At 55.7% G+C, this 43,449-nt stretch carries 41 protein-coding genes, 1 other RNA gene and 1 pseudogene; 1 reads left to right on the top strand and 42 read right to left on the bottom strand.

Translation table 11 applies throughout. The features are described 5' to 3' along the window. Positions 1-423: 423 nt before the first annotated feature. From GXX57_03475 to cdd, 20 genes and pseudogenes are all read right to left on the bottom strand, one after another. Complete coding sequence (locus tag GXX57_03475; GenBank protein HHV43716.1) at positions 424-1,704, bottom strand: replication-associated recombination protein A; 1,281 nt, start codon at positions 1,702-1,704, stop codon at positions 424-426. 93 nt (positions 1,705-1,797) lie between these two features. After that, positions 1,798-1,984: non-coding RNA, 6S RNA (ssrS, locus tag GXX57_03470), on the bottom strand. Positions 1,985-2,467: 483 nt separating this feature from the next. Continuing rightward, positions 2,468-4,249, bottom strand: a complete 1,782-nt coding sequence (gene aspS, locus GXX57_03465) for an aspartate--tRNA ligase (GenBank protein ID HHV43715.1) — start codon at positions 4,247-4,249, stop codon at positions 2,468-2,470. 19 nt (positions 4,250-4,268) lie between these two features. Continuing rightward, positions 4,269-5,531, bottom strand: coding sequence for a histidine--tRNA ligase (locus GXX57_03460; GenBank protein HHV43714.1), 1,263 nt, complete (start codon positions 5,529-5,531; stop codon positions 4,269-4,271). 194 nt (positions 5,532-5,725) lie between these two features. Further along, entirely contained in the window at positions 5,726-7,183 is a 1,458-nt protein-coding gene (locus tag GXX57_03455) for a hypothetical protein (GenBank protein ID HHV43713.1), read from the bottom strand. A 182-nt stretch (positions 7,184-7,365) separates the two neighbouring features. Beyond that, positions 7,366-8,007, bottom strand: a pseudogene (locus GXX57_03450) (MBL fold metallo-hydrolase). A gap of 14 nt (positions 8,008-8,021) precedes the next feature. Further along, a complete protein-coding gene (locus GXX57_03445) occupies positions 8,022-8,471 on the bottom strand; it encodes a D-tyrosyl-tRNA(Tyr) deacylase (GenBank protein HHV43712.1) in 450 nt (149 codons plus the stop codon). A gap of 16 nt (positions 8,472-8,487) precedes the next feature. Next, entirely contained in the window at positions 8,488-10,644 is a 2,157-nt protein-coding gene (locus tag GXX57_03440; GenBank protein ID HHV43711.1) for a bifunctional (p)ppGpp synthetase/guanosine-3',5'-bis(diphosphate) 3'-pyrophosphohydrolase, read from the bottom strand. A gap of 22 nt (positions 10,645-10,666) precedes the next feature. Next, on the bottom strand, positions 10,667-11,185 hold the full coding sequence (locus GXX57_03435) for an adenine phosphoribosyltransferase (protein ID HHV43710.1): 519 nt from the start codon (positions 11,183-11,185) through the stop codon (positions 10,667-10,669). Then, positions 11,130-13,682: a single-stranded-DNA-specific exonuclease RecJ gene (gene recJ, locus GXX57_03430; protein HHV43709.1), complete on the bottom strand. Its 2,553-nt coding sequence runs from the start codon at positions 13,680-13,682 to the stop codon at positions 11,130-11,132. Before recJ ends, GXX57_03435 begins: the two co-directional genes overlap by 56 nt. Before the next feature lie 66 nt (positions 13,683-13,748). Then, positions 13,749-15,413 carry an AarF/ABC1/UbiB kinase family protein gene (locus GXX57_03425; GenBank protein ID HHV43708.1) on the bottom strand — a complete coding sequence of 555 codons (1,665 nt, stop codon included), beginning with the start codon at positions 15,411-15,413 and terminating at the stop codon, positions 13,749-13,751. A 98-nt stretch (positions 15,414-15,511) separates the two neighbouring features. Further along, positions 15,512-16,405: a protein translocase subunit SecF gene (gene secF, locus GXX57_03420; GenBank protein ID HHV43707.1), complete on the bottom strand. Its 894-nt coding sequence runs from the start codon at positions 16,403-16,405 to the stop codon at positions 15,512-15,514. Beyond that, on the bottom strand, positions 16,402-17,613 hold the full coding sequence (secD, locus tag GXX57_03415) for a protein translocase subunit SecD (protein ID HHV43706.1): 1,212 nt from the start codon (positions 17,611-17,613) through the stop codon (positions 16,402-16,404). Before secD ends, secF begins: the two co-directional genes overlap by 4 nt. Before the next feature lie 155 nt (positions 17,614-17,768). After that, positions 17,769-18,431, bottom strand: coding sequence for an HD domain-containing protein (locus GXX57_03410; protein HHV43705.1), 663 nt, complete (start codon positions 18,429-18,431; stop codon positions 17,769-17,771). A gap of 10 nt (positions 18,432-18,441) precedes the next feature. Beyond that, complete coding sequence (yajC, locus tag GXX57_03405; protein ID HHV43704.1) at positions 18,442-18,666, bottom strand: preprotein translocase subunit YajC; 225 nt, start codon at positions 18,664-18,666, stop codon at positions 18,442-18,444. Positions 18,667-18,807: 141 nt separating this feature from the next. Beyond that, the gene (gene tgt / locus GXX57_03400) at positions 18,808-19,920 is read right to left on the bottom strand and encodes a tRNA guanosine(34) transglycosylase Tgt (protein HHV43703.1); all 1,113 of its coding nucleotides are present in this window, start codon (positions 19,918-19,920) and stop codon (positions 18,808-18,810) included. Between the two features lie 9 nt (positions 19,921-19,929). Continuing rightward, a complete protein-coding gene (gene queA, locus GXX57_03395; protein HHV43702.1) occupies positions 19,930-20,961 on the bottom strand; it encodes a tRNA preQ1(34) S-adenosylmethionine ribosyltransferase-isomerase QueA in 1,032 nt (343 codons plus the stop codon). Continuing rightward, on the bottom strand, positions 20,961-21,839 hold the full coding sequence (locus tag GXX57_03390; protein HHV43701.1) for a GTPase Era: 879 nt from the start codon (positions 21,837-21,839) through the stop codon (positions 20,961-20,963). Before GXX57_03390 ends, queA begins: the two co-directional genes overlap by 1 nt. A 92-nt stretch (positions 21,840-21,931) precedes the next feature. Further along, positions 21,932-22,390: a GNAT family N-acetyltransferase gene (locus tag GXX57_03385; protein HHV43700.1), complete on the bottom strand. Its 459-nt coding sequence runs from the start codon at positions 22,388-22,390 to the stop codon at positions 21,932-21,934. A 1-nt stretch (position 22,391) separates the two neighbouring features. Then, positions 22,392-22,820 (bottom strand): cytidine deaminase, encoded by a 429-nt coding sequence (cdd, locus tag GXX57_03380; protein ID HHV43699.1) that lies wholly within the window; start codon positions 22,818-22,820, stop codon positions 22,392-22,394. A gap of 211 nt (positions 22,821-23,031) precedes the next feature. On the opposite strand from cdd, the gene GXX57_03375 reads away from it, so the two are divergent. Continuing rightward, the gene (locus GXX57_03375) at positions 23,032-23,328 is read left to right on the top strand and encodes a DUF3006 domain-containing protein (GenBank protein ID HHV43698.1); all 297 of its coding nucleotides are present in this window, start codon (positions 23,032-23,034) and stop codon (positions 23,326-23,328) included. On the opposite strand, the gene GXX57_03370 is transcribed toward GXX57_03375, so the two are convergent. The 22 genes from GXX57_03370 to GXX57_03265 all read right to left on the bottom strand — a co-directional run bounded on the left by GXX57_03370 (position 23,302) and on the right by GXX57_03265 (position 43,222). Beyond that, complete coding sequence (locus tag GXX57_03370; protein HHV43697.1) at positions 23,302-23,541, bottom strand: DUF3006 domain-containing protein; 240 nt, start codon at positions 23,539-23,541, stop codon at positions 23,302-23,304. The two genes, GXX57_03375 and GXX57_03370, sit on opposite strands and share 27 nt — an antisense overlap. After that, complete coding sequence (locus GXX57_03365; GenBank protein ID HHV43696.1) at positions 23,541-24,578, bottom strand: MBL fold metallo-hydrolase; 1,038 nt, start codon at positions 24,576-24,578, stop codon at positions 23,541-23,543. The genes GXX57_03370 and GXX57_03365 overlap by 1 nt, the downstream gene beginning before the upstream one ends. An 18-nt stretch (positions 24,579-24,596) precedes the next feature. Beyond that, the gene (locus tag GXX57_03360; GenBank protein ID HHV43695.1) at positions 24,597-25,310 is read right to left on the bottom strand and encodes a phosphatase PAP2 family protein; all 714 of its coding nucleotides are present in this window, start codon (positions 25,308-25,310) and stop codon (positions 24,597-24,599) included. Next, the gene (gene ybeY / locus GXX57_03355) at positions 25,288-25,779 is read right to left on the bottom strand and encodes an rRNA maturation RNase YbeY (protein ID HHV43694.1); all 492 of its coding nucleotides are present in this window, start codon (positions 25,777-25,779) and stop codon (positions 25,288-25,290) included. The genes GXX57_03360 and ybeY overlap by 23 nt, the downstream gene beginning before the upstream one ends. Beyond that, complete coding sequence (locus tag GXX57_03350; protein ID HHV43693.1) at positions 25,779-27,980, bottom strand: HDIG domain-containing protein; 2,202 nt, start codon at positions 27,978-27,980, stop codon at positions 25,779-25,781. Before GXX57_03350 ends, ybeY begins: the two co-directional genes overlap by 1 nt. 27 nt (positions 27,981-28,007) lie before the next feature. Then, positions 28,008-28,949, bottom strand: coding sequence for a PhoH family protein (locus tag GXX57_03345; GenBank protein HHV43692.1), 942 nt, complete (start codon positions 28,947-28,949; stop codon positions 28,008-28,010). 76 nt (positions 28,950-29,025) lie between these two features. Next, positions 29,026-30,231, bottom strand: a complete 1,206-nt coding sequence (locus GXX57_03340; GenBank protein HHV43691.1) for a sporulation protein YqfD — start codon at positions 30,229-30,231, stop codon at positions 29,026-29,028. 3 nt (positions 30,232-30,234) lie between these two features. After that, the gene (yqfC, locus tag GXX57_03335; GenBank protein ID HHV43690.1) at positions 30,235-30,543 is read right to left on the bottom strand and encodes a sporulation protein YqfC; all 309 of its coding nucleotides are present in this window, start codon (positions 30,541-30,543) and stop codon (positions 30,235-30,237) included. A 103-nt stretch (positions 30,544-30,646) separates the two neighbouring features. After that, positions 30,647-31,093: a hypothetical protein gene (locus GXX57_03330; protein ID HHV43689.1), complete on the bottom strand. Its 447-nt coding sequence runs from the start codon at positions 31,091-31,093 to the stop codon at positions 30,647-30,649. Positions 31,094-31,095: 2 nt separating this feature from the next. Further along, positions 31,096-32,121: a flotillin-like protein FloA gene (gene floA / locus GXX57_03325; GenBank protein ID HHV43688.1), complete on the bottom strand. Its 1,026-nt coding sequence runs from the start codon at positions 32,119-32,121 to the stop codon at positions 31,096-31,098. A gap of 254 nt (positions 32,122-32,375) precedes the next feature. Beyond that, the gene (locus GXX57_03320) at positions 32,376-32,585 is read right to left on the bottom strand and encodes a hypothetical protein (protein ID HHV43687.1); all 210 of its coding nucleotides are present in this window, start codon (positions 32,583-32,585) and stop codon (positions 32,376-32,378) included. 103 nt (positions 32,586-32,688) lie between these two features. Then, positions 32,689-34,017: a nodulation protein NfeD gene (locus GXX57_03315; GenBank protein ID HHV43686.1), complete on the bottom strand. Its 1,329-nt coding sequence runs from the start codon at positions 34,015-34,017 to the stop codon at positions 32,689-32,691. Between the two features lie 66 nt (positions 34,018-34,083). Further along, positions 34,084-34,269, bottom strand: a complete 186-nt coding sequence (locus tag GXX57_03310; protein HHV43685.1) for a 30S ribosomal protein S21 — start codon at positions 34,267-34,269, stop codon at positions 34,084-34,086. Between the two features lie 68 nt (positions 34,270-34,337). Beyond that, positions 34,338-34,682, bottom strand: coding sequence for a histidine triad nucleotide-binding protein (locus GXX57_03305; GenBank protein HHV43684.1), 345 nt, complete (start codon positions 34,680-34,682; stop codon positions 34,338-34,340). A gap of 83 nt (positions 34,683-34,765) precedes the next feature. Then, a complete protein-coding gene (gene mtaB / locus GXX57_03300) occupies positions 34,766-36,067 on the bottom strand; it encodes a tRNA (N(6)-L-threonylcarbamoyladenosine(37)-C(2))-methylthiotransferase MtaB (GenBank protein ID HHV43683.1) in 1,302 nt (433 codons plus the stop codon). Between the two features lies 1 nt (position 36,068). Next, complete coding sequence (locus GXX57_03295) at positions 36,069-36,830, bottom strand: 16S rRNA (uracil(1498)-N(3))-methyltransferase (protein ID HHV43682.1); 762 nt, start codon at positions 36,828-36,830, stop codon at positions 36,069-36,071. Beyond that, positions 36,823-37,716 carry a 50S ribosomal protein L11 methyltransferase gene (gene prmA, locus GXX57_03290; GenBank protein ID HHV43681.1) on the bottom strand — a complete coding sequence of 298 codons (894 nt, stop codon included), beginning with the start codon at positions 37,714-37,716 and terminating at the stop codon, positions 36,823-36,825. Before prmA ends, GXX57_03295 begins: the two co-directional genes overlap by 8 nt. Then, entirely contained in the window at positions 37,709-38,872 is a 1,164-nt protein-coding gene (gene dnaJ / locus GXX57_03285; GenBank protein HHV43680.1) for a molecular chaperone DnaJ, read from the bottom strand. The genes prmA and dnaJ overlap by 8 nt, the downstream gene beginning before the upstream one ends. A gap of 31 nt (positions 38,873-38,903) precedes the next feature. Next, a complete protein-coding gene (gene dnaK, locus GXX57_03280) occupies positions 38,904-40,715 on the bottom strand; it encodes a molecular chaperone DnaK (protein ID HHV43679.1) in 1,812 nt (603 codons plus the stop codon). Between the two features lie 23 nt (positions 40,716-40,738). Beyond that, entirely contained in the window at positions 40,739-41,416 is a 678-nt protein-coding gene (gene grpE / locus GXX57_03275; protein HHV43678.1) for a nucleotide exchange factor GrpE, read from the bottom strand. Between the two features lie 60 nt (positions 41,417-41,476). Further along, the gene (gene hrcA / locus GXX57_03270) at positions 41,477-42,502 is read right to left on the bottom strand and encodes a heat-inducible transcription repressor HrcA (protein ID HHV43677.1); all 1,026 of its coding nucleotides are present in this window, start codon (positions 42,500-42,502) and stop codon (positions 41,477-41,479) included. Between the two features lie 504 nt (positions 42,503-43,006). Beyond that, entirely contained in the window at positions 43,007-43,222 is a 216-nt protein-coding gene (locus tag GXX57_03265) for a hypothetical protein (protein ID HHV43676.1), read from the bottom strand. Positions 43,223-43,449 lie beyond the last annotated feature (227 nt).

The following is a 43,449-nucleotide window of genomic DNA, read 5'->3' as shown; positions in this document are numbered from 1 at the left end:
CCTTCGGCTTCCTTCAGACCCCACCGTTACCAGTGACGCCCTTGCCTACGGATTGTCTTCCCGCTAGTTAGGCGACAGGGTTTCTTTCAACCCATCGGCTCAGCAGACATGCTGGGCACACCAAAAAGCGATCCGGCAGTGACACACCGGATCGCTTTCCATCCGTCCAAAACAATTGAAAGAGATGCAGAAACTAGATGTTCTGGCAATGCCAATGGTTTCTCACCAGAATAAAAGGGGACCTTCCCAGATCACTGTGCCCGAGGGGCAAGGGAACAAGCTTTTCCCGATACCTTACGAAAACCAGCGCCCGGCCCAAGAGCCGGGGTTCGTGGGAACGTCCCACCTGACTCTGAACAAAACGCCAGTCCATCGCCTTGGCACAGCCCGTGGATAAGACAGCTTAAGACTACCCACAGGCTACTAGCTCTTTCTGCCAAATCGTTCCAGCACCCGCCGTTCCCTTCCCTGCTCAGTGGGTTCATAGAACACTTTGTCCCTGTGAATATCCGGCAGGTACTGCTGTTTTACCCAGTGGTTGGGATAGTCATGGGGATACTTGTATCCTACACCATGGCCTAGCTCCTTTGCCCCTTTATATGACGCATCCCGTAGATGCAGGGGCACCTCACCCACTTCTTCCTTGGCCACGCAGGACAAGGCCCGTTCAATGCCCAAATAGGCGCTGTTGCTCTTCTCCGCGGTGGCAAGATAAAGGGCCACATGGGCCAGGATGATCCGTGCCTCGGGCATCCCCACATTGGAGACAGCGTCAAAGGCAGCAGTGGCCAGCATCAAGCCCACCGGATCCGCCAAACCAATATCCTCACTGGCGGCAATGACCATCCGCCGGGCAATAAACCGCGGATCTTCTCCGGAATAGATCATCTTGGCCAGCCAATATAAAGTGGCCTGGGGATCGCTACCGCGGATACTCTTGATGAAAGCCGACGCCAAATCGTAGTGGTAGTCCCCCGTACGGTCGAAGCGCAGCATCCGTTGGGAAGCACTGGCCACATCCTCTTCGGTAATGACAAGCTCCTGCCCGTCCTCTCCCCAGCCCGCGGTCAAAAACTCCAGAATATTCAACGCCGTACGGCTGTCCCCGTCGGAAAAAGTCAAAAGGTATTCCAGGGCCTCCTCAGTAAGCCTGATTTTATACATCCCCAGTCCCCGTTCCTCATCGGTGAGCGCCCGGTGGATGATCCTGGCCATCGAGTCTTTGGAGAGCTTCTTCAGTTCAAAGACCATACACCTGGACAATAGCGCCCCCCGCACACTGACCATAGGGTTTTCGGTGGTGGCCCCAACCAAGGTGACGATTCCGTTTTCGACATAGGGCAACAGGGCGTCCTGTTGGGTGCTGTTGAACCGATGGACCTCATCAATAAACAGGATGGTCTGCTGATTGGCCCGGGCCTTTCGCTCCTGGGCCTCCTCCACCACCGCCCGGATATCCTTCACCCCGGCCATCACCGCACTTAATTCAGTAAAATGGGTCTGGGTCTCGGTAGCAATGAGACGGGCCAGGGTCGTCTTACCACTGCCGGGTGGTCCGTAGAAGATCAAAGAAGGGACGTAACCCCGCCGAAGAGCACGCCACAAGGGAGTCCCTTCGCCAATGACCTCTTCGTGACCTTCCAATTCCGCCAGTGTCCGCGGGCGCATCCGCACAGCCAACGGCGCATCCTTCCTAACATCCATCCTGTCGGCGACCCGTCGGTATGGGAATCGCCACACCGCCCTTCTGTATTGAGTTAAATGGGGTATGTAATACCACTTGGTATTGGATACAAAAAGACCCCGCTGTGCCGTTACGACTGGTTTGCATTGAACCCGCGCTCGGCAGGTGGGTGCCCGCCTCTCTGCTTTCCGCTTCCCGGATTCGCGCCGGGCCTGCTTCCCACAGAGAGAGCTAAGCTCCCTTTGTCATGGTGTTGGGTCAATAACACCACCAGCTTAACCACGCACACAGCAGGGATAAGATTGTCGTCCAATGGCCATATCGATTACCTCAAGGTAACTAAATACTATCACAGATTCGCTCCCAATGCAAGGTAGGAAGCTTACCAGAATCTAAGCAGTGCGCCCGAATTTTGTAGGATCATCACGATCTGGGCCGATACATCATCTTACTTTCCCCTTCCGCCGCTGTGGGCACCTCTCGCTCTCTTCTAGGACAGGAACCATCTTCGCAAGTAGTTACTACCCACATCCTAGTCTCTGAAGGCGGGAAATACCCCCAACCCACCTTTGTTGGATACAAACCCAGCGGAGCGAACACAAACCCCAGGTGCTTTTCGCCCTCGCCGAAACCCTCCCCACAGTGAACATGCGTGGTAAATTGCCACGTAACCCACTCTCTCCTCCACCCATACATCCTGGAATCAAAAAGGCTCCGCGGTCCCCGAGAACAAGGGGCCACAGAGCTCTCTTTGTCAAGAGGGATTCCTACACCGCTATCAACCTAAGATTTCACCCGGGGAGCAATACGAATCCCCACTTCCTCCAGCTGCTTGGGCGCCACTGCCGAGGGTGCCTTGGTCAGCAGACACGTACCCCTCTGGGTCTTGGGGAAGGCGATGCATTCACGGATGGAATCAACACCAGCCAAGAGCATGATCCAGCGATCAAAGCCGAAGGCAAAGCCACCGTGGGGAGGCACTCCGTAGCGAAATGCTTCCAACAAGAAGCCGAATTTTTCCTCCGCGGCTTCGGGAGAAATCCCCAACAGCTCAAACATCTGCTGTTGGAGCTGGCGATCGTGGATACGGATACTTCCGCCACCCACCTCCATACCGTTGCACACCAGGTCATAGGCCGCAGAGCGTACCCGACCAGGTTCCGTGGTCAAAAGCTCCGTATCCTCCTCCAGTGGAGCGGTGAAGGGATGGTGAACCGCCACATAGCGGCCCTCCTCCTCATCGTATTCCACCAAGGGGAATTCCACAACCCATAGGTAATAATCGGCCTTACCTTCCAGCAAGCCTAGCTCACCGGCCAACTCCACCCGCAACTGGCCCAGAACCTGATTGGCCACCGCCGGTGTATCGGCCACCCAGATCAACAGATCCCCTGGTTTAGCCTCCATCCGGGCAATAATCTGCTGCAACACATCCGCAGAGAAGAACTTCGCAATGGGAGACTTGATCTCTCCTTCCGCGGTGTATTGCATCCAAGCCAATCCTTTGGCCCCCAGTTCCGTAGCCCGCTTGGTAAGCCCGTCAATGCGACTGCGAGCAAAGGACGCCCCCGTCGGAACAGCAAGACCTTTCACCACACCGCCGCTGGACACCACTTTGGAAAAGACCTGGAAATCCGAATCCTTCACCAGATCCGACACATTCCGCAATTCCATCCCAAAACGGAGATCGGGTTTGTCGCTGCCATACCGATCCATGGCCTCGGCGTAGGTCAGACGGGGCAAGGGATCGGGTAGTTCCTCTCCCTTGACTTGGCGCACCACTTCCCGCACCAACCCTTCGATCACTTGGATGACATCTTCCCTGGTCACAAAGGAAAGCTCCAAGTCGATCTGGGTAAACTCCGGCTGCCGGTCCGCCCGCAGATCCTCATCCCGGAAACACCGGACGATTTGGAAATACTTTTCGAACCCTGAAACCATCAAAAGCTGCTTGAAAAGCTGGGGCGATTGGGGTAGGGCGTAAAACTCGCCCGGCTGCAACCGGCTGGGCACCAGGAAGTCCCGCGCCCCCTCGGGGGTAGAACGGGTCAGCATGGGAGTCTCCACTTCCCAAAAACCCTGCTCGTCCAAGTACCGGCGCACCAACTGGGCAACCCGGTGCCGCAGGGCGAAGACCCGCTGTACTTGGGGACGCCGCAGATCCAAGAATCGGTAACGCAGCCGCATGGCCTCATCTACGTCGATCCGCTCATCCTCCACCGAGATAGGCGGAGTGGCGGCCGCACTCAGCACGTTTAATTCCTGCACAAAGACCTCGATCTTACCGGTGGCCAACCGGGGATTCTCCATCCCTTCCAGCCGCCGGCGCACCTCCCCGGAAACGGCCACCACGAATTCACTGCGCAACGTCTCCGCAAGACCAAAGGTCTCCTCGGAACAATCCGCGGGATTGAAGACGATCTGCACTAGCCCCGAGCGATCCCGCAGATCCACAAAGATGACCCCACCGTGGTCCCGCCGCCGGTGGACCCATCCACACAGGGTCACTTGTCGACCTACATCCTGCTCTCTCAATTCTCCGCACTTATCTGTTCGTTTCCACATATTCATTCCTCCACCTAGACTACAACCGCTGTTGCAATTCTTCCAGGAGCTGTGCTTCCGAAACCAGCGTCTCCTGGCCGGTCTGCATGTCTTTGAGAATCACTTGGCCCTGTTGGTACTCCGCCTCACCATAGACGACGACAAATCTAGCACCAAGGCGATTGGCCGACTTAAACTGGCCCTTCATCCCCCGGGGACCGTAGGACATCTCGGTGGCCACCCCATGGCGCCTGAGGTAAAAGAGGGTCCGCATTGCGGCCCTGCGCACCGGCTCTCCGCTGACCACTAGGTAAACCTGACAGGCCAAAGGGGCCTCCTGCTCTCCCTGGGATTTCTCCAAAGCCAGAAGCACCCGCTCCATCCCAGCGGCAAAACCCACCGCCGGTGTACTGGGTCCACCGCTTTCCTCCACCAGCCGGTCATAACGTCCGCCACCGCCCAAGGCATCTTGGGAACCTAGAAGGGACGAGGTAATCTCAAAGACGGTCCTGGTGTAATAATCGAAGCCACGGACTAAATAGGGGTTTATCCTATAGGGTTCCCCAAGATCATCAAGACCGGTCAATACCTCTTGGAAATGGTCTTTGCACTCCTGGCACAAATAGTCCTTAAGCAGTGGCGCCGTGGCCAATTGTTCCTTGCAACTGGCTTCCTTGCAGTCCAAAACCCGCAGGGGGTTTTGCTCATAGCGTCTCTGGCAATCTGCACAGAAAAGATCAAGCTTATCCGCAAGAAAGGCCAACAGTTTCTGAATGTATTCCGCCCGGCACTCCGGACAACCAATGGAATTGATCACCAAAGTGCAATCCTGCAACCCCAGGGCACGGTAAAAGTCCATGACCATCAGGATCAATTCCACATCCCCCAAGGGTTCGCCCACCCCCAGCAGCTCCGCACCAAACTGGTGAAATTGCCGGTAACGACCGGTCTGGGGCCGCTCGTAGCGGAACATGGGCCCGATGTAGTAGAGTTTGCTGGGTTCCGGGTTCCCATACATGCGGTGTTCCAGAAAGGCCCTGACCACCGGTGCGGTACCCTCGGGCCGCAAGGTCAGACTCCGGTTGCCCTTGTCAACGAACGTATACATCTCCTTTTCCACGATGTCGGTGCCTTGTCCGATACCGCGGGTAAACAGCTCCGTATGTTCAAAAATGGGGGTGCGCAGCTCCCGGTAGCCGTAACTCCCGGCCACCTGGCGGAAGACCTGTTCCACCCACTGCCATCGTTCCACTTCCCCCGGTAACACATCCCGCGTCCCCCGGGGGGTTGTAATCTGTGCCATAGAACAACTACTCCTTCCACTCACAAAGGTCCGCAAAACCCCGTTGCCCAGGTAGAGGAAACCCCAACCGGATCACTGTTCATTATGTAGGTTCCCCCAGGAAAGGGGCAACAGCTGGATTTGCGTCGACCCAACCATAGCAAAAATAGGTCCGCTGTACCGTAGGGCACAGCGGACGGAAGTGCATACCTTACCTACTCCTCCACAACGACCTCTTCTTCGGTCTCAACTTCCATATCCTCTACGGCATCAACATCCTCGGTTTCTGCCAGTTCCTCCTGCTGTTCATACATTTGCTCATTGGCTGCGTAGATCGCCTCGATCCGTTGGTTGATGACCTCTAACTCCTCGGTGCGACCCATCTGGGCCAGCACGGCTTGGAGGGTATAGTGCAGCATCAGATCGTACTGGTCGGCATCCGACGCCTTTACGAAGGACTGGGCCGCTAGATCTTCCTCTTCCTGCAGCATGTGGTACTGTCCCAGTAATACATAGGCTTCCGCAACCATGGAGCTTCCACTCAGCTGTTCGACACAGGCCTGCATGATCTCCACGGCCTTCTCCAGGTTCTCGGTGCGGGCATAGGCCTCGGCCAACGATGGGTAGATTCCGAACTCCTGGGGATTGGCCTTCATAGCCGCATTGTAGGCCTCGATGGCCCCTTCAAAGTCACCCTTTAGATAGAGATACCGCCCTTCCATTTGGCGATCCTGATAGACAATCTCCGCCTGTTCCCACAGTTCCTCGATCAGTTCATTGATCTTGGCTCCGACCTTTTCACTGAGAAGACTCTGCTTAAGTTCTTCCTTGGCCTCCTCGAACTCAGGACCGACCGCCTCTTTGCGGTTCAGGACGTTGATCACGTGGAAACCGTAGGTGGTCTGTACCAAAGCATAGCCGCCCACCTCGGTACTAAAGGCTGCTTCCTCAAACTCTGGGACCATCATCCCCCGGGAGAAATACCCCAGCTCACCGCCGGAGAATCGGCTGCCGGGATCATCGGAGTACTCTTCTGCCAGGACAGCAAAGTCCTCACCGGCCTGCGCCCGGGCCAAAAGCTCTTCCGCTAAGGCCCTAGCCTCATCCTCATCCCGCCCATCGGTGCTAATTAGGATATGCCGGGCATTCACCTCTTCATAGGCACGAACAAGATCTTCATCGGTGACTTCCACGCTACTTTCAATCTGCTGTAACAACTTCTCCGCTGGGAGATATGCACGGATATGCTCCTTGACGACACTGTCCGGAGTCCCGAGGTCCTCGCCGTACTGGGCCTTCAGAGCACTGAGTTCGGCTTCCACTTCAGCATTGGTCACTTTAATCTTATCCGCCTTCGCCTTCTGCATCAGAAGTTCCTCGGCAATGAGTCGTGTCAGCACATCATATTTCATCGCTTCCCAACTCAACCAGCTCACTTCACCATAGCCAAACATGCTTTGGTAGTAGTTCGCATACATAAGTTCCATATTGAACTGCTGCGTCAATATATGATCATAGATCGGGGTACCGTTCACCGTAACCACCACCCGACCTTCCGCTCCACTACCACTGTATCGACTGCGCAGGGCTGCATAAAGCCCCGAAGCGGCAAACCCAAGGATTACAATAACCAAGACCACCTTGCTGGCCTTCCGCATTTTCGAAAATACCATGTCCCTACCCCCAATAATTATCTAGAAGAATTGCAGTACCAATTGCCTGGCGTATAACCTTGTCTCATTGTACTTGATTCGCCGCTGCCCTGTCAATTTTCGTCCCTTCAAGGCGTCAGGCAAACAAAGATTGATCCTATGCGTTTTTGACTCCCAGCCGGCACCAAAACAAGCCAGCCCTACTACAAAGTACTTCCGGTAAGAGGTCCATTGATGAAAGGATTGAGTTTTTTCTCCCTCCCAATGGTCGTCCCCGGGCCGTGTCCTGGGTAGACCGCGGTCTCCTCCGGCAAGGCGCATAGCTTCTGCTAAGAGCTCTGCAACTGTTTGAATGAGGAGCCGGGAAAATCATAGCGTCCGATGGAACCTGCAAAGAGAGTATCCCCGGTAAATGCCACCCCATCGAAAACATAGACCACGCCGCCCGGAGTGTGTCCCGGCGACTCCAAGACTTGAATCCTGGTGCCGTCCCCCAGTACCAGATCCTCCTCTCCCTTGAGAATGATATCCGCGGGCCGGGCCGTAATGCGGTCATGGAAAAACAAGGACAAATTTGCGGCCGGGTCCACCAACATCGGCGCGTCCTTCTCATGGATTACGATCTTCGCTCCAGTACTTCGGCAAAGCTGTGAAACGGCACCAATATGATCGAAATGGCCGTGGGTCAACAATATGTACCGCAGGTCCAGATCCATCTCCCGGATGGTGGCCAGTAGCCTTGCCGCCTCGGCCCCAGGATCCACCGCGATCCCCCACTTCCTGTCAGTTTCGATCAGGTAGCAGTTGGTGGCCAAGGCACCGACGGCACAACACTTGATCTTCATCATTGGCTTTCCCCCTAAAAGTTGCGTCTACTGTCCAAAAGCAGGGTCACCGGTCCATCATTGACCGAAACCACCTGCATGTCCGCCTGGAACTGGCCCGTTTCCACCGCAACGCCCAGTTCCCCAAGGCGGTGAATAAACCCATGATAAAGCTCCAAAGCCTTCTCCGCCGGCGCCGCCGCGGTATAATCCGGACGGCGCCCTCGCCGGCAATCCCCATACAAAGTGAACTGGGATACCACCAAGGCGGGATAACCCATCTGCAAAAGGGAAAGATTCATGCGACCTGCCTCATCGGCAAAGATCCGCAGGTGCGCCGCTTTCTCCGCCAAGTACATGTAGTCAGCCGGTTCGTCGTCATGGGCCACACCGAGATACATCAAGGCCCCAGGACCAATACGCCCCACCGACTGACCGTCCACCAGCACTTCCGCCCTTTTTACCCGTTGCACAACTAACCGCACGCTATCCCCTTACCTTCTACGTTGGATGGGCCCGGTACACATCTAAGACACCGGACACCTGCTTCAACTGGTTAATGATACTGTTCATATGCCCCACGTTGTAAATGTCCAGGACCAGGTCAATGATGGCCTTATCCCGGTCCACCCGGGCATTGACTCCTTCAATATTCGTCTTCTGTTCTGATACTGTGTTCATAATATTGGCCAGGAGATTCACCCGATCAATGGCCTCCACCCGGATCTCCACCGGGTAGGAAACCTCCGTCTGCTCCACCCATTCCACCTCGATGCGCCGTTCCGGCTCATTTTCCAGGTAGGTCACATTGGGGCAATCCTCCCGGTGGATGGACACCCCCCGCCCCCGGGTAATGTAGCCCACAATGGGATCGCCGGGCACAGGGTTGCAACAGCGGGAAAAACGCACTAGTAAATTGTCCACTCCCCGACAGCGTACTCCCTGAATCTGTCGGCGAAGGGGTTCGGGCATCTGCTGTTTTTTCCTGGCCAGGTTAAGCTCTTGCCGCCGTTTTTCCAACTCCTTGGGGTCAATGATCTTACCCAAGGCCTGCCGGGGCGGCACCTTCCCAAAACCAATGGCGGCAAGGAGATCGTCCCCGGAGACAAACCCATAGCGGCCTGCTGCTTGGGTCAATTTGTCCGGTTTTAAGACTTGGCTGGGATCGACCCCGAACTTCTTGGCCTCCCGCTCCAACAGCTCCTTGCCCCGCTGCAGATTCTCTTCCCGCCGTTCTTCCTTCAGAAAAGCCCGGATCTTGGAACGGGCCTTGGAAGTTTTCACAAAATTCAGCCAATCCCGACTGGGGGAAGCGTTGTTGGCGGTGAGAATCTCCACGAACTCTCCGTTCTTCAGCTGATAATCCAGCGGCACGATCCGGCCATTCACCTTAGCCCCTGCACATTTCAGACCCACATCGGTGTGGACGCTAAAGGCAAAATCCACAGGGGTGGCCCCCATGGGGAGAGTCTTCACATCGCCTTTGGGGGTGAAGACGAAGACCTCATCCTCAAAGAGGTCGGTCTTCAACATCTCTATGAACTCGTCGGGGTCTTTCATTTCCTTGAGCCAATCCATCACTTCCCGCAGCCAGGCCATCTTCAGTTCAAACTTGCTATCCTGGGAACCGCCTTCTTTATACAACCAATGGGCGGCAATACCCCGTTCCGCCACCCAATGCATCTCCCAGGTACGAATCTGAACTTCGAAGGCCTCGCCCCCGGGACCGATGACGGTGGTATGCAAGGACCGATACATGTTGGCCTTAGGCATGGCGATGTAATCCTTGAATCGGCCCGGCACCGGCTTCCACAGACTATGCACGATCCCCAGTACACCATAGCAGTCCTTCACCGAATTGACGATTACCCGCACCCCCAGAAGATCGTAGATCTCATCGATGGTCTTGTTTTGGGTCTTCATCTTCTGGTAGATACTGTAGACATGCTTGGTCCGGCCGCTAAGCTCCGCCTTGATCCCCATTTGATCCAAACGTTTCTTCAGCTGATCCATTACATAGACCAAGTCCGCATCGCGCATAGAGCGCTTGCGGCCCACCTGTTCCACGAGGGCAAAGTAATCTTCGGGATAAAGGTAACGAAAGGCCAGCTCTTCCATCTCCCACTTAATCTGCCACATCCCCAGCCGGTTAGCCAAGGGACAGTAGATCTCGAGGGTCTCCCGGGCGATCTTCTGCTGTCTTTCCACCGACAGGACATCGAGGGTTCGCATGTTGTGTAACCGGTCTGCCAACTTGATGATAACCACCCGCACGTCCTGGGCCATGGCCAAAAACAGTTTGCGCAAAGACTCCGCCTGCTGCTCCTTCTTGGTCCGGAAGGGCAGTTTGCTAAGCTTGGTCACTCCATCCACAAAGAGGGCAATCTCATCGCCAAAGCGTTCCCGGATTTGGGTCAGGGTGACATCGGTATCTTCCACCACATCATGGAGCAACCCCCCGGCGATAATCGTGGCCTCCATCTCCAAATCAGCCAGGATCATCGCCACTTGGAAGGGGTGAGAAAAATAGGGCTCTTCCGAGTCCCGATACTGCCCCTGATGGACTTCTTTGGAGAAATGATAGGCATCGATCACCGGGGACAGATCTGCATCGGGTGCATATTCACGGATTCTCCCCAGTAATTGCTCCAAAGACACGCTGCCCAACCCCCCGGAAAGCCTAGCTTTCGTATTGTACTAACGACAAGACATCATAGCCTTCCAATTTCTTTCGGCCCCCCAGGTACAATAACTCAATAAGGAAACTGAAGCCGACGATCTCGCCCTGCAGGCGCTCCACCAGTTCTGCGGCGGCCTTGATGGTCCCGCCGGTGGCCAATAGATCATCCACCATCAGCACCCGTGTGCCCGGGGAAAAGGAATCCCGATGGATTTCCAATGCATCGGTCCCATACTCCAGTTGATACTGGATCCGCTCCGTGGCCGCCGGCAATTTGCCGGGCTTGCGCACCAAGACAAATCCAACTCCCAACTCATAGGCTAAGGGAGCCCCCAAGAGAAAGCCTCTAGATTCCACCCCCACCACGATCTCAGGCTTCTTGGGACGGAAATAGTCCGCCATAGTTCGAATACAATAGCGCAGGGCTTGTCCGTCCCGGATCACCGTGGTGATGTCCTTGAAACTAACGCCCTCCTTGGGGAAGTCCAAAACCTCCCTGATCATTGATTTGAGATCCACCAAGTACCCTCCTAGTTGCACCAGTCTCTAAGCTGTTCAAATCCCCAAGAATCTTCTCCACCGGTTGGGTAAGCACATACCGGGAAAACCGGTGAAAGGTCTTGACAAGGAATTTATTCTCATTATAACGAATCGATGAGGTTAAGTCTAGCTTGCGTCCAGGATGGCTTACCGACAGATAACCCCCGTCCTGCTGGAGCAAACCCAGGTCGCAAAAGATCTCCAGAATCCCCCGGACCACAAGATTCGTCAGGGCCTTGCCCGGTTCGATGCCCTTTAACCCCAAAAGTTCGTCCCGCACAAATCCCGTAAACTCCTCTAGGGTGCACCCCGGCTGAAGCTGTCGGTAGGCCCGACCCAAGGTCTTCCGGTCGGGACACAAAAAGGGCAACAGTTCCTTGGTCTTATTCACCTGGTCATCACTGATCAGGAAATAGATCCGCGACGCTGGCACCAAGGTCAGCAACCGGACCAACTCCCCGTACCCCAAGGGCATTCCCCACACCCCCAGGGCCCCATCCCCCATCTTCGCAAGAACCTCTTCCCCAAGGTACAGACTGTGGACAAGTCGGACCGTTCCCGCCGGATGCTCCAGCCGGACAAGCCCTCCCTCCCCGGTAAAGGTCCGTTCTTCCTTTAGGGTAAAGCCGGCCCGCTGCCACAGGGCAAGCTCTTCATCGGTGGCGGGAACCACCCCCGCATACACGGTGATCTTCCCCTCCCAGGGCAAAAGTTCCGCCAAATACTGGGCCTTGTTCGTGCAAGCCCTGCCATCATACACCTGTCGGGCCCGGTGGTAGGCCTGGGGCAAGACAGAGGGGCGCACATCCACCAGTTGCCCTTGGAGGGAGACCTCCCCCTGCCACTGGTTCTTCGCCACCCGAAAGGCCAGATCCACCTGGGCAGTGAGCACCTCTTCCCGGTCACCCATACGAAAGCCAATACAGGCCAGTTGCCGATCCCCCTGCCGGACCCAAAGCTGCAGATGGGCATCGCCATTGCCCACCCGCCGGTAACTTTGTACCGTCACATCCCGACAACCGAACAAGGGCCGAGGGTTTCCCGGGCCAAAGGGGGCTAAAGCTGCCACCTCATCCACCAAAGCCAAATCCAGCTCATCTAGATCTACCAAGGTATCGATCTCCAACCGGGGTACAATATCCTCCGGGGTAAGCCGGTGATTAGCATAGGCCACAAACTCCTGGGCAAATCGGTTCCACAATTCCTCCTGCACCGAAAGTCCTGCGGCCATGGTATGGCCACCGTAGCCAACAAGGCTCCCCTGGCAAGCCCCCAAGGCTTCATACAGGTCGAAACCGGGGATGCTTCTGCCCGAGCCCTTCCCCAAGCCCTCATCCAGGGCGATTAGAATCGTCGGCCGGTGATAGCGTTCCACCAACCGGGAGGCGGCAATGCCCACGATCCCCGAAGACCAGTTGGGGCTGGCAAGGACTAAAGCCCGGTCTTTTAGCAGACCCCGGTCCTGGATCATCCCTTCCGCCTCCTCCACGATCCGGGCCTCGTCCACTTGGCGCTGCCGGTTGATCCGGTCCAGATGCTGGGCAAGCTCCCGGGCCCGGTGGAGATCCGTGGTCAGCAGCAACTCTAAGGCACCCAGAGCGTGATCCATGCGCCCTGCGGCATTGAGCCGGGGAGCCAACACAAAACCCACGTGATAGGCCTCCAGCAGCTCCCCCTCTAGTTGGGTCAGCTCCAACAGGGCCCGTAACCCAATACGTCTGGTCCGGGCTAACTGTTCCAGCCCGAACTTCACCAAGATCCGGTTCTCATCCACCAGGGGAACCACATCGGCAACGGTCCCCAGGGCCACCAAGTCTAAGTACTCCTGGATGGGGAAGGAAGTCCCAGTCCAACGCTCCCACAGCCCTTGGGCCAACTTGTAGCTTACGCCCACCCCCGCTAGCTCCCGGAAGGGATACCCACTGTCCTTCCGCTTGGGGTTCACCACCCCAACGGCCTGGGGCAGTTGTTCCCCCACTTCGTGGTGATCCGTAATCACCAAATCGATCCCTAAAGAAGCGGCCAATTCCGCCTCTACAACGGCGGCGGCCCCGCAGTCCACCGTAAGCAAAAGGTCACAGCCCCGCTCCCGTAGGGCCCCTATGGCCTCGCAATGGAGTCCATAACCTTCGGTGAAGCGGTCGGGGATATAGTAATCCACGGTAGCGCCCAGGCGGTTCAAAACCTCCACTAGTAGGGTAGTGGCCGTCAAACCATCCACGTCATAATCCCCGTAAACCACTATCCTCTCCCTATTCTCCAAAGCCTGACATAGCCGCGTTACCGCCGGTTCCAAATCCGGCAGCAAGTGGTAATCATGGAGAGCTTCCAACCGGGGCCGCAAGAAGGCCCGGGCCGCTACCGCATCCCTCAGGCCTCGGTTTACCAAAAGCTGGGCAAGCAAGGGAGAGATCCCCAATTCCGCAGCCAGCTGCCGGCTTCGGGCCCGGTCAGTTTCCCGCACAACCCACTTCATCAATATACGCCCTTCGGCACCCTCTGGTGCCGAAGGATCCACCTGCCTTTCCCATGGACAAAACCACTAAAGCTTTCCCGCACGGAGAATGGAGACCAACAGCCAAAACCCCAGAAACCCGGCAAGGAGATACCCGGTAAGACCTAAAACTGGATAGCCGAAGAGTGTTGGTCCTTGGTGAAATAGTAGCACTAAAGAGGAGGCAATGACAAGGGCTGAGACAATGAGGGCAGAGGTAAGGCGGTTGCTGATGAGTTCCAGGCGATGCAAGAACCCCTCCAAACCTTCATGATAAAACCTGATCCCCAGTTCATCCCCACTGAGCTTCCCCAACACCCGTTCTGTGGAAAGGACAATCCTTGGCACCGCTTTGGCCAGTTCCGTCACCTTTTCCTGGGTCCGGGTTCCGAGGCCCTTGGCGGCCCAGCGCCAAGGTTCCGAACCCAAGGTCTCTAGGATCTCCAAGGGACTGATCTGTGGATCCAGTTTCCTAGCCAGGCCCTCCACCCCGATCACGGTCTTCACTAGCAAAGCCAAATCCGCAGGCAACCGCAGGTGATGTTTCTTCACCAAACCCACAATCCGATTCAACACATCACCCAGGGACAGGTCCCTAAGGGGCACCCCAGAGTAACGATGGATCAGGATCAGCAGATCCCGCTGGAGAAAGGCAGGCTCCTTCCCCCGGGGCAGAATACCCAGTTTCCCCAGGGCACGGACAATCTGCCGCGGCTGTGCCGTCCGGATCCCCCGTAACACTCCCAGCAAAGGCTCCAAGGTGTCGGGATCCAGGTAACCCATCATCCCGAAATCCACAAAGGAAATGACCCCCTGGGCATCCACAAAGAGGTTTCCCGGGTGGGGATCCCCGTGGAAATAGCCATGAAGGAAGATCTGTTCGAAATAGAGGGTCACGAGGTTTCGGGCCACTTGGTCCAAGGGGATGCCCTGGTCCCTTAAGAGGGAGACCCTGTCGATCTTCGTCCCCCGGACCTCTTCCATGGTGAGCACCCGGGACGTGGTATATGACCAGTGGACCTTAGGGATGTGCACCCTAGGATCCGATTTGAAATCCCGGGCCATCCGTTCCATCTGGGCAGCCTCAATTACGTAATCCAGTTCGTTCTGCAAGACCAGACCGAATTCATCCACCAGTTCCACCGGATCGAAACCTTCGGGTGCCAGGCGTTCCCGGTAAGAATGAGCTAAGGTTCGTAGGATCTCCAAATCGGTGTCAATTAGCCTTTGGATTCCGGGACGCTGCACCTTCACCACCACCGTCTCCCCCGCGGGCAACTGCGCCCGATGGACCTGGCCTAAAGAGGCGGAGGCCATGGGGACAGGGTCCAATTCCTGAAAAAGCTCCGACAGGGCCCCGCCCAACTCCTGTTCCAGGATCCTCTGCACCACCGGAAAGGGTACCGGCTCCACCGCATCCTGCAGTCTCTCCAATTCTCCAATAACCTCCGCCGGCACAAGATCAGGCCGTGTGCTCAAGGTCTGCCCCAACTTGATAAAGGTGGGACCAAGGGCTTCTAAGCTGCGCCGCACCCGTTGTGCAAAGGTCACCGGATCCAAGGAGGTTTGGCGAAAGACAAGGGGGCGTAACGGCCAGGGCAAAAACCTCTTTAGCCCCAATTGATCCACCAGGTAGCCGAACCCCTCCCGCAGGAGCACCTCCGCAATCTGCCGATACCGCCGAAAGTGTTTATATGTGCGTCGTAAACCCATCGGATCCCTTCCTTACGTGTTGCCTCGGCACCCCCCCTTTTTTCGTTTTCCTCCCCCGATACACCCGGGGGATGGCCCACAGCCATCCCCCAGGAACACTAGTCTCTTTTCGGGGATTTGGTCCCCGTTTCATAGTATGCTGTCTTCTTACGCTCCTCAAGCCACAGCCACAAGGGGCTGGCCAGGAAAAGGGAAGACAAGGTTCCCACCACGATCCCCGCGATCAACCCGATGACCAGATCCCGAATGGTGCTTCCGCCCAAAATCAGCAGGGCCACCAACACCAACAAGGTGGTCACACTGGTATTGATAGTCCGGGTGAGACTTTGGGTCACCGAAGTATCCACCAACGTATCCTGATCGAGCTTTGGTTGATTCCGCCTGTTTTCCCGGATGCGGTCAAAGATCACGATGGTGTCATTGATGCTATAGCCCACGATCGTAAGAATGGCCGCGATAAAGTTCGTGTTGATCTCCATGCCCAACAGGGCAAAGAGCCCACAGACCACTAACACATTATGCAGCAAGGGCAAAACCGCCGCCACCCCGAAGGTCCACTCAAAGCGAAAGGCCACATAAATCAGCATTAAAATGGCAGCCAGACCCAAAGACCAAAGGCCCTTTCTAATGAGCTCCCCGCCGATCACAGGACCCACCATCTCGGTGCGCCGGACCTCCACATCCCCATAGGCCTCTGCTAGCTTCGCATCCACCAGATCGATCTCAGTACTATCCAGGGGCGCTGTACGGATGATGGCATCGCGGTCTCCCGCCATCTGGATCACCGGCTGCCCCAGATCCAGATCCAACTGGGACAACTGCTCCATGATCTCGGTACCATTGGTGGCTACGGGCAGTCGCCGTTCCAGGAGGGTCCCACCGGTGAAGTCAATTCCGAAGTTCAGGCCCTTGGTAAGCAGAAGAAGTATGCTGACCAGGACGAGGCAGGCTGCAGTCCCCAACCACAGTTTTTTCCTTTCCGCAAGCTTCATTGATTCAACCCCCTCACCCCGAAGTACTTGGCATACTTCTCCGGATTCCGATCCACCACCAGATGCAAGAATAGTCTTGTCACCACGATGGCGGTAAACATACTGACCACAATACCGATCCCCAAGGTCACCGCAAAGCCGCGTATCGGTCCACTACCGAAAATGAACAATACCACCGCGGCAATGAGGGTGGTGATATTAGCATCGGCAATGGCGGGCAAGGCCCGATGGAATCCCGCATCAATGGCCGCCCGCAGCCGCTTGCCTGCGGCCAGTTCCTCCTTCAGCCGTTCAAAGATGATAACGTTGGCATCCACCGCCATCCCAATAGACAGGATGAAACCCGCGATTCCCGGCAGGGTCAAGGTGGCCCGCAAGGCAGTGAACACACCCAACACCAGGACCACATAGATGGCCAACGCTAGGTCCGCCACAGCACCGGGCAGTTTGTAATAAAGAAGCATGAAGAGAAAGACTAAAAGAACACCAATGATTCCGGCCTTCAAGCTGGCATCAATGGACTCTTGGCCCAGGCTGGGACCCACATTGCGTACTTCCAGGACCTCCAGGGGTACCGGCAAGGCTCCGGCCCTCAACTGAAGGGCCAACTCCTGGGCCTCTTCAATGGTGAAGGCCCCGGAGATAATCGCTTTTCCGTCGGGGATGATGGTTTCTACCCGAGGACTACTGATGATCTCTCCGTCCAGGACGATGGGTAATTGCATCCCCAGGGAGCGGGCCGTCAGTTCGGCGAATTTCCGGGCCCCATCCCTGTTGAAGGTGACCGCGACCCCCGGCCGCCCCATGTTGTCAAAACTCTGTCGTGCATCGGCCAGATCCGCCCCGGTCAGCACCGTATTGCCATAGGGATCCCAAAACTCCAATTGGGCAGGACGACCAATCACCCGCAGTGCCTCTTCATGATCATGGACCCCCGGTAATTCCACAATCACCCGATCCACGCCCTCCGGTTGAATCACCGGCTCGGTAACCCCCAGGGCATTGATCCGGCGATCGATGACTGTAATCACCCGCTGCATCAAATCCTCATCCACTTCCACATCGTCGCTGCCTTTCGCCTGCAGCACCACGTGGACACCGCCTTGCAGGTCTAGGCCCAGTCGCAGGGGCATCCGGTACAGAAGAACACCGGCCGCGACCAGCAAGGCTAACACCACCACCAGTCTGATTCGGTTTCCTTTGTGCATGTTTTGCTTCCTCCTAGCATTTTGGCAAAATGCAACACTCTGCCTACCTTCTAGGTCTACCATCCACCCTTAGCCTCCACTGCATTGTAGCACAGCAATGCCCCGTTTCATAACGGAACCCACCGGCAATTTCACCCACACCAAAGAAGATGCGGCTACAGAAGACTAGCGCCGTTAATCTCCAACTTAAACTGACAGTCCAAAAGCTCCGCGGCGCGTCGACACATCACCATCCGGGAAAGAAAGATCTCAAAGTAGTCCATCACCGGGCAGATCTCCCGCTCGATGGTAAGCTCCAAAGCTACGGTCCTCTTTTCCTTGTCTACGTTCACAAAGGAGCGCACCGCGGCGAAATTCACCCGGTCGTGGATATCATAGGTGGCCTGATCGGGGTTACGCACCCGCGTCCTGTGCACATCGCTTTTGTCCGCGAGGATCAACGCCGCCGACACTGGCGTAACCGCAGTACCCACTTCCTCCTCGTGGTTACCCACCGCGGAAATGATGATCGCGCTCTCTTCGTCGGACATCCCCAGCTCTTTCAGAATGGGAAACAACAAACAGGCCCCAAAGCCCCCGTGATTGGCCCGGCTAATCAGGTTACCGATGTCATGGCAATAGCCGGCGACCTGTGCCAACTCCACCTCGCGCGGGGGATACTCTAAGCGTTCCAGTACGTTCCCCGCGATCTGCGCCACCAAATTGGCATGCCGGAACCCGTGTTCCGTCAAGCCCAAGATGGCTAGATTCCGGTCCGCCTGACGCAGAAAGGTGTTGATGGTGTGGTTTTGCTTGATCGTGGCAAGGGTGACCGGCAAGACAATCCCTCTATTCGCTAAGCACCCGGCCGACACCGCCTTTGGTGACCCGGATGTTTACGTTGTCGGCAATCTTCAAGGTCACATCATCATCGCTGATCTTAACAATTTCCCCATAGATACCACCGATGGTAATCACCCGATCGCCCTTTTTCAGGTTGCCGAGCATCTCTTGCCGTTGCTTTTGCTGCTTTTGCTGGGGCCGGATCAACATGAGGTAAAAAAGTCCCAACATGAGCCCGAAGAAGACCAGGCTGCTCACTAGCCCCTGAGCTCCACCAGTCGTCGTCGTTTCTGCCACTTCTGTTGTCAACAATGGTAGCAACAAAGTATTACCCCCTCGTCTTGTCTTTAAGGTCCTCAGCCTAAATCTCCCTTAGGCCAAAGACCATTGTTCCTTAAACCTCCGGTAAAACTCCGGAAATGATCCCTGGGCCAAACTTTCCCTTATTCTTGCCATTAATTGTCCCAGAAAATACAGGTTGTGGTAGGTGGTCAGCCGAATACCCAACACCTCATCGGCATGGAGCAAGTGCCGCACATAGGCCCGGGAGAAGTTCTGGCAGGCCCAACACCCACAGGCCGGATCCATGGGCTTGGGGTCCTCCTTGTACTGGGCATTGCGGATCACCAGTTTGCCTGTGGAGGTGTAAACGGTCCCGTGGCGGCCAAGCCGGGTGGGCAATACGCAGTCGAACATGTCAATGCCTCGGGCCACCCCCTCCACCAAATCATCGGGAGAACCCACCCCCATCAGGTAACGGGGCCGCTCCTCGGGTAGCTCAGGAACGGTTACATCCAGCATCTCGTACATCAGTTCCTTGGGCTCACCCACGCTCAGACCGCCAATCGCGTACCCCGGGAAATCCAGGTCCACGATCTGTTTAGCACTCTCCCGCCGCAGGTGTGCGAAGGTACTCCCTTGCACAATGCCGAATAGCAATTGATCCTCCCTGGTTTTGGCACGCAGACATCGCATGGCCCACCGGGTGGTGCGCTCCAGGGACTCCCTGGCATATTCTTCCGTACAGGGATAGGGAGTACACTCGTCAAAGGCCATGATGATATCCGCTCCGAGGTTCTCCTGAATAGCGATGGACTTCTCCGGACCGATAAAATGCTCACTCCCATCCAGATGTGAGCGGAAGGTGACCCCTTCCTCGGTGATGGTGCGCAGTTCACTCAGACTGAAGACCTGGAAACCTCCACTGTCGGTGAGGATGCTCCTCGACCAATTCATAAACCGGTGCAGCCCCCCCAGGCGGGCGATTAGTCCGTCGGAAGGTCGCAGATACAAATGATAGGTATTGGCCAAGATAATCTGAAACCCCAAGGCCTTCAATTCGTGCGAGGCCATGGTCTTCACCGTAGCCTGGGTCCCCACGGGCATAAACACCGGTGTGGGGATCTGGCTGTGGGGCGTAGTCAGCAACCCCAACCGCGCCCTTGTGGTACCGCACCGACCCAATACTTGAAAACTCAATCCCAATCTCCTCCGTTAGATGATCAACATCCCGTCGCCGTAGCTGTAAAAGGCATACTTCTCCCTTACCGCCACCCGGTAGGCTTCCAGGATCCGCTGATGCCCACCGAAGGCGCAGACTAACATCAACAGTGTAGAACAGGGCAGATGAAAGTTGGTTATCAAACCATCGATCACCTGGAATTCAAACCCAGGATAGATGAAGATATCAGTCCAACCGCTGTACGCCTTCACTTCACCTAGGATCTTGGCGGTGGCCTCCAGGGCCCGGACCACCGTGGTGCCCACCGCGATCACCCGCCCGCCCTCCTCCTTGGCCCGGGCAATGGCCTGGGCACAGGACTCATCCACTTGGAAAAACTCGCTGTGCATCCGGTGATCTTCGATCCGCTCCGTTTGCACGGGACGGAAGGTCCCCAAGCCAATATGCAGGGTCAGGAAGGCGGTTCCCACCCCCTGGGCCCGGAGGGTCTCCAGAAGCTGGGGGGTGAAATGCAAGCCCGCGGTGGGGGCAGCTGCCGAACCTAGTCTTTGGGCATAGACCGTCTGGTACCTTTCCCGATCCCAGTCCGTAGGCTCCCGGGAGATATAGGGCGGTAGGGGTACCTGACCCACCCTTTCTAACACCTCCAGGAAGGCCGCCTCGCTATGAAAGTCCACAAGGCCCTTGCCCTCATCTTCCTTAGCTACCAGGGTCCCCACCAGTTCCCCTTGGCCAAAGACCAACTCTTCTCCCACCTTGAGCCTCTTGGACCGTTTCATGAGGACCCGCCACCGGGCCTCCCCCACCGGGGAAAGAAGCAGGATCTCCACCCGGCCACCGGTCTGTTTTCTCCGACCCAGCAGACGGGCGGGGAGGACCTTGGTATCATTGAGCACCAATAAATCCCCCGGCCGCAGATAATTGGGCAGCGCGGCAAAACAACTATGTTCAATGCCTGTTCCCTGGCGCTCTACCACCATCAGCCGCGCCTTGTCCCGCTCCGAGGAGGGTGCTTGGGCGATCAATTCTTTGGGCAATTCGTAGTAAAAATCGTCGGTTCTCATCATTCATATCCAAATCTGCGCAGTTCTTCTTCCTTTTTCCGCCAGTTCTTCTTCACTTTCACCCACAGCTGCAGATTCACCTGGCTACCCAATAACGCCTCGATCTCCTGCCGCGCCCCCTGGCCGATGCTCTTAAGCATGCGGCCCCCTTTACCGATAATGATCCCCTTCTGGGAATCCCGCTCCACGATAATCGTCGCGTGGATATCGATCAGGTCCCGATCCTCCCGCTGGGAAAAATCATCGATCATCACCGCCACCGCATGGGGGACCTCCTCCTCGGTGTACTCCAGCACCTTCTCCCGGATAAACTCCGCCACGATAAACTGCTCTGGGTGATTACTCACCCAATCCGAAGGATAATACTGAGGTCCCAGGGGAAGCTTGCTCACCAAATGCTCCACAAAGGCGTCGACTCCCTCACCGGTGACCGCTGAAACGAAAAGCAAGGTGGGAAACAGGGTCAGGAGCTCTTCTCGTTGATCCTTTTCCATCAGGTCGGCTTTGTTGGCCACCACCAAAAGCTCCGGTCCTCCTTGGGCAAGATCTACAAGTTCTTGATGGATCCGCTCGTCGGCGGCGGTAAACCCTGCAGCCCCGTCAAAAAGAAAGACCACCACATCCACTTCCAGGATCGCGGATCGGGCCTGTTGAACCATGTACTCGCCCAATTCATGCAAGGGTTTGTGCAACCCCGGGGTATCAATGAAGATCACCTGGGCATCAGGCCGCGTTAAGACCCCCTGGATCTGGTTCCGGGTGGTCTGGGGTTTGTTGGAGACAATCGCCACCTTCGAGCCCACGATCTGGTTCAATAAAGTAGATTTGCCCACATTGGGCCGGCCCACAATAGCCACAAAACCTGACCTAATCTCCATACTGTCCCTCCCTTAGCCTAGTGTTCACGGCTTCGGCCTTATGTATCCAGACAGGATCAGGCCGGCAATGTACCATATAATACCACAGAAGTTTAAACCTCGTCTAGCTCCAGCTCCAGAAGCAACCGATCCTCCCCAGGCCCGTATTCATCCTTCAGGAAACCCACTTGCTGAAAACCAAAGGAGGCATACAGCCGGCGGGCGGGTATGTTATCCTCAGCCACCGTAAGCAGGACCTTCCTAAAGCCATCCCTTTGGATCTGGTCTAGGGCCTGTTTTAGAAAATACTTACCGTAACCCAAGGAGCGGTACTGGGGTACAATGGTGATCCCCACTAAATAACATGCGTACTGGTCCCAAGTGCGCATGAACTCCATCACCCCAATGATCTCCCCCCCATAGGCCAAACAAAACACCCGACCATAGCGTACCAGGGGGGCCAGCTGCCAGTGATTCATGCCCCCTTCTCCGAAGGCAGTTTTTTCCAGGTGGGTGAGGCGTTCCATGATCTGTGGTGTGACCTCCTCCAGTCGAAAGACCACCAGGGACAAGTCAGTCCTCTCCCTTCAGGAGAAAGGCTTTGGGCAACAGAGCACCGACGGTGGTCACCTCATAGTTCCCTGCCAAGTCCGCGATGATCACCTGGGTGTGGGCGCCAAACTCGAAGAGGACCTGCCGGCAACCGCCACAGGGTGGGCTTGGGTGCTCTCCCACGATAGCAATAGCCCGAAAGGCACGTTTTCCCGCGCTGATTGCTTTTCCCACCGCCACCTGTTCAGCGCAGATTCCCAGGGGAAAGGCGGCATTCTCCACATTGCAGCCCGCAAAGAACTCACCGTCCTCGGTGAGAATACAGGCACCCACCGCGTAGTTAGAATAGGGGGCGTAGGAAAACTGGCGAACCTGTCGGGCTTTATTGATCAATTCCTGGATGGTTTCATCGGGTTTACACAAGCCACACACACCTCCATCCTTGTGCATTCTCTAGGGGGCGAGAATTTCCTTCTTGGAACCTCAGAAACAGCAGACTCCGCACAGGTTCCGCCCTTCGCCCGTGCTGGCTTTTCAATTACAGGGTTATTGGGCGCTTGATACTATTCTATCCGAAGTACATGGGCTTAAGCAGGAAAGATTCCTTCAGGGTCGAACTAGGTATATACCCACTTTATCAGATGTACAAAGGAGGTAATACATGATTAAGCAGAAGTTGAGTATGCTTCTTGTCGGATTTCTCCTCTGTCTTTTGGTGGTCCAGCCCACCGATACCTCTTCCACGGGCCAGATTTATATTGTGGACAAGATCGAAGCCGATGTCGCCCTACTGCTCTGGGCCGAGGACGAAAGCCTGCATCTGGCCCTGCCCGTCTGGCAACTACCGGACCCCCACGAAGGGGCAGTGCTGGAGCTTTTGTTTATCCCCCGTCCGGACTTGGAACAAGCCCGCCGGGAGCAGGCCGGAAAACTACTCCGCGGTCTCCTTGGACTTTAATTTTTCCAATAAAGCCGCCACATGGGCCCGCCGACGGGCCTCCTCGGCCTCGTCGGCTTCGATGGTCAGCCGAAAGACCTGGCCCTCCCGGGTACGGGGAGACAATAATGTCCTCGGCACCACGATCCGGTGTTCCTGCCCCTCCCACTCAACCAACACCGTGGCTAGATCGTCATGGAGCTGATCGATCACCAGTCGGAAAGTCCGCGCCATTACTCTCCCCCCACCGTGACAAGATCCTTCACCCGTTCATAGATCCCGGCGCCAATACCCCGCACCTGGGTTAGCTCTTCCTTGTTGGTAAAGGGATGCTGTTCTCTGTACTCGATAATCCGCTGGGCTAAGGTAGCACCTATTCCCGGCAGCGACATCAGCTGTTCCCTGGTGGCGGTGTTCAAATCGATCAGCCCCGGAACACTCCCCTTCTGTACCGTGATCCCGTAGCTTGTCCCATCGGTGGTGACCACGATATGACCATGGGTATCGGTCCGGTAGATCTTGGCTTCCACTGCATTTAGGCGGCTTATGGCCTCCCCATGGGGATGACCGTAGGAGTTGTCCTGCCCACACTGGATCACCGCGATCCCCGGTAACACCACCGCAAGAAAATCCCCATGGCTGGAATAGCGGGAGCCGTGGTGTCCCACCTTTAGGACCGTCACCGGCGTAAGGAAATTGCTCCCCACCAGGGCAAGCTCCGCCACATGCCCGATGTCCCCTGTAAAGAGGAAAGAGATGTCTCCGAATCTAAGCTGCAGAACTAGGGAGTTTTCGTTAAGATCCGTTCCGAACATCTCCGCCGGTGGTGAGAGCACCACCAGTTCGTCCACCCCTGCCAAACTAAGTCGGTCCCCTTGCCGGGGCGTGCGGAAGGGGATGTTCTTTTCATCGATTAGTTCCAAGAACCGGATATATGTACTGCTAGTATGGATCTGTCCACAGGCCACCACCCGATCCACGGGAAACTCCTCCAACACTGGAACAAGTCCTCCGATATGATCGTAATGGGGATGGGTAGCCACCACTAGATCGATCTTCGTTACTCCCAGTTGACGCAAGTAGGGGACCAGCACATTTCTGCCGGGACCCGTCTCTCCTCCGTCGATGAGGAGCACTGCCCCCACATCGGTACGTACCACAATAGCATCTCCCTGGCCCACGTCCACAAAATGGACCTCTAGGGCCCAGGTGGGTAAGGTCAAGACCAGAAGCAACCACAGGACGAACAAACTTCTTAACTTGCGGAACATCCTAAATCCTCCCCTTCTCTAGCCCAGGCAGCGAGCAATGCCCACCAGCAGGGTCACGATAGCACTACCCAACACTGCCCCGATCACCACTTCCAAAAGGGAGTGGATCTTCGCCTCTACCCGGCTTTGGAGCACCAGCAGGGCCAGGGCATAGGCCAAGAATACTATGTAGGGCTGGACCGACAGAAAGAAAACCAAAGTAGCCAGGGCGAAGGACACCGCGGCATGAAAGCTGGGCATGCCTCCCTGAAGCACTACCTTGCCCCGCAGGGCTTTGATGGTAATTACCGTGAAGGCCACCACGAGCACGGAGCTGGCGATGAGGAAAAAGGGATTGGACAGCAAAAGGTCCCGCCAACGCAACTGTAAAGGCGCCAGGCGGGGACCGAAAAGGAAAAAGCCGATGATCACTGCCACCAAGGAGGCAAACAACACCGCCCCCGCCGCGATTTCCTTCACCATGGCCGCGAAGGGATGCTCTGTGGGCTCGATAAGATCCACCATGAACTCAATGGCAGTGTTGATGAGCTCAGCGGTGATTACCATCCCGATAATCAACACCAAAACCGCCATCTCTAAGGTGCTTAACCCTAAAAGTAGCCCGCCGGCGGTGACCAAAACCGCCGTGACAAAGTGGATCCTTAGATTCCTTTCGGTGCGTAGGGCCAGGGCAACACCCCTGAGGGCGTCTTCGAAGCTTTCCAAAAGGCTACGGTGCCGGTATCTCCTCATCTGCATCCCACCTGCGTTCCAGGCCCAATTCCTTAAGGACGGTCTCCTCCATGGCCCGCATCCGGCGCCTTTCCATCTCGTCCTGATGGTCATAACCGGCCAGATGCAGGCAGCCATGGACGGTAAGGAAGCACAACTCCCTGAGAATCGAATGGCCGTACTCTTGGGCCTGCTCCAGCGCCCGGGGATAGCAGATGACAATATCCCCCAGGGGACGTTCTTCGGGATCCAAAAAGGTGACCTCTGCGGGGTCCACAGGGAAAGACAAGACGTCGGTGGGCCCTTCCTTGCCCCGATAATTCCTATTGAGCAAGGCCCCTTCCTCCGCTTCCACGAAAAGGATCGTGACTTCACCGGCTGTGATGTCACAAAGCCGGAAGGCCGTCTGGGCCACCGCGGTAATTTTCTGCCTGGTGTCTTCGTCCAGAGTCCTTTGATCCAGGTTTTCAAGGATAATCACGTTCACCATTAGCTTTTCGCCTTCTTCTGTTGCAGTTCCTCCATCACGGTCTCGGGATACTGGACCCGGCTATGGTAGATCCCTGAGAGCACCCGACTGAAGGCCTGCGCGATGGTATTCAAATCTCGCAGGGTAAGATCGCATTCATCCAACTGCCCCGCATCCAGTTTATCCTTGATGATCTTTCGAATCAAGCCATCGATCCGGCCGGCGGTAGGCTTAGACAAGGACCGAATCGCCGCCTCCACCGAATCCGCCAGCATCACAATGGCGATTTCCTTAGTCTGGGGCTTGGGTCCGGGATAGCGGTAATCGCCCTCGTCCACCTCTCCATCCCTGCTCTGCTCCAGGGCCTTGTGATAGAAATACCGGACCAGATCTGTTCCGTGATGTTGCTGGGTAAAATCAATGATCATCTGGGGCAACTTATATTGCTTCCCTAACTCCACCCCGTCCTTGGTATGGGAGATAATAATCAACGTACTGAGGCTGGGGGCAATCTTGTCATGGGGGTTTTCCGGAATGAACTGGTTCTCCCCGAAGAAATAGGGGCGTTTCAGCTTACCGATATCATGGTAGTGGGCACCCACCCGGGCCAGGATGGAATCACAACCAATGGCATCGGCGGCCGATTCCGCTAAATTCCCCACGATGACACTGTGGTGGTAGGTTCCCGGCGCCTCCACCAAAAGCCGCCGCAATAGCGGCTGATTAGGATTGGACAGCTCCAGCAGCTTAATGGAGGAAGTAACATCAAAGAGGGTCTCCAGGTAGGGAAGGGACCCGATAGCTAAAACGCCGCACAACAGACCGTTCACCAATCCTACCCAGGAATGCTTCAAAAGCTCCCCGTCGGTTTGCACAAGCCCAATCCCCACAATGGTGAGGAAGAGCACCACTCCCACCACGAAGCCAGCGCGGGTGATATCTGAGCGCTGACTGGCCTTGGAAACACTGTATACCCCCGTGAGGCCACTGACCACCGCTCCGATGGCATATCGGAAATCTAAGCCCGAGATCAAACCTACAATAATAGCGTAGGCCACGGCACAGATGGCCGCAAGCCGCGAATCCAGCAAGATGGCCAACAGCATTGTACCCATGGCCACCGGTGCCAGGTACGCCGCGTAGGGCCAGGACAACACACTCATCAACTTGCTAAGAAAGACCACCAACACGCTCACCAGACACAACAGACCCAATTGCCGAATTTCCTTGAGAATAGTGCGCTCATATTGATACAGGTACACAAAAAGACCGCAAAAGATCAGGGTGAGCACAATTAGGGCCCCGAACATAATGGGATAGACACTGCTGGTCTTCAACATCCCCAAATCGTTTAGGATCTGGATCTGCTCTTCATTCACCACTTCACCCTTACCCACGATCCGGGAGTCCTGGGGCACCATCACCGGTTCCACCCTACTGATGGCCTCCCGTTCCGCTGCCTTCACCTTTTCCAGGTTGAGGACTAGGTTGGGCTGCACCAGGTTCGCCGCGATCTCCTGGGCTTCGGGGATGAACTCCTCCGGCAGGGAGCTATCTAGAATCAATGCCACCAGTTGGTTCCGTTTAGCCGGCACATCCGCTTCGCTAATCCGTTCCCTTTGGAGAAAGTCACCCACGATCTGGGCCAGCCCTGTCATCCCCTCGCTCAAAGTCTGGGCAGGCAACAGTAGCAACACTTCCGTAAGCCGGTCGGTCAGCCGAAGACCCAACTGCTCCAAGGCCTTGTTTTGCACTTCATCCACATCGGCCCCGGTGGGTAGTTGGGGCACAGTCTCCGGGATCGCTTCTTCGGTACCTTCCCCGGTCTCTTCCGTCTCCACCGTCCACAAACCCAAGCTTTGTCGCTTGTCCTTCACCAGCTCAAGCAGGGCCAGGATATCCTCCGTGGCCTCCAACCCCACCACGGTGTTAATATCGTAGTTATTAGGATCCTGGCTAGCCTGCCGGGCCGCTTCCTCCGCGGCCTGCCTTTCCAGGAGGCTCGTGGCGTAGTTATTCCGGATAGTCCGGGGGGCGTAAATAGTCTCGGGAGCCACCGAGCCCACCGTCAGGTCTAACTTGGGCACCATATCAATTAACACAATGACTGAAATTAAAACAAAGGTGGCCAGACCGATCAACCACTGATAAATCTGGCCGTTATCCAGGGCCAACTTGAACTTGGCCTGTTTTTTTTGTTTCTGCTTTTTACGGGGGTTCAACGATTAACACCTCTGATCCAAAGCAACCTAAGGCTCCGTCTCCTCGTCGGCGCTCTGGTTTTTCTCGTAGTCTTCGTAGGCTTGAATGATCCGTTGCACCAATTGATGGCGCACAACATCCCGTTTCTCTAAATATACAAAAGCGATCCCTTCGATCCCTTTGAGGACCTTTTGGATCTCAACCAAACCAGAACGTTTCCCCTTGGGCAGGTCGATCTGGGTGATGTCCCCGGTGATCACCGCCTGGGAACCAAAGCCCAACCTGGTCAGGAACATCTTCATCTGATCCGGGGTAGTATTTTGGGCCTCATCAAGGATGATGAAAGCATCGTCCAAGGTCCTGCCCCGCATGTAGGCCAGGGGTGCCACTTCGATCATGCCCCGCTCCATATACCGCCGGTAAGCCTCTTGACCAAGGATATCAAAAAGTGCATCGTACAGTGGACGCAGATAAGGATCCACCTTCGTCACCAAATCTCCCGGCAAAAAACCGAGGCTTTCTCCGGCCTCCACCGCTGGCCGCGTCAAAATGAGACGGCTGACCCCTTTGCTCTTCAAAGCCGCCACCGCCATGGCCACGGCCAAATAGGTCTTCCCCGTTCCCGCGGGTCCAATGGCAAAGACGACCCCGTTTTCTTGAATGGCTTGCACGTAGCGCAATTGACCTTTAGTCTTGGGCACGATCTGTTTGCCCCGGGCGGTCACCTCAATGACCAGCTTGGACATTTCGTGTAGCTGGCTGGCTTCACCCTTCTTGGCCAAATCCAACGTATAACGGACCTGCTGGGTGGTAATCCCGCCCCAGTTTTTGGCGATCTGGGCAAGCTCCTCCAGGGCCTGTTCCGCCTTGTCCACCTGCTCCTGAGCCCCCGTGATTTTGAACTCATTCCCCCGGGCCACGATCTTCACGCCCAGTTCCTGCTCCAACATCTGTATATGCTCATCACCAACGCCACAAAGGGAAACCATCGCGGCGTTATCTTCAATCAAAAGACTCCGCTGCACTCCACTTTCCAATATTGCTCTGTTACCCCCTCGCCGAAGATTAATCGTCTGTGTTGGCAACGAATTCCGCAATGTTCTTGCGCATTTCCACCAGGACGTTGGCCTCCATGTATTCCACTCCCCCTTCGGTCACCAGCGCGTAGGTGACCGAGAGGATCTCTCCATCCTCGACCCCGGGAATACGCTCCTGCAATGCTGCTAGGGCCTGCTCTTTGGCCAGCCGCTTGGCCTCTTCATGATCTAGTGTATACCGTGCTATCTCTACCTCATGAAAAACCTGCTCCTGCCGTCCAACCGGCAGCCGCCATCCCCAAATTTCCCAGTATCGACGGTCGGTCTCCACATCGTACTCCGTAAAGGAGGTGCGAAAGCGGCCTAGGGCATAGGGCCCCACCAACAGTTGCGAAGAACGTTCCCGGTTGCCCGTAAGCTCCCTGACCTCAAGCACCATAGGAGTACGCCCCCGCTCTTCATACCACACCAACGCGGTGACGATTCCGTCGGCCCGCAAATAGGGCCTTTGGCCGGCTCGTACTAGCTCCTGATACTGCGGATCGTAAGAAGCCAGCTCTCCGCTGATCAAAACCTGTCCCCGTACCACCGTCTCGCCACTGGAAACCCGGGGCGTACCTCGAATAGGGATCACATCCAGCACGATCCCCGGATCACTGGCCACCAGGTCGCCACTTTCCTGGAGGTGACTGTCCACCACCGTCTTCTCGGCCACTTCAATGGTCACTAGGGTTCCCCGAACCGATAGACTGGCCCAGGCCAAACCGGGCAGTTCTTGCAACAGCCGCTTCTCGATGTCATCGGGTTCTAGCTCGCTCTTGCGCACACCCCGAACCAATCCCGCCCGACCTACAATGGCAAGGATTTCCTCCGGGGCAATTCTTTCGTATCCCACCACTTTGATGAACCAGACGTAGGAAGATAACAGGTAGACTAAAAATAAAAACAGGACTCCTCCCGTGACCAATACCTTGCGTCTAGCCATCCGTTGTAACAAAAAGGGCACGCCGACCTTCTTCAGTACTGTGCAACGCACCCGTCCTTTGGGGATGTAATCCCTAAGTCTTCGCCAATCTGCCACCGAAACCCGACAACAGATCGTATCCGGGAGAATCCGCCGCACTTGGCCGAATTCCACACCGTCAAGACTAGCGGCAGTAAGGACCGCCTCTAAGTCTGTGCCCTTTAGGGTTATTATAACATACCCACATATGTAAAGCCATAACCAGCGCATCCCCTAGTCAGTCCCTCCCCGGTTCGACTGCGTACCCTCCAGGATCACTTGTCCAATGAGGCCAGCGATCAAAAGCTCGTGGCTGGTGATGCTGATGATCCTGAGTTTTTCCCCCAACACCAGGATGGGTCCATGTGTGCTTTGAATTTTCATTTTTGACTGGGTAAATTCTAAAATTCCCCGATGGTTGCCAATATACAGTTGGTATTGACCGATCATGGTCAGCCGGGGCAAATCCAAAACCACATCTTCGGGCAATTCGAAGGCGCGGATTAGACGTTTTAGGAAATTGAGATATCCTTGTCTGACCAGGGGAAAGCCCCCCTTTCCTCCGGCAGCATTCTAGATATTTTATATGTCCGATCCCCCCGCTTTAGAACAAGAGCCCCGCATCCATGCGGGGCTCTTTCCCTATCTATTTCCTAAACTGCCATGGCCGCAGGGCCCTAGGTGGCCCCAGGATCTCGCTGAGGATGATCCCTTGGCGCAGCTGCCTCAAATTCACCCTTTTTTGTCGCAAGCTTGATGGGGACACCATCGTCACCAGCGACCACTCTTCATCGGATTGCTGGGCATCGGAACACTCAGCGGGCCCTTCCGTGACCTGAAATGAAGCCGCGTCCACCGTAAACGACATCTCTTCTTCGGATGACAGTTCATCTACCGACGGGACAATCACCGTTTCCGGAGGGGCCCAGACAGTTTCCGCCGGCTCCGGGGCAGGGAAAATCACCTCCGGTGGTCTTTGGGGGCCCCGAGCCTGTGGAGGAACGGACTTGTTTGGCCTTCGTTGCCCAGCCAGATGCTCAAGCAGGTTAATCACAACCGCGATCAACAGGAAGGCAAAAAACGCGTACCTCATGCCTATTTCTGCTCCTTAGGCGGAGTCTTCTTTTGCTGCTTGGGTTCATCCCCAAACTCCGGCTCCTCGCTTCGGGCCAAGCTTTCCCGCATTTGGGTGTCGGCCACGATATTGCGCATCGCGTAATAGTCCAAAACTCCCAGGTTTCCAGATTTCAGAGCTTCAGAGATAGCCAAGGGCACTTGAGCTTCGGCTTCCACTACCCGCGCCCTCATTTCCTGAACCCGGGCCAACATTTCCTGTTCCAAAGCCTGAGCCGCAAATCTGCGCTCTGCAGCCTTGGCTTGGGCAATGTTTTTGTCCGCTTCCGCCTGGTCAATCTGCAACTGGGCACCAATGTTCCTACCCACATCCACGTCGGCTATATCAATGGACAGAATTTCGAAGGCGGTACCCGCATCAAGGCCCTTCTCCAGGACCGTTTTGGAGATCAGATCCGGATTTTCCAAAACAGCTTTGTGATCCGCTGACGAACCTACGGTGGTCACGATCCCTTCGCCCACCCGGGCGATGATCGTCGGTTCTCCCGCTCCTCCCACCAAACGATCGATGTTCGCCCGTACAGTCACCCTGGCCTTGCACTTCAGTTCAATCCCGTCCTTAGCCACCGCGGAAATCACGGGGGTTTCGATCACCTTGGGGTTTACACTCATCTTCACCGCTTCTAGCACCTGTCGACCCGCCAGGTCAATGGCCGCAGCCCGCTCAAAGGTCAGGGGAATATCGGCCCTGTGGGCGGCGATGAGGGCATCAATCACCTGGTCCACATTTCCTCCGGCCAGGTAATGGGCCTCTAGTTTATCAATGGTCACAGGTAAACCTGCCTTCACGGCCTTAACCAGAGGCATGATAATCTTCCCCGGCGGAACCCGGCGCAGACGCATACCCACGAGGGTAAAAATGCTGACTCTGACCCCTGCCGCCAGGGCTGAAATCCATAGCCCCAAGGGCACAAAGCTGAGAATCACCAACAACAACACGACAATCAAACCAACTGGTATAAGGAAAACATACGCTTCGGAACCCATCGATGAACCTCCTTGCCAACCTCTTTATTTCTCTTACCTAACCCCCATTTTATCCTTGCCCAAGAATATCAGCAACAAGATTACTCTTTTCCTGTACCCCGGCCCTTTGCCGTACTTCTTCCAGGACCGAACGGCCCGCAAGGTATATGGCACACGCCTCCATAAAGGAAAGGAAAACACCGATGCTGGGCAGCAATCAGCCCGCGAACCACCACTTCCCCATTCCCCCATTAGGATGAGGCTTCCAGTTCGATTTAAGTCACTGATACCCCCGCCTTTGCCGCCATAATCAACGGCAACAGGATCTTCCGCGGTGGAACCCGCTGCATGTGCGTCGCGACAAGCCTGGACAACTTGAGCTTCACCCCGGCACGCCGAGCAGTCTCCCACAAAACTAACAAAGGGAAAATGGAAATAGGCAAACCCAACGGTACAATCAATACGACCAGATCAAGAAATCCCATCTGGCCTACGGGGCAACCTCCTTGTTCCTTGATAAAACCCGACCTACTCCTCCCGATTCCAAGAAAAAAGCATCTCAAGCAAAGGGACGGGACAGCCTTATTCTTACTCCTTCTTCTGCGGTTCAACCTCTTCTTGCTTTGGGTAGTTGGCCACCCGCCGGACCACGATGCGGTTGGCGAAAACCTCGAACACCTCCACGGGGACCCCTTTCTCAATGAACTCCCCACCGGAAACCACGTCTAGCCGTTCCCCATCGATCTCCATGGTACCAGCCGGACGCAACACAGAAGTGGTAATCCCCACTTTTCCCAACAAATCTCGGCGAGGCTCACTGGTGATATATCCCTCCTCCCTAACCGCGGCGGTGCTTAGAATCAGGGGCCGCAATTTCCCAGCCCGCTTCAATTGCCGAAACACTAGCAGGAACAGAACCACACTGGCAACCAGGGATCCAATGATGGAATAAAGGGCCACTTCCGGGTCCGCAAAGGCCAGAAAGATACTGAAAAAGACGGAGAGCAAGCCAAGAACCCCCGACACACCAAAGCCAGGGATCACGAACGCTTCCAGGATCAACAGAACGATACCGGCAATGAAGAGAATAATCACTTCAAAACCTGCTAGCCCCGCAAACATATGGCCGCCGAAAAACAAGCCCAAAGCCGTAAGACCAAGGACACCGGCCACGCCAAATCCAGGGGTTACAATCTCCACGATCAAACCCAAAAAGCCCACGGTTAAAAGGATAGAGCTGATCACAGGTGAAGTAACAAACCCCGCCAGGCGCTCGGCTAGTCTCGGGGCCACCTCCACCACCGTTGGATTGGTCACCCCCAGGGCCGCAAAAACCTGCCCGCGGTTTGTGGTTTGAAAATCGGCGATCCCGTGTTCCACAGCCTTGGCCGCATCTAGGGTCAGAATCTCGCCGGAACGGACTAAACCATCGATGGCAATTCTGCGATCCACCATGGCCGCGGCAATCGACGGATCCCGGCCCCTTAAGGTTGCCACAGCCACAAACTCCTCCCGCAGGGCGCTGACGGTTTTCTCATCACTGGGACTGGGCTCTGCGGCCCCAATGGTACTTCCCGGATGCATGCAGATCTGTTCCGTGGCAAGGGCGATCAACGCTGCAGCCGAAAGGGCCCTGCTTCGCACATAGGCGCAAACCGGCACCTGACTATGGGCAATGGCATCCTTAATGGCTAAGGCCGCATCGACCCGACCGCCGACACTGTCGATTTCCAATATGATCAAACTCGCGCCCTTGGCTTCCGCGTTCTTGATGGCCCTTTCCACAAACCGGGCCATCCCCATCTGCACCTCGCCCTTCACCGGCACCACATGGACCACCTCGGCGGATGCAATGCCCGTAAACCACAGTAGCACCAGAAGCACCGGCAGGATGATCTTGCTGTGTTGTTTCACCACGGCACCGCCCCTCTCTCTGCAAAAAACAAAGAGGTGCCCCAACCTCAGGGCACCACTTAATCAGAATTAATAATCTCTTCGGCGATTTCTCTTTCGCGCCGCCTCAGACTTCTTCTTCCGGCGTACACTGGGCTTCTCGTAGTGTTCCCGCTTGCGGGACTCCTGGAAGATTCCGGCCCGTCGGCACTCTCTATTGAATCTCCGTAACACCTTATCGAAGGACTCGTTACCGCTAACCCGTACTTCGGTCACTTGTATCCCTCCCCTCCTGTAAAAAGCCAACCAACGATAGCACTGGCAGTGGGTCCGCTTTGCGAACATCAACCGGGAGGCCAACCGAGTGACCGTCCTCCGAGCAGATGGAAGTGCAAATGCATCACAGTCTGTCCACCCTGCTCACCACAATTGACGACGATCCGATATCCATCATCGGCGAAACCTTGCTCTTTTGCCAGCTTGGCGGCTATGTGATGGATATGGCCAATCAAGGTCCGATCATCTTCCTCGATGCTGTTGACGTTTGGGATGTGCTTGCGAGGGATGATCAACAGATGCACCGGAGCCTGGGGGTTGATGTCTTTAAAGGCTACCACTTGCTCATCGGAATAAACTATATCCGATGAGATCTGGCCAGCAGCGATTTTGCAAAACAGACAATCAGACAAATCTACACCCCCTCTCTCCCATTACACCATCTTCTAGAGATTTCGACAGTGGTCAAGGGATTCCTGCTTGCTTCGGTGTTCATCTAGTGTAATTCTCCATACACTTGACCATCTTTTACCCCTGTAATCATAACCCGGCAGAGTTGTCCAAGTAAAGAGGGGGAAGCTAACACTTTTACCGAAACGTAGTTGTCTGTTAAGCCGGTTAAGTAGCCATCGGCCTCTTCCTCAAACAAAACCTCAAGTTCCCTGCCCACAAGCTGCTGCCAAAACTGTTCTTGAAGCTTCTGAGCCAGCTCGTCTAACCTCTGGGCCCGGGCCGTCTTCTCTGCACCGCTGACTTGATCGGAAAAGCTAGCGGCCACTGTCCCCTTCCGGGGCGAAAAGCGGAAGATATGCATTCCAGAGAAAGCCATACGCTCAATGAAAGCATAGGTCCTCTGGAAGCTTTCCTCGTCCTCCCCGGGAAAACCCACAATTACATCGGTGGTCAGTCCTCCCAAGGGGACCAGATCCCGCCACAGGCTAGCCAGCCGGGCAAATTCCTCTGGGGTGTACAGTCGTCCCATCCGGCGCAGTATGGGCAGATCCCCACTTTGCAATGGCATATGTAGATGCCGACAAATCCTGGGGGTCGTGGCCATGAACTCGATCAAACCCTCATCCAGCTCCTGGGGTTCTAGGGAACTGACCCGCACCCTTCCAGAAAACCGTTGGGTGATTTGCTGCAAGAGCCATTGCAGATCCTGTCCCTGGGCCAGGTCCTTACCATAGGTCCCTAGGTTCACACCGGTAACCACGATCTCCTGGTAGCCAGACTCCTGCAGAAGCTGCACCTCTTCAAAGATGGAATCGGGCCGACGGCTGCGGGCCGGTCCCCGGGCCAAAGACACCCGACAATAGGTGCAGCGGCGATCGCAACCATCCTGCACCTTCAAGGTGGCCCGGGTTCGCCCACCGGCCGCACCCCGGACCCCCAAGGCTTCGTAGTCCCAGTCCCCGTCTTCTCCCACCAGCTGATACTTCTCCCTGGTCCTTTGGACCTGGGCCACCAGCTCCGGGATCTTGCTGCGGTGCCGGGTCCCCACCACCACATCCACCCCGGGAATCTGAGCCACCTCCTCGGGCTCCATCTGGGCATAGCACCCCATAACCACGATCACCGCCTCGGGATTGGTGCGAACCGCCCGGCGCACCGCCTGGCGGCTTTTTCGATCCCCAATGACCGTCACCGTACAGGTGTTGATGATATATACATCTGCCGGCTCATCGAAGTCTACCACTTGGTAACCCGCCTGGACAAACAGATCCAAGACCGCTTCCGTATCGTACTGGTTTACCTTGCAACCTAAGGTGAATCCGGCCACCCTCTGGCCCTGCACCATACTAGCACTCTCCTTCAGCGCCCAGATCCCCCAAAGCATAGCCCACCGCACTCAAGGCCGCCACCGCGGCGGTCTCGGTACGTAAAACCCGGGGACCAAGGCCTACAATCCGCCCGCCTATTGCTTCCACTTGGGCGATCTCCCCGGGGCTAAACCCCCCCTCGGGGCCGATTATCACCAGGATAGAGCGACCCTCTTCCCCTTGCAACACTTCCCTTAGGCCCTGGGGGGCCGGGTAATGAAAGCAAAGGAGCAAATCACAGCCCAGCTGGTCTTGGGCAAAGGTCAAGCCGGCGGCGAAATCCTGCACGGGGTGAACCACCGGCACCCAGGCCCGACCGCATTGTTTCACCGCCTCGAGGGCAAGCCGCTGCCACCGCTCTACCTTGGCAGCAGCCCGCTTCCCTTCCACACGTACTACCCCATATTCGGTCATGCAAGGGAGAAAATGCCAAACCCCCAGCTGGGTACCCTCCCGCACCACCGTATCCATCTTGTCCCCCTTGCCAATGCTTTGCAATAAGGTGATCTGCAGGGAAGACTCCCGGTGGGGTAAACGGTCAACAATGCGCACCTTGACTCCCTCGGAAAACTCCCAAATACAGGCCAAGTACTGCTGACCTTTCCCATCGAAGATTTCAATCTCATCACCCTCCCGCAGGCGTAGCACTTTGGTCAGGTGATGGATCTCGTCTGGATCCGCGACTAGCCCAAAACCTGCGGCAGGGTCGATCTCTCTTGCCAAAAACCGATGTCTACTCATTTTGGTAAACCATACCCGTCCATTCTTCCCTTTCCCCTACCTGCAACAGTTTAAACCCTTCATTGCAGATAGCGGTGATCACATCCTCCTTTTTGCCCCGGGTAATTCCGCCGGCAATAAACCGACCACCAGGGACCACCTTTTCCTTGATCGCCCGGGCATGGGCAATGATCACCTCGGCCAGGATGTTCATAATCAAAAGATCCGCCTGTCCCACAGGCACCTGAGGAAAAACACCGTGCATGGCTATGCATTGTACTTCGGAAATACCATTGTGGGCCAGATTCTCCCGGGCTTCTGCCACCGCCACCGGGTCGTTATCCACCGCCACCACTGGGCCAGCCCCCAGCTTGCAGGCACCAATGGCCAAAATCCCCGAGCCACAACCAATGTCGAAAACACGATCCTGAGGTATTGTCCACTGTTCCACAAACTCCAAGGTCAATTGGGTGGTGGGATGTAACCCGGTCCCGAAGGCCATCCCCGGATCAAGGAAAATAGGGATCCTGTCTTCAGGGATCCCTTTGTCCTTCAACCAAGAGGGGACAATCACAAAGCGAGAACCAATGGGTTGTAGAGTGTAATACTCCTTCCAACGCTGGGCCCAATTGGTGGGGGCATAGGCTTCTTTATGGAGGGAAAAGGCGCCTTTGGGTAATCCGTTAGCCGCAGCCAAACGCGCCAGGGCCCCTTGCACCTGCTCCAACTTCGGGGCAATATCCTCACCGGCCAGGTAGCCCCGGACCAGCACGTCTTCCCCCCGTTCCTCAAACCAGGTACCGGCACAGCCCGCATCCTGCAGGATAATGGCCAACAGTTCACTATAGGCCATAGGCCCGATCAATTCTAACTGCACCCAAGATATCTCTTGTTGTCTTTTATCCATGACGACCGATCCCATCGATAGCATCTTTTACTCGACCGAAAAACCCCTTCTGCTGTTGGTTGGAGGGACCCTTGTCGAGCTTTTCGCCGGAAATCTCGGCAAACTGTAAAAGAAGCTCTCTTTGGGCCTCAGTCAATTGCTTGGGTACCTGCACCTTGACCACCACATACTGATCCCCCCGGCCATAGCCCCGCACATCGGAGATACCCTTGTCCTTAAGGCGAAAACTGGTATCGGGCTGGGTCCCAGCGGGAATCTGGAGCTTCACCGGCCCGTATAACGTGGGAACCTCCAGCTCGGTCCCTAAAGCGGCCTGGACAAAACTGATAGGCATCTCCACTTGCACATCGTTGCCCCGGCGGGTGAAAAGCTTATGGGGCTTCACGCGGACATAGACGTATAAATCCCCCGCGGGGCCACCCCGCCTTCCAGCATTACCCTGCCCGGCCAGCCGCAGGCGCTGTCCAGAATCAATGCCGGCGGGTACCGTAACCTTGACTTTACTCCTTTTGCGCACCAACTTTTTCCCGTTACAGCGTCCACAGGGGGTCTCGTAAACATCGCCCTCCCCGTGGCAGCGGGGACAGGTCTGCACATTGACCATCTGACCCAGGAAGGTCTGCTGCACCCGCCGCACCTGACCCGTCCCCCCACATTCGGGACACCGTTTGATGGGCGTACCCGGTTCTGCCCCATTGCCATGGCAGTGGTCACAGGTCTCCACCCGGTCAATGGAGATCTCCTTCTCCACACCAAAGGCCGCCTCTTCGAATTCCACCGTGATCTCTGTCTGCGAATCACTACCGCGGACTGGCCCGCGGGCCGGTCCTCTCCCCTGGGAGAAAATATCGCCGAAAAGATCTTCGAAGATAGTGCCAAAATCGCTAAAGTCCCCGAAATCGAAGCCGCCAAACCCGCCCTCGCCCCCGGCACCCTCAAAGGCCGCATGTCCGAACTGATCATACTTGGCGCGGGTTTCCGGGTTACTGAGAACTCGGTAGGCTTCGTTAATCTCCTTGAATTTTTCCTCAGCATCGGGTTCTTTATTTACATCCGGGTGGTACTTACGGGCCAACTTACGGAAGGCAGCTTTCAGTTCTGCCTCCGTTGCATCGCGCCCCACACCTAGAACTTCATAATAATCTCTTTTGGCCAAACCTTACCACCTCGGTAACTGTCTACACAATCTAGTTGTCTACTTCTTTGAAATCGGCGTCTACTACGTTGTCATCTCCCGCCGATTTGCCGTGCTCTTCCTGCCCCCCACCCTTGGACTGATATAGTCTAGTGGAAAGCTCATGGAGTTCTTTGGTCAAAGCCTCCATGGCGTTTTTGATTCTGTCTTTATCTTCGCCCTCGAGGGCCTTGTTCAACTCGGCTTTCGCCGCCTCCACCCGACTCTTTTCCGCCTCGGTGACCTTGTCCCCCAGCTCCTTCAGGGTCTTATCTACGGAGTAGCCTAACTGTTCCGCTTCGTTACGCAGTTCAACCATTTCACGGCGTTTCTTATCTTCTTCCTCGTAATTCTTGGCTTCGTTCACCATGCGCTGAATCTCTTCCTCGGTAAGGCCGGTATTGGAGGTAATGGTAATCTTTTGCTCCTTACCGGTGCCCAGATCCTTCGCGGAAACATTGACGATACCATTGGCGTCAATATCGAAGGTAACCTCGATCTGCGGCACACCCCGGGGGGCCGGTGGGATCCCGGTCAGCTGGAAACGACCGAGGGTGATGTTGTCCGCCGCCATGGCCCGTTCTCCCTGGAGTACGTGGATATCCACCGTGGTCTGGTTATCGGCCGCGGTGGTGAAGACCTGGGAGTGTTTGGTGGGAATGGTGGTATTCCGCTTGATGAGCGTGGTCATCACACCACCTAGGGTCTCAATCCCGAGAGACAAGGGCGTTACATCAAGCAGCACCAAATCCTTCACTTCACCGGCCAGGACTCCCGCTTGAATGGCGGCACCAATGGCCACACTCTCGTCGGGATTGATTCCCTTGCTGGGCTCCTTGCCCAACAACCGCTGGATCGCTTCCTGGACCGCCGGGATACGGGTGGAACCACCCACGAGGATGATTTTGTCGATCTGTTCCGGTTTCAGCTGGGCATCGGCCAAAGCAGCCCGGACCGGTTCCATGGTGGCCTCTACCAAATCGTCGGTCAGTTCGTTAAACTTGCTCCGGGTAAGCTCCAACTCCAGATGCAGCGGACCACTGGGGCCCGCGGAGATAAAGGGCAAATTGATGGTGGTAATCTGCCGCCCGGACAACTCAATCTTCGCCTTCTCCGCCGCTTCCTTGAGGCGCTGCATGGCCATCCGATCCTGGGTCAAGTCGATACCATGCTTGTTCTTGAAATCATTCACCATGTAATTGATGATCCGCTGGTCAAAATCATCTCCTCCCAGGCGGTTATTCCCCCGGGTAGCGATCACTTCGAAGACACCATCTCCCAGTTCCAGAATGGAGACGTCAAAGGTCCCCCCGCCCAAGTCAAAGACCAGGATGGTGTGGTTGTCTTCCTTATCTACACCGTAGGCCAACGATGCTGCCGTTGGCTCGTTGATGATCCTCTTCACATCCAGCCCAGCGATCCGCCCCGCATCCTTGGTGGCTTGGCGTTGGGAGTCGGTAAAGTAGGCCGGAACGGTAATGACCGCCTCGGTGATCTCTTCTCCCAGATAATCTTCCGCATCCTGCTTCAGTTTACGCAGGATCATCGCTGAGATCTCCTGGGGGGTGTATTCTCTATCTCCAATCTTCACCTTACGGTTAGTTCCCATGTCTCGCTTAATGGACAATACGGTGCGTTCCGGATTGGTAATGGCCTGACGCTTGGCCGCTTCCCCCACCAGAAGTTCTCCGTCCTTTGTAAAAGCAACAACCGAAGGAGTAGTGCGGCTACCCTCTCGGTTGGGAATAACGACCGGTTCACCACCTTCGATTACCGCAATGCACGAGTTAGTCGTACCCAAGTCAATCCCAACGATTTTTCCCATTCAAAACCCACTCCTTCTTACTATTAAAGACTCTCGGTCTGTTCACCGTCATTGGGCTCTTCTTCCCTAGCTTGTTGCTCGGAAGCTACCGCCACCGTCACTAGACTCGGCCGTAGCACCCGGTCATCAAAGATATAACCCCGTCTTAATTCTTCCACGACCCAGCCAGGAGAAACCTCATCGGTTTCCACCATCATCAGGGCCTCATGGAATCTGGGGTCAAACTCCTGTCCCACCGCGGCGATTGCCTGGATCCCATGGTCCTTGAACACTTGTTCCAACTGATCCAGTACCATGCGCACACCCGCGGCCACGCTCTGTTCGGCCTCACCGCTGCTGCTTTGATTTTGGACCGCCAGTTGGAGGTTATCCAGTGCGGGTAACAGCTTCAAAACGAAGGCAGCGATCGCCTGTTCACCGGCCTCTGCCTTTTCTTGACGGGTACGTCGCCGATAGTTTTCAAAGTCAGCCCGCAAACGCAGGTACTGATCCTGCAGTTGCTGCTTCTCTTCGCTAACCTCTGCAAGCTTCTGCGTCGTCTCCTCCAACGCCGCTTGCATCTTTGCCAATAGTTCCTCGGGCGCGGGAGACTGAGTCTGTTCCTCAGTGTTGGGTCCCCCGTTGTCCGCTTCTAGATCTCGGTGTTCACCCTGTTCCGCGACATTTTGCTCCTCGCCGATCACGGCAGGATCTTTATCCAATCTATTCACCTCTCAAGACTTCTCCACGCGCAGATTCCCGGTGGGATGGCAAAACTCCAATCACCGGGTAATCTCAGTGAGTATTTCACTCAAGCTTTCGGCCATAAACTGCACGAAAGCCATAGATCGCCGATAATTCATCCGGGTCGGACCCAAAACCCCTATGCTTCCGAAGACCTGACCACCGATATGATACGTGGACATGACAATACTGCAACGGTGCAGCTCCTCGTAGGGATGCTCAGAGCCAATTACCACCCGCAGGTCCCCCCGGATCCGAATGGGATCCAGAAGATCCAGCATCAGCCTACGTCCTTCCAGGACTTTGAGCAGCGACTTGGCCTTCTCCACATCGGTAAACTCCGGCTGTTCAAGCAGGTTGGTAGCACCGTCTAAATATATTCTCTCCTGGGGGTTACTGTCAAGTCCATGCTCCAACAGGTCCATGATCTCCTCGAACAGCTTCTGGTCATCAATTATGTCCCGGATCTCTCCAATGACGCTTCTGGTCAGATCTGTAAGGGTCGACCTTCCCAATAGGGCACTTAGGTGCTCCGACATCAGATTCGCATCCTCCTCGGTGATACGCCGACCAGTCTCCAGAATCCGATTCTGGACAAAACCGGGATCGATCACGGAGATGACCATCACGTTCTTCTCGTGCAGAGGGAGGATACGTACATGGCGGAAACGGCTGGCACCGAGGTTAGGCGCTACGGCGATGGAGGTATACTTGGTCAATGCGGCCAACAGCCGGGTGGCATAGGCAATGGTATCCTCAATCTCGCGCCGTTTGGCACTGATCTCTCTCCTAATCCGCAGCTGTTCCGCCTGCGTGATGGGATCCGGTTGTACTAACACATCTACGTAAAAACGATAACCCTTATCCGAGGGAATCCGCCCCGCTGAAGTATGGGGCTGATGTAGGAAACCATGCTCCTCCAGATCCGACATTTCATTGCGGATGGTGGCGGCACTAATCCCCAGGTTGTACCGCCGGGCGATGGTCCGGGAGCCGACAGGTTCTGCGGTGGAGATATAATCATCGGTAATTGCCTCTAGTATCTTGCGCTTTCTATCGTCCATGACCACACCCCCATCACGAGCACCTGGGTTTAGCACTCATAGAACAAGAGTGCTAACAGCATTCATGTTAAAAATACCACCGGGCGGTGGCTTTGTCAAGGGCGAGGCCCCCTGGGCTATTGGCACCGAATTCGAGGTCAAGTTGCTTCAACCAACAGGCCCATGGACCTAGTCCCAGGTTTCCTGCACCGCCAAACCGCCTCTACATGGTGCATAGGAACCAGCTCGGCCTTTTGGCGAACGTCAAGGTTGCCCTCCCTACGGATGATTTCTACACCATCGGCATGGGGGTAAAGGGGGCTAACGTGATCCCTCTTGGATCTTCCCACTGTGACTGATGGGAAGACCACCCTCGACCCTGGGACAGGGATGGCCCAAGGCAGTAGCAGTATGAATCCTTTCTCCATCCCTTCCCATCCTTCGATTTAATTTTGTCCCAGCCCCACAAGGGGTGCAATCCTTCACCCTAGTCAGGTTTCCTGGTGCCAACATCCGGTTCCGGTGTCAATCCTTGGCTAAGGCCGATACACCGGTATAGAGCAAGGCAAAGATAACCAAGATGATGCCCTCGGTGTAAAAGAGTCTAGGAAAATCCACTTGATAAATCACCCGAATACCATCGTGCACCTTCGGAGCCACTAGGTTGAAGATCGACTTGGAAACATAGCCCACGGCGTAATCACTTCCTATGGTCACTTCGTACATCGGTACCCGTAGCAAACCTATGTAAACCAGGACAAGGGCACACAAGAATAGGGTTCCACTTTTCAGAAGACGGATAAAGCTCTCTTCAGAACCTCCTTCCCGAAAAGTTCATCCATCTCAATCCCTATTTCCCGAACCTATCAAACATATCCCCTAAAAGAACAAAGCTTCCGCCATCACCTCCCTCCCCTGCGGTCTACCCTTAGACCCCAATCATCATATGCATCCGAAACGAGACTGTT

The sequence above is a fragment of the Bacillota bacterium genome, from assembly GCA_012839765.1.
Classification (GTDB): Bacteria; Bacillota; Limnochordia; order DUMW01; family DUMW01; genus DUMW01.
The sequence above is the reverse complement of the archived record's forward strand: the minus strand, read 5'-3'. Positions and strand labels throughout refer to the sequence as shown.

Excerpts from the sequence above, each read along its gene's own strand:
- mtaB (HHV43683.1), bottom strand. The coding sequence starts at position 36,067 with ATGGTGCAGGGCCAGAGGGTGGCCGGATTCACCTTAGGTTGCAAGGTA.
- floA (HHV43688.1), bottom strand. The coding sequence starts at position 32,121 with ATGGGTTCCGAAGCGTATGTTTTCCTTATACCAGTTGGTTTGATTGTC.
- dnaK (HHV43679.1), bottom strand. The coding sequence starts at position 40,715 with ATGGGAAAAATCGTTGGGATTGACTTGGGTACGACTAACTCGTGCATT.
- GXX57_03345 (HHV43692.1), bottom strand. The coding sequence starts at position 28,949 with ATGGTTTCCCTTTGTGGCGTTGGTGATGAGCATATACAGATGTTGGAG.
- GXX57_03365 (HHV43696.1), bottom strand. The coding sequence starts at position 24,578 with ATGTTCCGCAAGTTAAGAAGTTTGTTCGTCCTGTGGTTGCTTCTGGTC.
- GXX57_03295 (HHV43682.1), bottom strand. The coding sequence starts at position 36,830 with ATGAGTAGACATCGGTTTTTGGCAAGAGAGATCGACCCTGCCGCAGGT.
- prmA (HHV43681.1), bottom strand. The coding sequence starts at position 37,716 with ATGGATAAAAGACAACAAGAGATATCTTGGGTGCAGTTAGAATTGATC.
- GXX57_03370 (HHV43697.1), bottom strand. The coding sequence starts at position 23,541 with ATGGCGCGGACTTTCCGACTGGTGATCGATCAGCTCCATGACGATCTA.
- queA (HHV43702.1), bottom strand. The coding sequence starts at position 20,961 with ATGAGAACCGACGATTTTTACTACGAATTGCCCAAAGAATTGATCGCC.
- recJ (HHV43709.1), bottom strand. The coding sequence starts at position 13,682 with ATGAAGTGGGTTGTGCGGGAAACTGACCGGGCCCGAAGCCGGCAGCTG.
- GXX57_03475 (HHV43716.1), bottom strand. The coding sequence starts at position 1,704 with ATGGATGTTAGGAAGGATGCGCCGTTGGCTGTGCGGATGCGCCCGCGG.
- GXX57_03455 (HHV43713.1), bottom strand. The coding sequence starts at position 7,183 with ATGGTATTTTCGAAAATGCGGAAGGCCAGCAAGGTGGTCTTGGTTATT.
- yajC (HHV43704.1), bottom strand. The coding sequence starts at position 18,666 with ATGTTGGGACTTTTTTACCTCATGTTGATCCGGCCCCAGCAAAAGCAG.
- GXX57_03425 (HHV43708.1), bottom strand. The coding sequence starts at position 15,413 with ATGGGTTTACGACGCACATATAAACACTTTCGGCGGTATCGGCAGATT.
- cdd (HHV43699.1), bottom strand. The coding sequence starts at position 22,820 with ATGCACAAGGATGGAGGTGTGTGTGGCTTGTGTAAACCCGATGAAACC.
- GXX57_03375 (HHV43698.1), top strand. The coding sequence starts at position 23,032 with ATGATTAAGCAGAAGTTGAGTATGCTTCTTGTCGGATTTCTCCTCTGT.
- GXX57_03330 (HHV43689.1), bottom strand. The coding sequence starts at position 31,093 with ATGAGGTACGCGTTTTTTGCCTTCCTGTTGATCGCGGTTGTGATTAAC.
- secD (HHV43706.1), bottom strand. The coding sequence starts at position 17,613 with ATGCACAAAGGAAACCGAATCAGACTGGTGGTGGTGTTAGCCTTGCTG.
- ybeY (HHV43694.1), bottom strand. The coding sequence starts at position 25,779 with ATGGTGAACGTGATTATCCTTGAAAACCTGGATCAAAGGACTCTGGAC.
- GXX57_03390 (HHV43701.1), bottom strand. The coding sequence starts at position 21,839 with ATGGAGATTAGGTCAGGTTTTGTGGCTATTGTGGGCCGGCCCAATGTG.
- hrcA (HHV43677.1), bottom strand. The coding sequence starts at position 42,502 with ATGGACGATAGAAAGCGCAAGATACTAGAGGCAATTACCGATGATTAT.
- GXX57_03320 (HHV43687.1), bottom strand. The coding sequence starts at position 32,585 with ATGGGATTTCTTGATCTGGTCGTATTGATTGTACCGTTGGGTTTGCCT.
- GXX57_03340 (HHV43691.1), bottom strand. The coding sequence starts at position 30,231 with ATGCGCTGGTTATGGCTTTACATATGTGGGTATGTTATAATAACCCTA.
- GXX57_03460 (HHV43714.1), bottom strand. The coding sequence starts at position 5,531 with ATGGCACAGATTACAACCCCCCGGGGGACGCGGGATGTGTTACCGGGG.
- aspS (HHV43715.1), bottom strand. The coding sequence starts at position 4,249 with ATGTGGAAACGAACAGATAAGTGCGGAGAATTGAGAGAGCAGGATGTA.
- GXX57_03360 (HHV43695.1), bottom strand. The coding sequence starts at position 25,310 with ATGAGGAGATACCGGCACCGTAGCCTTTTGGAAAGCTTCGAAGACGCC.
- secF (HHV43707.1), bottom strand. The coding sequence starts at position 16,405 with ATGAAGCTTGCGGAAAGGAAAAAACTGTGGTTGGGGACTGCAGCCTGC.